This window comes from Paraburkholderia sp. SARCC-3016, from assembly GCF_031119615.1.
Taxonomy (GTDB): Bacteria; Pseudomonadota; Gammaproteobacteria; order Burkholderiales; family Burkholderiaceae; genus Paraburkholderia.
Genome location: NZ_JAVHZD010000027.1, coordinates 1 through 57,671, shown reverse-complemented (window position 1 = coordinate 57,671; position 57,671 = coordinate 1). Strand labels below are relative to the sequence as shown.

Genomic DNA, 57,671 nt, shown 5'->3' with positions numbered 1-57,671 from the left:
CCGCGCTGCTGTTCGACGATATTCCCGGCTATCCGCAAGGGCATCGCGTGCTGACGTGCAGCACCGCCAGCCCTGCGCGTCTGTCGTCGATTCTGCGCGTCGGCCGCGAAGACACGCATCGCGGACTCGTGGAAACACTGCGCGGCAAGCCTAAGCAATGGCAGGCGCACGCGCCCGAATACGAGCCCGTGACGGTAAGCAACGGTCCCGTGTTCGAACACATTCAGGCGGGTGACGACGTCGATCTGTTTTCGTTTCCCGCGCCGCTATGGCATGAGAAAGACGGCGGCCGCTACATTGGCACCGGCTGCATGGTCGTGACGAAAGACCTCGACTCGGAGTGGATCAACGTCGGCACGTACCGCGTGATGATTCACGACCGCAATCACGTCGGCCTCGACATGATTCCGGGCAAGCACGGCGCGATTCAGTACGACAAGCATATGCAGGCCGGCAAGCCGTTTCCGGTGGCGATCGTGATCGGATGCGATCCGCTCGGCTATCTGATTTCAGGCATCGAAGTGCCGTTCGGCATGTGCGAGTACAACTATATCGGCGCGATTCTGAAGAAGCCGGTAGCGGTGGTCGAAGGTCGACTGACCGGGCTGCCGTTTCCGGCCGCCTCGGAGATCGTGATCGAAGGCTATGCGCATCCGGGCGACGTGAAAATCGAAGGACCGTTCGGCGAGTTTCACGGCTATTACCCGGGCAAGGCCGAAACGGCGCCGGTCGTGACGATCGAGCGCATCTACCATCGCAGCAACCCGATCATCATGGGCAGCCCGCCTGCGAAGCCGCCCAACGATTATTCGTATTCGAAAGCGGTGATGCGCTCGGCGCTGCTCGTCGATGCGCTGCAGGCCGCGGGCGTGCCCGATGTGGCCGGCGTGTGGGCGCACGAAATCGGCGGTGCGCGCATGTTCAACGTCGTGTCGATCCGCCAGCGCTACGCGGGTCATGCGCGTCAGGCCGCGCACATACTGAGCCAGTGCGGCGTCGGCGCATACATGTCGCGCTATTCGATCGTCGTCGATGACGATATCGACCCGGCGAACCTGCAGGAAGTGATGTGGGCGGTCGCGACGCGCACCGATCCCGACATCGATATCGACATCGTCAAACGCGGCATGGGTTCGAAAAACGATCCGATGTCGATCGCGAATCCGTACAAGGCGCCGTTCAACTCGAAGGCGATTATCGACGCATGCCGTCCTTTCGACTTCCTCAAGGAATTTCCGGAAGTCGCAGAAGCGAGCAAGGAATTGCAGCAAAAGACGCGTGCGAAGTGGCAACACATACTCGGCTGACGAGCAGATCGGCTAAGGAGAAATACACATGGAACTGACGGGCGAACAGATTTTGCCGCTGCCTCGCGAACGCGTATGGGCCGCATTGAACGACCCTGAGATCCTGAAGGCGGCGGTGCCCGGATGCGAGTCGTTCGAACGCGTCGAAGATAACCAGTTTCAGATGGTGATGGCCGCGACGGTCGGGCCGATCAAGGCGCGCTTCAAGGGCAGGATGGTGTTGACCGATTTGCAGCCGCCGAACTCGTACTCGCTGACCTTCGAAGGCTCGGGTGGCGCGGCGGGCTTCGGCAAAGGCGGCGCGCATGTCGACCTTGTGTCGGAAAGCAGCGGCGCGACGCGCCTCGTGTACCGGTCGCATGCGCAGGTCGGCGGGCGGCTCGCGCAGGTTGGCGGCCGTCTGATCGACGGCGTGGCGCGCAAGATGGCCGAGGAGTTTTTCGGGCGCTTCACGGCGGCGCTGATCGGGTCGGCAGAGCAGGGTGCGGTCGGTTCGGTTTCGGGTTCGTCCGCGGCATCGGGTTCGAGTGGCGCGGCGTCGGAGCGAAGCATGCCGCGAGGCGGTGCCGGAGCCGGCGCTGCCGCTGTCGCGATCGGTCATCCGCAGACCGGTTCCGGATCGGGCGGCAAGGCATGGGCCTGGGCATTGGGCGCGGCCGTCGTCGTCGCATTGATCGCGGTGTACGCGATGCATCGATAACAACAAGGGCGCACGCGGGTGCCCGGCAAAACCATGGAGACAAAAAATGCAGGAGGGCAACACGCTGCACCGCGCCGTGAGGTCGGTCGACACCGGCGCACACGTCGCGCAGACGGCGATGGATGCCGCGAGCGCGGCGCTCGTGCGCAGAGTCGAAAGCGTGCCGTTCTCGCGATGGCACCGGCGCGCACGCATCATCGTCGGCAGCGCGACATTCTTCGACGCCTTCGACGCGCTGTCGATTGCATTCGTGCTTCCCGTGCTGATCGGCTTGTGGCATATCGAGCCGCTGCAGATCGGCATTCTGATCGGCGCAAGTTATGTCGGGCAGTTTATCGGCGCGCTGATATTCGGCTGGTTTGCCGAGCGCCGCGGGCGCATTCGCAGCGCGACGATCTCGATCGCGATCATGTCGGTGATGAGCCTCGGCTGCGCGTTGAGCGGCAGCTTTCCGATGCTGCTCGCGTGCCGGTTCATTCAGGGCATCGGCGTCGGCGGGGAAATGCCGGTCGCGGCGACTTATATCAGCGAGCTGTCCAATGCGCACGGCCGCGGCAAGTATTTTCTGCTTTACGAACTGATCTTTCCGCTCGGACTGATGGGCGCGGGACAGATCGGCGCGTGGCTCGTGCCGCTGGTCGGCTGGAAAATCATGTTCTGGATCGGCGCCGTGCCGGGACTGCTGATCGCAGTGCTCGTGTCGCGCTTGCCCGAATCGCCGCGCTGGCTCATTGCGAAAGGCCGGCTCGCTGAAGCAGAAGCGATCGTCAAGGAAATGGAAGCGAGCACCGACAGGCGCATTGCGCCGACGGCGGCGAAGCAGCCGGCGCATGCGGGCTCCGGTTCACGCGGCAGCGTATCGAAAAATGCGCGCGCCGGCTGGCGCGAACTGCTGTCGCCGTTTTATCGCAGCCGCACGTTGATCGTCTGGGTGCTGTGGGCCAGCGCGTTTTTCATTGCGAACAGCCTGAACAACTGGCTGCCCACGCTGTATCGCTCGGTCTATCACTTGCCGTTGCAAACGGCGTTGCGCGCGGCGTCGATGACGAATGTCGCGCAGGTCGCGTTGCTGCTGGTGTGCGCGTATGTGATCGATCGTGTGGGCCGCCGTAACTGGACCGTGTCCGCCTTCTGCGTCGCGGCCGTGCTGTTCGCATGCCTCAGGTTTTTCGGCGCGCACGACGTATGGAGCGTGATGGTGCTCGCCACCGTCAGTTACGGCATCGTCGGTTCGGTTGCGGCCGTGCTGTATCTGTACACTCCCGAGGTGTATCCGACGCGGATGCGTGCGACGAGTACGGGCCTTGCGACGTCATGGTTGCGGCTCGCGTCGGCGGTCGGTCCGTCGCTCGCGGGCTTGCTATTGCACAAGCACGGTATCGGGTCGGTCTTCTCGATGTTCGCGCTCGTCGCGGTGGTCGGCGCGATCTGCGCGCTCAAGATGACCGAGACGCGCGAGCGCAGCCTCGAAGAGATTGCGCCGTGAGATTCGATGGGTAGCCATCTTTCGTTCGACGAACCAGGATGCGTTGCAATGACGGCAAAGCTGAATCCGAAGCAACAGATCTCCGTGACGGGCACCGGATAGGGCGCAACCGGCGCGTCGTGTAACCGGCTGTCATCGAGCGCGCGTGTGGTTTCGACGCGCGCTGCAGCCGTTCGTCGCGCCCAGGCGGTAAAATCGGGGTTTACGCTACAACCCCCGACGGGAGACCGCCATGAAAGTAACGAAAGCTTCGGTGCTCTGCGCCATCTGTCTGCTGCCGCTCGGCGCTTATGCGCAGTCGAATGCGCCGTTGACGCGCGAGCAGGTACGGCAGGATGTGGTCGCCCTGCAAATCGCGGGCTACAACCCGTCGACGTCGGATTCGACCGCGTACCCGGAAAACGTTCAGGCGGCGCAGCGCCGCCTCGACACGATGAGATCCGACGGCGCGTACAACAGCATCGCGTCCGCGGCGAAAATCACCGGGTCCGGACGGACGTTCTATCAGGGCGACGATACGCAGTAAGAGCGCCGTAAGAGCGCGGTAAAGATCAGCGGCCGCGGGAAGCGGCTGTCAGCCGGCGATTGAAGCGGCGCACATGCCGGCGAGCGCGCTGTGAGGCTCGAGCGCGAGCCTCACGATTTCGCGTGTCGGCACGCTGGTCGGCAGGGTGACGAGGTCTGCGTGCGCGAACCATCCGCAACGCGTGATTTCCTCGCCGGGCCGAGGCGCCGCGCCTTCAGGCAGCGAGGCCCAGAACACGTGATGCACCGTGCTGAGCCCGCGGAACTGGAAGAGATACACCATCCTGTCGACTATTACGCCGGTCTCTTCCGCAACCTCGCGGCGCGCCGCATCGGCAGGTAGCTCGTTCGTTCTGATCCTGCCGCCCGGCAGTGCCCATCGCGACTGCGGTTTCGACACGAGCAGAATCGCGGAGTCTCTGACGCAAACGACAGTTGCCCGGCTTTTCATGACCGGAGTCTCCTTTTCGGCGACGCGCCCGTGCGCTTTCCGACCTGCGCGAGCAGCGCCGCGAAGGCGATTTCGTCGACCCTCAAATGGCGCCTCGCTGTCTGCGGCGGCAAGTCAGTCAGCTTTCCCGCGTCGAAAGCGGCGAATACTTCGGGATGAATATAGCAGCGTCTGCAGACGGCGGGCGTATTGCGCAACAGCGTCGAGACTTCCTTTACCGTCGCCACGATATGGCGCTTCGCATCCGCGGCGTCTTCGCAGACCAGTTGGCGCAACGTAGCCATCGCGAACACGCTGCCTGCCCACGTGCGATAGTCCTTCGCCGTAAAGTCGGCGCCGCTCACGCTGCGCAGATAGTCGTTGATGTCGGCCGAACCAACCGTGCGGCGTGTGCCGTCCTCGTCGATATATTGAAACAGATCGTGGCCCGGCAACTCCGCGCATTTGCGCACGATGCGTTTGACGCGCGGATTGCCGATCGGCACGTCGTGCTCGATACCGCCTTTGCCCACGAAACGGAAGCGCACTTCGCCTGACTGCATTTTCAGATGTTTCTTGCGTAGCGTCGTCAGTCCGTATGACTGATTTTCGCGTGCGTATTCGGCGTTGCCGATGCGAACCAGCGTGTGGTCGAGCAGATGCACGACGGCGGCGATGACCTTCTCGCGCGGAATGCCGTTGCGCGCGAGATCGCGCTGCACGCGCGCGCGTATTTTCGGCAAGGCGCGGCCGAACGCGGCCATGCGGCTGAACTTGTCGGCGTCGCGGGTTTCGCGCCATTGCGGATGATAGCGGTACTGCTTGCGCCCGCGCGCATCGCGCCCCGTCGCCTGGATATGTCCGCGCGAGTCGGGGCAAATCCACACATTCGTGTACGCGGGCGGAATCACGAGCGCATTGATCCGCGCGATCACCGTTTCGTCTTCGATACGCTTGCCACGCGTGTCGAAGTAGGCAAAGCCGTGCGCGATCTTCTTGCGCGTATAGCCTGGCCGCGTGTCGTCCACGTATCGCAAACCTGCAGGCAAGTCAGGCGGCATGGCCGCGGCGATGGCCTGCGCCGTGTCGCGCGTCATGGTTTTCACTGGCGTTCTTCCCGTCTGGTTGGTCACTGCCACGAAGGGCGCAAGTCGTCGTGCAATCGGCGTGCCCGAGTCAGAGAAAGTCACGTGGAAGCAGGCACCGCACGGGCTAGCGCAGCATGTCCCAGTTCGCGTAGAACACGCGACGCGCAAACAGAATGCCGCCCCCGATGCCTTTGACGAGCATGCGCAGCACCGGCGTCAAAGGGCTCGGCCGCAGCACGTCGAGAAACACGCAATAGCGTAAGCGGTCCGAATCGTTGACGGACTGGTGCACGAGCGTGTCGTCGAAGATAAACAGCGGGTTGTGCCGCCAGTAATGCCGTTTGCCCGCGACATCGATAAATGCTTCGCCGTGCTGGTCCGGGTCGAGATTGTAGAGACAGCGCAGCGTCAGACGCAACGGTCCGTAGTGCACCGAAGTGCGCTGGCGCTGGTTGAACACCGAGCAGCCGATGGTCTGCACGTAATCGAAGTCGCGATCGAGGCCCGGTATGCGCAGCGACCCGGGCAGGCGCCGCCCGTACCAGCGCAAAAAGCACATGCCGCGTTTCTTGCCCGGCATCTGGCACGCAAGCGATTGAACGAGTACGAAGTTCTCGCGAAACGCGGCAATGATCGCGCTGATTTCTTCGCGGTGCGCAGCGGGCAGATCGGCCAGCTCGTAGACGCGCAGATTGCGCCGGCACAACATATCGATCAGGAGGTTGAAGGGCGAGAGTACCCAGGTTAGCGTGCCGTTGCCGAGGAAGTAGCGCCGCCAGCTGACCGCGTCGAATTGCCGGCTGCGCTGGAAGTCGCACACCCCTGCCGCGATGATGCCCGCGATAACCGGAAACGCTGCCGGCCGTGCGTACACTAGCGCGGACAACGCGGCGAAGCACATCAGGTCTTTGCTCTTCATCGCAACCTCGCGTGAAATCGAAGCGGCGATGCCTATCGTGGGCTTGATGACAGTTTAAATGAGGGTTGGCGTCAGGAAGTGTATCGGTCGCGCGACAACCGTAGGGTTCCGAACGGTTGGTCATGCAAAGACGCGCTGGATTCTCGGTAATCCTTTCAGGTGCGAAGGTAAAAAGTACTTCGCGAGGCAAGGAATAGCGGTCGCGGTGGAGACCGCTCCATTCGATGGGCCGCGGCCGATGTACGGCGGCGGATGGAGTTCGGCTTGCTGTCGGCGTCGGCGCGCGGCGTGGTTGCGATACGGACGAACCTCGATTGCCACGACAGGCGGGCGAGCATCACGCTCCCGGTCTTCTGTGAATTACGCGAAGACCGGCATTTCGATCGTCTGTTTGCCTACCGTCAACGTGTATCTGCAGTCACGGTACGGTCGGACTGAGGGCTGGAATGCAAATCCGAGTAGGAAAGCCGATCGGTACGACGTTACCCGATTATCGGTTTGCTCGATGATCTGATGCGGCCGTTGTCGCGCAATGAGATCTGACGACGCGTGACATTGCCGCGGCAACGTATGGCGCGGCAGGCCGCCTTCCGGTTCTACGGGATCGACGCATTCCATTCCCGAAATACTTGTTTGGATTCCTGCCGGATAGCGACTAGATTCAATGAAACGATGCCGGCGATGGAGCGCGCGATGCCACATTCGATGAAGAAGAGATGGTCCGGCTTGCTCAAGCCGATCGGATTCGCGCACCGCGACGAAGACGGCGGCAAGTCACGCGACGCTGCGGCACCGCATTCATCGCAAGCGCATGAGGCGGGCGAGCGCCTCGAGCGCATCGCCATGTATGCGCGCGCCGGCTATTTCAACATGGGCTATACGCTCGACATGATGCAGGCGCCGGGAGAGATCCTGCCCGATTGAAGACGCCGGCCGGTGCCGGCGTTACCTTAACGGAACGCCGGCAAAGTGGCCTGCGCCCACGCGGCGTATTGCAACAGGCTCAGGTCCGCATCGCGCTCGCCGATCAGCTGGAAACCGAGCGGCAAGCCATTCGCGGCGCGTCCCGAAGGAATCGTCACTGCCGGCATGCCGAGAAAACTCCAGGCCGCGCAGAACGTCGCATCGCCCGTGTCGTCGAGACCGCGCGGCGCGCCGCCGGTCGCCGGCACCGACACGGCCAGATCGCAGCCGCCGAGAAACGCCGCGGACTGTGCGGACAGCTCCTTTTGCAGCGCGCACGCGTCGAGGTATTTCGCCGCGGGCACAGCAGCGCCGTCTGCGAGCAGCGCTTTCATCTTCTCGCTGACCTTGTCCGGATGTTCCGCCGCGACCGGCCCAATGTTGCGGTATGCCTCGACCTGCACGATCGTATGCAAGGCATCGATGATGACGGGCAGGTCCACGTGCAGATCGAGGTCGAGCGTTTTGACGCCGGCCGCGTGCAGTATCGCGAGAGACGCTTCGAAATTCGCCTGCTGTTCGCTGTCGGCGCGCGACCAGATCGACGTGCGGATCACGCCGATCGATTGCGGCCGGCGCGCTGCGAAATAGGTTTGCCACGCATCGAGCGACTGGACGGCGTCGGGTTTCTCGTCGACGAGAACAGCATGCGCGAACGCCACATCATCGACATGGTTGGCAAAGAAGCCGATATGGTCGAGCGATTGCGACAGCGGATGCGCGCCCTCCGTCGGTATGCGGCCGTGCGTCGGCTTGTAGCCGACTACGCCGCAGTACGCGGCGGGGCGGATCACCGAGCCGAGCGTCTGCGTGCCGACCGCGAGCGGCACGATACCCGCGCCGACGGCGGCGGCCGAGCCGCTCGACGAGCCGCCTGGCGTATGCAGTGCGTTCCATGGGTTGACGGTCGGGCCCGGATGGCGCCATGCGAATTCGGTCGTCACGGTCTTGCCGAGCACGATGCCGCCCTGCGCGCGAATTCGTGCGACGATCGCCGCATCTTCGGTCGGCCGATGATCGGCGTAAGCCGGCGAACCGTATCGCGTCGGCATGTCGGCGGTCGCGATCAGGTCTTTCACCGCGATCGGCATGCCGGCGAGCGGCCCGCCCGCGGCGGCCCCGACGCCGTCGTAACGCTCGGGGCGGTAGGTGAAGGCTTTCAGTTGCGCGTCGCGCTCGTCGGCACGCGCCCGCGCGCGATCGAGCCGCGACGCGCATGCCTGCGCATCGCCGCGGCTTTCGATGAGCATGGCGGCCCAAGGCTGCTGGGATTCGAAGTTCATAACGGTGGTGGTTGTTCCAGAATCTGCTTGCGCGTCTACTTTCCGGCCGCTGCCTTGGCGAACGAATTGTCGACTGCGTTCGCGTACGTCACCGAGCCCGGCTTGATGTTGCCGATATATTCCTGCAAGTCGAGCGCATTACGGAACGCCTGCTCTGAAATCTCGGGCGTTGGCGCGTAGATTTTCTGGGCGATCAGGCGCCCCACCGCATTATCGACCACTGTCTGCGAAAGCGTCGGGAACTCGGCGCGCGCCACTTCCTTCGCGGTGTCGGGCGAAGACTGGATCAGCGCTTCGGCGTCTCCAATCGCTTTCACGAAGGCCGCGACCATTTTCGGCTTGTCCTTGATCGTCGACGCGAGCGTGTCGAGTGTCGAAAAGGCATAGCCGCCCGGATACGCCTTCGGGAACGCATAAACGATCTTGTAGCCCGAGGCGAGCCCTTCGTCGACTTGCGGTTCGTACAATGCAGCGGCGTCCGAGCGGCCTGCGCTGACCGGCGACAGTTCCGTGCCGATCTGCACTGTATTGAGCTTCACGTCGGCGATGTTTTCCTGTTTGATCAGGCGCTGCAGCAGATAGGTGCTGGTGGTCGGCGGCAGCGCGGTCGACACATTCTTGCCGGCGAGATCGGTCTGCGTTTTGAGCGGCGAATTGCCCGGCGCGATGACCCACACCGGCACGCCCGCGACGACATTCGCGACATTCACGAGCGAGGCGCCCTTGAGATTCGCGAGCATCGCCGTCATCGGGTCCTGCAATGAAAAGTCCGCGTGACCGCCGATCACGGCGGCGACGCCGGCCGCGCCGCTGCCGGCCGTGACCTTCTGCACATCGAGTCCATGCCTGGTGAACAGGCCCTTGTCGATGGCGACATAGAGCGGCAGATATTGAATCGACTGGAACGCCTGATAGACGACAACTTTTTCGGGCGGCGCGGCGTGCGCAGCCCCAAACGTCAACCCCGTAGCGAGCGAAAGTATGGTGAGGCGGATGAACCGCTTCATCGTTTTGTTTTCCATGCAACGATCCTTTTTTCAGCGTATTGGACGATCCAGGTGAGCAGTGTGGCCATCACGGTCAGCACGATAATGCCGAGCCAGACGGTATTGAGGTCGAACAGCGACCCGGCGACGAACACTTCGTGACCGAGTCCCGCCTGCGACGCAATGTATTCGCCGACCACCGCGCCGATCAGCGCGAAGCCGATATTCACGCGCAGCGTCGAGAAAATCCACGGCAGCGCGCCCGGCACGATCAGCTTGCGAAAGATCATCGACGGTTTTGCGTTAAACGAACGGAACAGGTTCAGCAGATCGCGGTCGACTTCGCGCGCGGCCGCACACGACGAAATCATCGCGACTGCGAAGGTCGAGATGCCGGCGAGCCATACCTTCGACGTCATGTCGGAACCGAACCAGATCACGATCAGCGGCCCGAGCGCGATCTTCGGAATACTGTTGAGCAGCACCGAGAAGCCTTCGGCCACGCCTGACACGCGCGGCACGAACCACAGCAGGAGGCCGAGAGCGATGCCGAGCCCGCTGCCCACGACGAGGCCGACCACCGTCTCGTACAACGTGACCAGCGTGTCGGAGATCAGCGTGCCTTGCGTCAGGCCGATTTGCGCGTTCTTGTAGATGCCGGCGGGCGAGCCGAACAGCTGGCCGTTGATCCAGCCGCGCGCGGCCGCGACCTGCCACAGCGCCACGAGCGCGATCATGATCGCGGTGACCGCCGTGGTGCTCGTGAGATTGCGCGGCTTGCGGCGCTTGGCGCGCGCCGCTACCGGCGCGCTTGTCAGGATCGCTTCGCTCATGCTGCTATTCCTTTGCGCTCGTCGCGCAGTTGAACCGCGTGTGCTGCCTGGCCGCGCAGCGCACCCCAGATGCGCGCATGCCACGTACGGAACTCGGGCGCCTCGCGCGCGGTGATCGCATTGCGCGCGCCCTCGACGGTCAGTTCGATATCGAGCGACTGTTCGATGCGCGCGGGCCGGCCGCCGAGAATGATCACGCGGTCGCTCATCGCGATCGCTTCCTCGATGTCGTGCGTGACGAGCACGACGCTCGTACCGTTCGTCTCGCGCAGCGCCATCACGTCGTCTTCGAGTGCGAGGCGGGTTTCGTAGTCGAGTGCGGAGAACGGTTCGTCGAGCAGTACGAGTGTCGGCTCCACGAGCAGCGTGCGCGTCAGCGCGACGCGCTGGCGCATGCCGCCCGACAGCGAGTGCGGATAGGCATCGGCGACGGCGCCAAGGCCATAGCGCGCGAGCATGTGCCGCGCGCGTTCGAAATCGTGCGGCGTGACCTTGCGAAACAGTTCGATGCCGAGCACCGCGTTCTCGAGCACCGAGCGCCACGGCAGCAGCAGGTCTTTCTGCAGCATGTAAGCGATGCGTCCCGGCGATCCGTCGGCGCGCGGGCCGATCGCAATGCGGCCCGATTGCGGTGGCAGGAGCCCCGAGATCAGATTGAACAGCGTGCTCTTGCCGGCGCCGCTGCGGCCGACGATCGAGACGATTTCCCCGCTGCCGACCGAGAAGTCGAGTCCGGAGAAGATTGGTACGGCTGCGCCGTCTTCGGCTTCGAATGTATGAGTGAGTTCGGCTACATGCAGCCGTGCGGGAAGCGTGTTCGCACCGCGCGCGGCGGGCTCGGGTAAAACAGAAGCATTGGTCAGCATCGGAATTCGGGCATCGAAAATGTTCTTCGATTCCGCGAGCGCACATGCGCAGGCGGCCGCAGCGACGAGTATCCGCTGTCTGGGATATCGCGATGCACAATAGACAATGCACGGCTCAAAATAAGCGGGCAAGCCGATCAAAAAAAGAATCGGGTCCGATTGTGCGTGTTTAGTGGAATACCGAAAGGTGCTGTGGAAGGCTCGTGACGTGCGCCTTGGAAGTGCGGGCTTCGCGTAGAGCCGCAGATGATGGTGCAAGAGTGCGTAGCCGAAAGTGTGCGCGACGCACGCTTATAAAGCGCGGCGCTTGTTGCACCGCGCATGTTGCATTGAACGCGAAGCGCGCAAGCGGCGTTGCCTGTCGCCGCGCCTGACTCACCTATGCAACCGCGCGCACTTCAGTAGTGCGCGTGCTGATGCACCTCATTGGTTACTGCCCGCACCGGTTCCGTAAAGTCCGTTATCGAAACCTCCCGCGCCCGCCGGTTTTCCTTTCGACCCTGCCGTCGGACCTTTCTTCGCGCCCTTCGCATCTTTCGCCTGCGGCGCCTGCGACTCGTGCACGGCGGAGCCCGACGGGGCCGGCGCGGGGGCCGAGGCCGCCGCGCCGTTTTCCGGCGAGTGCGGCACGCTCGGCATTGGTTGCTGCGCGTGCGCAGCAGTCGACGCGATCTGCAGGGCGCCGCATGCAGCGGCCACGCACATAGCCGCGGCGACGTGCCCGCGCCCGGCGCGAACGCGAGCCGCTACCGCTGCGTCTGCGTTCCTCAACGGATGAAGAATGGTCATCACGTTCCCCTGGTTCGATTGACCTCGTCGAATCAGCATCGCGCGTGCCCGTGCAGACGCCTGCGCGTGTGCGCTGCGGATTTCTGGCCGATCGCTGTCGCGCGTTTTGCTGCGGCGTTCCGCTAGCAGTAACGTTGCTCGAGCGAGCGGGCCTCGCGCAGGCCGACCGTATGGTTTTGCGAGAATCGATTGGCGACGAATGGTGTCGAGGCAGACGTCGGTGTGACCATGACTCGCTCGCGTGCGCGCCGATCGCATTGGCATAGTTCGGCAACGCCTTGCGCGGCGTTTTCGCCATGCGTTTCGACCGGGGGCGTGCGTACTCGCGCTGCTACACTTCGCGTGTTCAGCATGCCCGTCAGTCCGGCGTCTGCTGGTTCGATCTTTCCGTTTAGCCCATTTTCGTTTCCATGCCCGAACCGCAACATGAATAAACCTTCACTGCTGGTGCTGATCCCGCTTCATAACGACAGCTATGCGCAAGTCGCGGCGCACTTCGATATCGTTTATGCCGCAACGTCCGCTGAACGCAGCGTTGCGATAGGCACGCACGGCGCCGCGATTCGCGCCGTGCTGACGAACGGCACGACCGGCCTCACGGCGACGGAACTCGACCAGTTGCCGAAAGTGGAATTCGTCAGCGCGCTCGGGGCAGGCTACGAAAACATCGCGATCGACCATGCGCGTGCACGCGGCATCGTGCTATGCAATGGCGCAGGCACCAACGACGATTGCGTGGCCGATCATGCGTTTGCGCTGTTGCTCGCCGCCGTGCGCGATATCGCCTATCGCGACCGCGCGACACGCGAAGGCGTATGGCGCACACAGTTGCCGATGGCGCCGACCGTGTCGGGCAAACGCCTCGGCGTCGTCGGCCTCGGCAATATCGGCATGAAAGTCGCGCGCCGAGCGGCGGGCTTCGATATCGAAACCGGTTACCACAACCGGAAGCCGCGCGCCGATACCGCATTTCGCTATTTCGGCAATGTCGTCGAACTCGCACGATGGTGCGATTACCTCGTGATCGCAACGCCGGGCGGCGCCGCCACGCAGCATATGGTCGACCGCACGGTGCTCGAGGCGCTCGGGCCGCGCGGCTTTCTCGTCAATGTGTCGCGCGGCAGCGTGGTCGATACGGCGGCGCTAGCCGATGCGCTCGCGAGCGGAACGATCGCCGGCGCGGGCCTCGACGTGTACGAAGGCGAGCCTGAGCCGCCGCAAGCGCTGATCCGCTTGCGCAATGTCGTGCTGACGCCGCATGTGGCCGGCACGTCGCCCGAGGCCATTACCGCGTCAGTCCGCAACTTCATCGACAATGCGACGCGTCATTTCGCCGGCGAAGCGGTGTTGACGCCGATTTGACCGGCCGGAGCGCGCGGCGCAATGCGATTGCATCGGCCCAGAAAAGCACCGGAATAAACCGCCCAGCCGGGGTGTCTTTACCGGGTGTCTTTTTCGCGGAAGCTTCCATGAAACTGGCTGATCTCACCACCGCTGACTTCCTCGATCATCCCTACCCGTTCTACGCAGAACTGCGTGCCGAAGGACCGCTCGTTCGCATCGGTCCGAAGGCCGTCATTACAGGGCGCTACGACGTGATCGAAGCGATTCTGCACGACCGGCGCTTCGGCAAGAACTACCCCGAAAGCATCCGCATACGTTACGGCGACGACGCGATGCATCTGCGAATCTTTCAGGGCTTCAGCCGGATGTTTCTTGTGATGAATCCGCCATCGCATACGCGGCAGCGCGCACTGATCGTCAAGGCGTTCGATGCGCGGCAGGTCGAGGCGATGAAGGAAACGGCGCAGCAGGCAGCTCGTGAACTGATCGACGCATTCGAACGCGAAAAAACGGCGAATCTCGTGACGCAATTCGCATTTCCACTGCCGCTGCGCATGATCGGACAGATGCTCGACATTCCTGGCGAAGACGCAATGCAGCTGGGCGTGGCGGCGAGCGCCGTCGCGAAGGTGATCGACGTCGCGCCGATGAATGCCGATGACCTCGGGCGCGCGTGCGCGGGTTACGAAGATCTCGAGCACTATTTCCACTGCGTGGTCGAAGCGCGGCGCCGCCGCCCGGGCAGCGATCTGATTTCGATGATGCTGACGGTGGAAGAAGAGGGCGAGACGCTGTCGCAGGACGAAATCGTATCGAACACGATCCTGCTGTTTCTTGCCGGCCATGAAACGACGTCGAACATGATCGGCAACGCGCTGATTGCGCTGCATCGTCACCCGGACCAACTCGCGCTACTGAAAGAAAAACCGGCGCTTCTTCGCGGGGCAGTGCTCGAGTGCATGCGCTACGACAGCTCCGCGCAGACCACCATACGCTCGGCGCTCGAAGATGTCGAAATGGCGGGTGTCGAAGTGCCATGCGGAACATCGGTCCTCCTGATGTTCGGTTCGGCAAATCGCGATCCCTCGCGATACGCGAACCCGGAGCGCCTCGATATCGAGCGCGACGTAGGCGGCCTGCAGACCTTCGGCAGCGGCATTCATCACTGCCTTGGTCACCGGATGGCACTGGTTCTGCTCGAAAGCGCGCTGAGCGTGCTGCTCGAGCGCTTGCCGGGGCTCGAACTCACCGGGCTCGATAGTCTGAGCTGGAATCGGCGCGGCAATCTGCGTGGCGTGACGTCGCTCGATGCGCGATGGTAGATACGGCGATAGATCGGCGGTAGATCGGCGGTAGCGCAGCGCGCGGCGGTTTGTCATGCGCCTTTCACGCAAGTAGACTGAACTGAACGGATGACACGTGCGCGGCGCACTTGCGGCGCGGCCGCCGATGAAATGGCTCGTAGCTTATGGCTCATGCCTGGGGAGGCATCGTGACTGACTTTATCGCGCGCACCGTGAGGTGCGCAATCACGGCTTCATTCGTATGGTTTGCCGCATGCGGTTTCGTTTCAATCGGCGCGTCATTTCCGGCGTCGGCTGAGCCGGTCACGACAGGACCGCTTAACATTCTCGGTTCGGCGGTGGTGCGCGGACCCGTCATGGTGGAAGGGCCGCTTAAGGTCGGAGGAAATCTTGCGGTGCATGGTCCGCTCACGGCCGAACGCGTCGCGCAGTTGCAGCCGGACGAAGCGGAGCGCCGCGCCGGCGACAACAATTTCTACGGACCGCTGACGGTGAAGGGGCCGCTCGTCGTTCGGGGCGACCTCGAGGTGCGCGGGCCGCTGACTGTGAAAGGGCCGGCGGGCGCGGTCGGAAAAATCGATGTGGATGGGCCGCTTACCGAGCGGCCCTAAGCGACTGGCGGGCGCTGCAATTCTGCCGCGGCTCAGGCCGACGGCGCACGCCGCGCGAAAAAGAGCCCTGCGCCGAGCGCCATCAGAATTCCGCCGAACACCCGGTTTTGCGTACGGATCGCGCGTTCGCCGCGCAGTATGCGCCTGAATGCGCTCGCGCCATAGGCATAGGCATGCATGACGGTCGTGTCGACGATCATCATCGTGACGGTCATCGCCATCAGTTGCGGCACGAGTGGTTCATGCGCGACGATGAATTGCGGCAGCACCGCGACCATGATCACGATCGCCTTGGGATTCGTCGCGTTGGTCAGCACGCCCGTGGTAAAGCGCTTGCGCCACGAGGTGACGGGGGCCGCAGCCGAATCGGCTTCGGCAGGCGAGTGCTTCGAGCGCCATTGCATGATGCCCAGATAGATCAGATAGGCAGCGCCGCCGATCTTCACCGCGGAAAACGCCCAGAGCGAGGCAAGCAGCAGTGAACCCACACCGGCTCCGGCAACGAGCAGCACGAACGCAAGGCCGAGCTCCTGGCCGATGATCGTGGCGGTGGTTTTCCTGCCGCCGTACGACAGCCCGTGGCTCATCGAGAGCACGGCGCCGGGCCCCGGCGACAGCGCGATCGCGCAACAGGTGAGCGCGTAGGTAATCCAGATATGAAGTTGCAAGGTCGTTTTCCTGCGTTTGGGTTCGGCAAGGTAGATGCGTGCGTGCGTGCGGCCGGTAGAGCCGCGCTGGCGATGTCACAAGGCAAGTTTACCGCGAGGCGTGAATGTCGATGCGTGAAATGAAGCGCCGGCGGGGGCGCGCCTGCGCTTTCGCGCGATCGCTTCGCGTAGCTGACTATCTTTTCGCGCCGGCGGGCAGGAAACACGTCGGATCGCGGCCATTCATGCAAAACGGAATAGGTGCGTGATTCGCGTGTTTGCCTGGCAATCCGGCGCGCGATCTTTTGCCGGGTTATGAGCGGCGCAGCACTATGCATGCGCAAAAGATGTGATCAGACTATCGTGTTCACACCGCAGGGGCAGCAGGCGGCAAGCAGGCCGGTACACGATAGATCGGCACGCGTGGTGCCGGGAGACGCGCAATGACAGGCTTAGAACAACGGCGGCGCCTGCTTGGCACAGCGCTTTGCGCGCCCGTACTGACGTCGCTCGGTGCATCGCTTGCCGCACCGTTCTCGTCGAGCGCGCACGGCGCATCGAACGATAGCGCGCGGTGCGCGCCGCCGCGCAAACTGCCGCCGATTCCGCCCGCGCAAATCGATCGCGCGATCGCGCAGCTCGATGAACTCGCGACGGCGCAGATGACGCGCACGGGCGTTCCGGGGCTTGCGATCGCCGTGGTCCGCGGCACGCGGACCGTCTACGCAAAAGGATTCGGCACGCGCGAGGTCGGCAGCGGCCAGCCGGTCGATGCGGATACCGTGTTTCAGCTCGCATCGTTATCGAAGCCGGTCGGCGCGAGCGTGGTCGCGCGGCAAATCGGAGCGGGCGGTGTGAGCTGGGACACGACCGTGCGCACGCATCTGCCGTGGTTCACGCTATCCGATGCGCAAGCGAGCGAGGCCGTGACGATCGCGGACCTGTACGCGCACCGCTCGGGCTTGCCGGACCACGCGGGCGATCGGCTCGAAGACATGGGGTATGGTCAGACGGAGATCCTGCAACGGCTGCGCTATCTGCCGTTGCACGGCTTTCGCAATTCGTACGCGTACACGAATTTCGGACTGACGGCGGCGGCGATATCGGTTGCCGCGGCAGCCGACACCGACTGGGCCACGCTTTCGGAAGAGGCCATCTACAAGCCGCTCGGGATGACGAGCACGAGTTCGCGTCATGCGGATTTCGCTGCACGCGCGAATCGCGCGACCGGCCATGTGAAGCGCGGCGATCGATGGGTGGTCGGCCCGGGCAATATGCCGGACGCGCAGGCGCCGGCCGGTGGCGCGAGTTCGTCGGTCAACGATATGGCGAAGTGGCTCGCGATGATGCTCGGGCAGGGCATGTTCAACGGCAAGCGTATCGTCGATGCCGCCGCGCTGAAGGCCGCCGTGTCGCAGCAGGTGCAGTCGGCGCCGCCGGGCGCCGGCCATCCGGCCAGCTATTACGGCTTCGGCTTCAATGTCGGCATGACGGAGTCCGGGCGTCCGAGCTACAGCCATTCGGGCGCATTCGCGGTCGGCGCGGCGACGAACTTCGTCGTCGTGCCGTCGACCGGCGTGGCGATCGTCGCGCTGACCAACGGTTATCCGATCGGTGTGCCGGAAACGATCACGGCACAGTTCTTCGATCTCGTGCAGTTCGGTTCGATCAAACGCGACTGGGCAACGCTCTATGGAAACGCACTCGCGCCGATGATGAAGCCCGAGGGATCGCTGGTCGGCGCCGCGCGGCCCGCCTCGCCGCTGCCGCCGCGTACGCCGTCCATATACACGGGCACCTATCGCAACGACTATTTCGGGCCGTTGAAGGTCGGTGAACGCAACGGTGCGCTGACGCTCGCGATCGGGCCGGTGCCGATCGTGCTGCCGCTTGCGCATTGGGACGGCGATGTGTTCACGTTCACGTTGTACAACGAGAATGCGTCGCCCGGTACGATTTCCAAGGCGAGCTTTCTGAGCGATCGCGTCACGCTCGAGTATTACGACGAAAACGGCCTCGGCACTTTCGTCCGGTAGGCTTGCCTTATCATGGCGGGTAGCCGAAGACAAAGGGGCAAACCGACATGACCGGGCAAGACAATCCGCTGCTGCAGCCGTGGCAAACCCGTTACCAGCTACCGCCGTTCGGGCAGCTTCGCAGCGAACATTTCGCGCCGGCATTCGCCGTGCTGTTCGACGAACATCTGAATGAAATCGATGCGATCGCAACGAACGCCGATGCACCGGCTTTCGACAATACGGTCGCCGCCTTCGACGCCGCGGGGGCGAAGCTCGACCGCGTGCGGCTCGCGTTCGACAATCTGTGCGCGTCCGAATCGCCGCCGGAACTGCAGGCGGTGGAGCGCGAGATGGCTCCGCGTCTTGCCGCGCACGACAGCCGGGTGGCGATGCACGCCGGCTTTTTCGCGCGGCTCGATGCGGTGCACCGGCAGGCGCAGTCGTTGAACCTCGATGAAGAGCAGCAGCGGCTGCTGCAGCGCGTGCATACCGATTTCATCCGCACGGGCGCGGCGCTCGAAGGTCCGGCGCGCGAACGGTTTGCGGCAATCGCAGTGCAGCTTGCGGAACTGCAAACGCAGTTTTCGCAGAATGTGCTTGCCGACGAATCGTCGTATCAGTTGCAGCTCGCATCGGAAGCGGACCTCGCCGGGCTGCCCGGTTTCCTGCGCGCAGCCGCACGCGGTGCGGCGCGCGAGCGCGGCATGGACGGCCATGTGATTACGCTTGCGCGTTCGCTCGTGCAGCCTTTCCTGACGTTTTCGACGCGCCGCGATTTGCGCGAAACCGCATGGCGAGCATGGACGACGCGCGGCGAAACGGCGGGACGCGACAACCGGCCGTTGGCCCGGCAGATTCTCGCATTGCGCGCGGAGCAGGCGCGCCTGCTCGGTTACGAAAGCTTTGCCGACTACGCGCTGTCCGACCGCATGGCCAGCAACGCGCGTGCCGTCGATCGGCTGTTCAGCCAGGTGTGGGAGCCTGCAAAAGCGAGCGCCGCGCGCGAACGGGCCGCGCTCGTCGAAGAGGCCAGGGCACTCGGCGAGCCGACCGACATCGAGCCGTGGGACTGGTACTACCTGGCCGAAAAGGTACGCGCAGCCCGCTATGCACTCGACGACGCGCAAGTGAAGCCGTATTTCAGCCTCGATGCGATGCTCGATGCGATGTTCGATTGCGCGGGGCGTCTGTTCGGTGTGCAGTTTGTCGAGCAGAGCGGCGTGGAACTGTATCACCGGGACGTGCGCCTATGGGAAGTGCAGCGCGGCGGCGAGCGCGTGGGCGTGTTTCTTGGCGACAACTATGCGCGGCCGAACAAGCAGGGCGGCGCGTGGATGCATATCTATCGCCGGCAGATGCGCAACGGCCGTCATGGCGACGAGGTTCAGCCGATCGTCGTGAACAACAACAACTTCGCGCGCAACGGCGATGGCCCGACGCTGCTGAGCTTCGACGACGTGCGCACGCTGTTTCATGAATTCGGCCATGCGATGCACGGCTTGCTGTCCGATGTGACGTATGGGCGTTTGTCCGGCACAAGCGTGCCGCAGGACTATGTCGAGCTGCCGTCGCAACTGATGGAGAACTGGGCGACCGTACCGGAAGTGCTCGAGAAACATGCGCGCCATGTCGAAACGGGCGAGCCGATACCGGCCGCGCTGATCGAGCGCATTCGCGCGTCGCAGACTTTCAATCAGGGGTTCGAAACGGTGTCGTATGCGTCGTCGGCGTTGATCGATCTGGCGCTGCATCAGCAGAAAGATGCGGCGGATATCGATATCGCACGCTTCGAAGAAGAAGCGCGCGCGCGTCTCGGTGTGCCGCGCGAAGTCGGCATGCGGCACCGTTTGCCGCATTTTTCGCATATCTTCAGCGGGGCGCACTACGCGGCCGGCTACTACGTGTACATGTGGGCCGAGGTGCTCGAAGCGGAGGCGTTCGACGCATTCGAGGAAGCGGGCAATGCGTTCGATCCGCTGCTCGCGGACAAGCTCGCACGCTACGTGTACAGCGCGGGCGATAGCCGCGACGAGCGCGCTGCGTTCCGCGCGTTTCGCGGGCATGATCCGCAAGCGGAGCCGATGTTGCGCAAGCGCGGGTTGCTGGCTGCCTGACGAGGTGCGGCGCCGTCAATCGGCCGGCGCCGCGGGCGTTTCAATCGGAATCACGCGCCGCGATGCCTGCGCGCCACAGCGTCGCAGCAGCTCGCGCAGTTCGTTGATCACGGGAAATACCTCGTGATTCCAGTCGGCGCCCTGTTCGTCGTGCGCCAGTTGCTCGCGTTCGACGGCCCAGCGATCTTCCTTGAAGATGCGCTCGGTGAACCAGATCAGAACCGGCCACGCGACATCGAGCAGCACGCGCATGCGCGGCCGTTTGATCGACACGAGGCCGAACGCGCGTGTCGTGCGCTGTTCGCGGTCGAGCGGCACGTACACGGCCCACAAGTCGAGCATCAACGTCGATCTCGCGTTGCGGATCTGCAGCGTTTGATAAGGGTAGTCGGTGCGCACCGTCATCACGTCGTGGCCGGTCGGGCTGTTTTGCGCGCCCTGTCCAAGCACGACGGCTTCGCCGAGCGGCCGGCTGCCGCCTTCGCGCTCGAGCGTGTAGTCCACTTCGACCCAGTTCTCGCCATGGCGGCGTCCGAGCGAACGCGCGCTCATTTGTCCCATCACGCGGCGGTGCAGAAACTGATGGTTCATATCCATCAGGTTTTCGTGCATGAACGAGTAATGGCACGCGACGTCGCGCGCATAGCGGCGCGTCTTGTACGCGTGATTCGCGATCGAGCCAAGCGCGGGCAGCGGTGTCGATTCGGCCCGTGCCGGGTTGCCCGGAAACACGAACACGAGGCCTTCGAATTCGCGGCACGGATACGCGCGTACGCCGTTCGGCAAGCGCTCGCGGCCCAGGTACGGTATGTTGACGCAGCGGCCCGTGCCGTCGTAGGTCCAGCCGTGATAACAGCAGCGGATCGCTTCGCCGTCGACGACGCCGTCGCGCAGCGGAATCTGCCGGTGCGCGCAGCGGTCTTCGAGCGCGAATACCGTGCCCGATGCGGTGCGCACGAGCACGATCGGCTCACCCGCAAAGCGCACGCCGTGCGTGTGGCCGCGTTTCACTTCGCTCGACCACGCGAGCGGATACCAATGATCGGGATGGATCGGCACGCGCCGGAGATCGCGTGCGGCGACCTCGTTCGCGGGCCGGACGATGCTGCTGCATTCGGATGAACCGGACTCTTGCATGGCGCTCACCTCGACGTGCGACGTCAGCAAATTATGTCTACATGTCGGCACGTCGCGCAACGAAGGGCCTGCGCGCCAGAACTGGCGCGGTGTTGCGCGCTGCGCCGACTGCTCCGGTATGAAACCTGCGGAACGCGCCGCCTGCGAGGCGATCGTTGTGTTGCGTGCGATATCGACATCGTCGCATTCGTCGCATTCGTCGACTCGCGATTCCGCGAGCAGGAGATGCGGCATGTGGGGAACATTGTTTGCTGGCTTGCGTCTTTCGTCTGCAGGAATCAGCACCACCCGACCCCCAACCAACCCCGAGGATTTCGATCGATGCCGCAAGCCTTGTCTCGTCGCGCGCGCAGTGCCGCCGCCTGTTTGTGCTGTTCAGCGTGTTTGTTGACCGGCAGCACCGCGCGCGCGGCCACTGAAAGTGCGGCGCCCGCCGTCGAGGCATCGTCATCGCCTGCTGTGGCGACGCCGCCGGCAAACACCGGAGCAGCCAGTGCGTCCACTGCCGGCACAGCAGGCAAGACCGCGCCGTCGCCGGTCGTGCCCGTGCCGCCGTCCGAGCTCTATGGCGTGCTCTATCGCGATGTCGAACTCGCGCATCTGTTTCCCGACAGCAAGACTTTCGCGGACATGATCCCGAACGATACGCCGTCGCATATCGTGGCCGATTACACTCAACGGAAATCGCAGCGCGGCTTCGAACTGAAGCAGTTCGTCGACGCGCATTTCACGCTGCCGGCGCGCGAAACGAAGCGTTACGTGTCCGATCCGAATCAGAGCGTGACCGCGCATATCGATACGCTGTGGAATGTGCTGCGGCGCGATCCGGATAAAAGCGCGAGCCAATGGTCGTCGTTGTTGCCGCTGCCGTATCCGTATATCGTGCCCGGCGACCGCTTCGACGAGATCTACTACTGGGACTCGTTTTTCATCATGCTCGGGCTCGAAGCGAGCGGCCGCGCCGATCTGCTCGACGACGAGCTCAATAATTTCTCGACGCTTGTCGACCGTTACGGGCACATCCCGAACGGCAACCGTACGTATTATCTGAGCCGCTCGCAGCCGCCGTTCTTCGCGCAGATGGTGCGGCTCACGGCCGGGCGCGACGGCGACGCCGTGTATCTGCACTATCTGCCCGAACTGCTTGCCGAATACCGGTACTGGATGGACGGAGAAGCGCATGTCGCGCGCGGCGGCGCTTATCGCCATCTCGTGAAGCTGCAGGACGGCACGTTGCTGAACCGCTATTGGGACGCACGCGATACGCCGCGCGACGAGTCGTACCGCGAAGACGTCGTCACGGCCCGGCAAACGCCGCAGCGCGATGCGGCCGACCTGTGGCGCAATCTGCGCGCGGGCGGCGAAACCGGCTGGGATTTCAGTTCGCGCTGGTTCGCCGACGGCAAGACGCTCGGCACAGTCGAAGTGACGTCGCTCGTTCCCGTCGATCTGAATAGCCTGTTGACCGATCTCGAACGCACGATCGCACACGCTTATCGGCTAAAGGGAGATGCGGCGCAAGCGGAACGCTTCGAAAAACGGGCATCGGCGCGAGCGGCGGCGATTCGTCGCGTGTTGTGGGATCCGCAATTGCGTGCATTCGGCGATTACGACTTCGACGCGGGGCGGCTTACGCACCGGCTCAGTGCGGCGACCGTTTATCCGCTTTACTTCGGCATCGCCGACAAGGCACAGGCGGCCGCGGTCGCGTCGACGGTGCGTGCGCGGCTGCTGCGAGCCGGCGGCCTTGCTACGACCACGGTGCAATCGGGGCAACAATGGGATGAGCCGAACGGTTGGGCGCCGCTTCAGTATCTGGCGGTGGCCGGCTTGCGCCGTTATGGCCAGTCGGACCTCGCCAGTCAGATTGCGACGCGCTGGGTTCAGACCAACGTCGCCTACTATCAGCGCACCGGCAAGCTCGTCGAAAAATACGATGTCGACGCGAAGGCCGGTGCGACCGCGGCGGGAGGCGGCGAATATCCGCTGCAGGACGGCTTCGGCTGGACAAACGGCGTACTGCGCACGCTGATGGCGATGTATCCGGCTGCGGTGCGATCGACGCGGCCTGTCGATGTGCCGGAAGGGCCGCGCGGCGTGTCGGAAGCGGCGTCGTCGGCGGCGGCCGCGCCGCAGACGACGCATCGCTTGCAGGAAACGCCGGGGAAATAGCGCTCGCGGCAAGGGCGGCTTGCGTTGCACCTGGCCTGTCGGCGCCGCGTCGAAGCGTGATGGGCGCGAGTATCGGGGGGCGCCGCAGTTGCTTTACACGGCCAGCCACGCCGCGATAAAAAAGCCGACACCGATCAGCGCGATCGCGCCGGTCATCGTCTGCAGCCACTTCTTTTTCGTCAGTAGCGTGATCGCTGCGAGTGCGATCGAGATCTGGATCAGCGTCGTCGCTTGCGCCCAGCGATGATGCTGGTGCTGCAGCGACTCGCTGGTCTCATTGTCTTTCTTCGCTTCGTTTTCGAGCGATTCGGCCTTGGCGCGAATCGGTTCCTTGTCGGCGGCATAGCGTTGTTCGTCGACGACGAATTTCGCGTGCGCCGTGGACGAAGCATCGCTCAATGCGGCGCCGAGTTCGGCGAGGTTCTGCTTTTGGCCCTTGGCCTGGTAGTACGCCCACTGGTCCGACGCTTCGGTCTTGCGGATGGCAGCCTCGTTCTTGTAGAAGAGCGCGAGATTCTCGTTCGCGCCGCTCTGGTACGACGCGATCGCGCCGACGCTCGCGAGGATCGCCGTCATGACCGCGATGCGCGACGCGCTGGGACCGGCGGCATGGCCGCTCGCGTGCTCGACCGCATGGTCGTGCGGGCCGTGGACTTCGTATTCGTCGGACATCGCTCGGGTCTCGCGCAAAAAGGCGCCAGCATAACGCATGGACCTTGCGTCGACGTATTGCGAATGCCGTGATCGGGTGTCGGGCCGAATGCGCAAGTTCGTAATCTGCAGACGGTGACGCCGGTCGTAAACGTTCGGACCGTCGAAACAATTGCATTCGAAATACGCAAAGGTCCTTTCTCGTTATAAGGGTTTTCCCTAGGGATTCGCGTCGCTATAGTGGTACCCAACAGTCACAGACAAGTTCTGTCGTGGCTTCGTCAACGGCTTTGGGAGGTATTTCATGAAATCGTTTATCAGCGCAATCGCGGTCGCTGCGGTGCTTGCCACCCCCGTGGTGTCGTTCGCTCAGTCGAACGGGCCGGTCACGCGTGCCCAGGTGCGTGCGGAACTCGCGCAGGTGCAGAAGGCGGAAAGAGGCGCGACCTTGTGGAATACGGGCGACGCACACTATCCGGACGGACTCGCGGCTGCCGAATCGCAAGTGATCGCGCAAAACGGCGCGTCGCAAACGAGCGGTTATGGCCCTGCAACGAATGGCACGTCGCAGTCGGGTCGTGCTCAGGTTCCGCAAGCGGCGGGACGCGGCAACGACTGGTTGAAGGCTTCGGGTTCCTACGACCATCCCTAAGCTTCGCGAAGCTTGTTTCGAATGCGGTTGCAGGTCGCAGTCGCAGGTTGAACTTGAAGCGGAAGACCGCGTCGGCAGCTTGCCTGCGGTCTTTTCGCATCAGGACCTGGCCGTGGCCTTTTTCGCGGGAGTTTTCTTCGCAGCAATCTTTTTTGCGGCAGTCTGTTTTGTCGCAGCCTTTTTGGCGGCACTCCGCGCGACGCTCCTGACTGCATGGTCGTCTGCCTTGCGCGTGTCGAGTTTCAGTTCGACCCATGCCGGTGCATGGTCGCTCGCATGCGCTTCGCCTCGCACCCATTTGTCGACGCCCGCATTGCGCAGCGCCGGCGCCACCGGCGCGCTCAGCAGCAGATGATCGATGCGCAGGCCCGAATTCGTTTCCCAATGCCGCCTGAAGTAATCCCAGAACGTGAATATCTTCTCGTCGGGATAGCGCTTGCGCAGTGCATCGGTCCAACCCTGTTCGAGCAGGCGCGCATAGCATTCGCGGCTTTCGGGCTGCAACAGCGCGTCCTTCAACCAGGAGCGCGGATTGTAGATATCGAAGTCGGTCGGCACGACGTTATAGTCGCCGGCCAGTACGACTGGATGGCCGCTGTCGAAAAGCGTCTGCGCGTAAGCGATCAGGCGTTCGAACCATTCGAGCTTGTAGTCGAATTTTGGACCAGGCTGCGGGTTGCCGTTCGGCAGATACAGGCAGCCGACCAGCAAACCGTTGACGGCCGCTTCGATATAACGGCTATGCGTATCGGCGTCGCCGCCGGGCAGTCCGCGCCGCGTCTCGGTGGGCTTCACGCCTTTGGCCAGTATCGCGACGCCGTTCCACGCCGTCTGCCCATGCCAGATCGCGCCATAACCGGCATCGCGCAGTTCGGCTTCCGGAAACGCGCTATCGGGCGCCTTCAGTTCCTGCAGGCACGCAATATCGGGCTGCTCTTTCTCGAGCCATGTGATGAGCGAGGGCAAACGCGAGCGAATGCCGTTGATATTGAAAGTGGCGAGCTTCATGAGAGCGCACCGCCGCAAGTGCCATGCCTGTACGATGCGCTCGATGGGCCTGCATCGTCAATCGCGATGCAGGCCCGTGCCAGGCCTGTGCGGGCCATGCAGGCCCATAGCAGGCCCATGCAGAGCCATGCAGAGCGATAGGCGCCGCTAGCGAAGCTAAGCCTTCCGCAGATGCGGGCCGATCAGCGACAGATCGGCCGGACCGAGCCGTTCGCTCGCTGTCCACGTCTGATGCCAGTACGGATAGATGAGCGGCGGCAGGCTTACCTCGTCGAGACGCGCGCGCTGTTCGGCGGTGAGCTTCAGATTCGCCGCGGCGAGGTTGTCGCGCAGCTGATCGTGGTTGCGCCCGCCGATGACCACCGACGAAACCGCCGGGCGGCCGAACAGCCACGCGAGCGCGACCTGCGCGCCCGACACGTCGTGCTCGGCCGCGACGTCGACGAGCACGTCGACGATATTCCACAGCCGTTCCGCGTCGCGGATCGGCGGTTCGGTCCAGCCCGCGAGCTGGCGCGTGCCCTCCGGCGTCGTATCGCGGCGATGCTTGCCCGACAGCAAGCCGCCCGCAAGCGGACTCCAGACCAGAATCCCGAGCCCCTGATCCTGCGCGATCGGCGCGAGTTCATATTCGGCTTCGCGCGCTTCGAGCGTGTAATGGATCTGTTGGCTGATGAAGCGCGGCAAGCGGTCGCGCTCGCTGATATGCAGCGCCTTCATCAGATGCCAGCCCGAATAGTTCGAGCATCCCACATAGCGGATCTTGCCTTGCCGCACGAGCAGGTCCAGCGCTTCGAGCGTTTCTTCGAGCGGCGTGATGCCGTCCCACTCGTGCACCTGGTAAAGGTCGATGACGTCGGTGTTGAGGCGCTTCAGGCTCGCCTCGCATGCGCGCACGAGGTGATAGCGCGACAGTCCGCGATCGTTCGGGCCGTCGCCCATCGCAAAGCGCGCCTTGGACGCGATCAGCACGCCGTTCTTGCGCTTGCCGCCAAGCGCGGCGCCGACGATCTCCTCGGACGCGCCATCGGAATAGACATCGGCGGTATCGATCAGATTGACCCCGGCATCGAGGCACAGATCGATTTGCCGGCGCGCTTCGTCGAGGCCGACGTCGCCGACGCTCGCGAATTTGCCCTTGCCGCCCATTGTCATCGTGCCGAGCGTGATGGTCGACACCATGAGGCCCGAGCGGCCAAGCTGACGGTATTCCATGATCTGACAGTCTCCGTGTTCAGAGGATTGATGTGACAGTTGTGTGATGCTTGCTGTATCGCCTTCGATATCGAAGCATCGTGTAAGGCGTCGTTGCGGCGCTTGCGGTGATCGCGGCCTTCGAGCCCGCTGTCACTATAGGCGAAATGGCTCTGATTTTTTTCCATAAGGAAAATTGGCCGCGAGTACGGGACGTCAGTTCCCGTCGTCGATGCGCTTTGGCGTGGGTCGAGCAAACGCCCGGTCAATGACCGGTGGCGGCCAGCACCGGTTCCTTTTCGACGGAAAGCTCGCTCGCGTCGACCGGGCGTTGATAGAGAAAGCCTTGGCCGAACGGCACGCCGAGCTCGCGCAGCGCCGCATGCTGTGCTTCGGTTTCGACGCCTTCGGCGATCACTTCCATGCCGAAGTGTCTGGAGACGGCGGCAATGGCCTTGATCAGCGCGGTGCCGCCTTTGTCGATCTGCCGTACGAACTGGCCGTCGATCTTCACGTAATCGAAAGGAAAGCGGCCGAGCAGATCGAGATTGCTGTGCTGCGTGCCGAAGTCGTCGATCGCGAACCGCACGCCGCGCGCTTTCAATACATCGAAAATGGCTTGCGTGCGCGGCTGCCTTGCAAGCAGAAAGCGTTCGGTCAATTCGAGAATTAGCGTGACGCCTGGCGGAAGCGCATCGTTTACCGCCAGAACATCGGCCACGAAGTCTTTGCGCTGCAGATCCATCGGCGCGACGTTGACCGCGACGCGCAGCGGCCGGATCGCCGTTTTCTGCGCGATATCGGCAGCGGCGGTGCGCAGCGCGAATCGCGTGATCTGGGCGAGCAGCGGGCTGCGTTCGACCTGCGTCATGAACACCGACGGGCTGACCGAGCCCCAGCGCGGATGCGTCCAGCGAATCAGCGCTTCGACGCCGACGATGCGCCGCGTCTCGATCTCGACCACGGGCTGATACACGACATGCAGTTGTCCGAGCCGCAAGCCGCGCCGTACCGCGGCGAGCAACTGGCGCTGCGGCGCCAGCGCGAGCAGGGCAATCGCCGCGATCAGCAGGTCGAACAGAATCGCGAGCGCGCCGAACAGCAGCCCGTAGCGCCAGTGCATCTGCGTTGCGAGCGCGGCCGATGCGAGCACCGCGATCGAGAACGGCCATTGCGTCGAATAGACGCGCGTGCCGATCCTGCCTGGCGTTTTGATCGCCGGGATGAATTCGCCTTTGTCGTTGAGCACGCCCGAGCCCGGCATTGACAGAAAGACCTGTTGCGCGCCGTAGCGTATGCCGTGTGAAAGCGCATCGGCCACATAGGCGCCTTCGAGCGTGTATTGCACGCCTGCGCCGTCGCCTGTGGGTTCGTACATCGAAATAACTGGCGTGCCGGGCTGAAAGGGCGTGCCCGCAAGCAGATTGACGATCACGCCGTGCGAGTCGGGCGTGCCGCGCGGCACATACGACGAGAGCGGCACGCTCAACGGACCCATCGACGACGAGCAATAGAGCGTGTCGTTATCGACGAGGTTGATCGAACGCACATACTGGACGTAGGTTTCGAGCTCGGAGAGTTGCAGCGAGATTTTCGCGCAGCGTTCGCCGACCAGTTCGCGTAACGCGTCGCGGCGTCCGGTCCGCACGCTAGTTAACATTCGGTCGAGCGACTCGACCATGTCATGGCCGATCAGGCTTTCGCGCTCCGCGACTTCGTGGTCCGCGTAGTGTTCGCCCCAAAGCACGGCACCTGCCGTGACGCCAAGACAACACAGCGCGGCAATGGCGAGCGCGAGGCGCGGCGCGACGTTGCGCTTCACGCTCGCTTCTTCTTGCGGCTCGGAGAATTTCCCCTCAGCGGAGTTCGACGGATCGTACATGGTCGCGTGACGACTAGGCTTGGCCCGCACCGGTCGCGGCGGGATGCTGTCCGTTGAGTGGAGACGACGCGGTATTGTACCCGCGCAAGCTGACGGCAACGCCGCGATGTGCACGTTCGGCGATAGCGGGCGTTGCGTTTGAGGGACGGCCCGGTTAGTGGGCCGGTTAACCGGTCGGCTAACGGGCCGGTTAGCGGCCCGGCCGGGCGCCGCGTTGAGTCGGCATTACCCGCATGCACCAATTTCGCCGCACGCGGTGCAAAAGTCGCAGCCGTCCTTGCGAATCACCGCGTTAGCGCCGCAAATGCCGCATTTGCGGCCGTGCATCGAACGCAAGCCGTGCAGCGCGGGCTCGTCTTGCGGTTGTAGCGCTTCGTCCGCCGCGGCCGCTTGATGTTGCTGTTGTTGCGCGTTCAGATTCGCCGAGATCGGTAAAGGCAATCCGTGCGTATGCGGCAGACGCGCGAGCAGCCGCGACGGCACCTGATTGCCTTCGGCATCGAGAAAGCCTCGCCGGTGCAGAATCTGCTGCAACGCATAGGCGAGCGCCGCGACTTCCGAATCGTGCCAGCGCGGCGAGCGCGTGCCGTCGAGACGTTGCACGTCGCCAAGGCGCACCTGGCCTCGGTCCCAGGAAACCTTACGCAAATCCTGCAGATTGCGTGCGACGAAGCCGCCGCGCGCGGCCAGCGACAGCGAGCGCATGGTCGCGGTGATCCATTGCTGCGATTCGTCGCGCTGGCCGGCCGGGATAAAGAATTCGATCGGCCGCTCGATCGTCACGTCGGCGCCGCCGATGCGTCCCGTCACTTCCATGAACGACACCGCGAGGTATAGCGACTTCTTGCCCGCCTGCGTCAGGTATTCGACCTTCTCGATGATCGCGGGCATTTCGCCCTTGGGCCGATGATCGATTGCGATTCGCAGCGGGTCGAGGCCAGTCTCGGCGATCGCATCGGCCGGTTGCGGCGTGTCGACCGACAGCACCGCGCCGAGCGTTTCGTTCGGCCGATAGGTCGCGAGACCCTTGAGGCCGCCTTTCCATGCGTCGAAATAAAGGCTTTCGAATGCTTCGAACGGGTAATCGGCAGGCACGTTGACGGTTTTGGAAATCGACGTGTCGATATAGGGCTGCACTGCGGCCATCATGTCGAGGTGATCGCGCGCGGACATTTCGAGGGCGCTCACGAAGTAGCCGGGCAAGCGCTCGACGTCGCCGCCGAGTTCGCGATAAAGCCGGTACGCGTGGTCCTCCACCGCGAACGACGCGCGGCTGCCGTCGGGCATCACTTTCATTCGCGTATACGTCCACGAAAACGCCGGTTCGATACCGTTCGACGCGTTGTCGGCGAACGCAAGGCTGACCGTGCCGGTCGGGGCGATCGACAGCAGGTGGCTGTTGCGAATGCCGTGCTTGCGGATCGCATCTTTCACATCGTCGGGCAGACGCGATGCGAACGTGCCTTCGTCGAGATACTGCGCGGCATCGAAGCGCGGAAACGCACCGCGTTCGCGCGCGAGTTCGACCGATGCCCGATACGCTTCGTCGCGCATCAGGCGCGCGACTTTCGCCGCGAATTCTCGGCCTTCGGCCGAGTCGTAACGCAGGCCGAGCATCACGAGCGTATCGCCGAGGCCCGTGAAGCCGACGCCGATGCGGCGCTTTGCGCGCGACTCGGCGTATTGCTCCTCGAGCGGCCACAGCGTGACGTCGAGCACGTCGTCGAGAAAGCGCACCTGCGTGCGCGTGCGCGCGGCGAGCGCGTCCCAGTCGAAGGACGGCATGCGGCCTTGCATCTGCGCGAACGGATCGGCGACGAAGCGCGTGAGATTGAGCGGTCCGAGGTTGCAGCAGCCGTACGACGGCAGCGGCTGTTCGCCGCACGGATTCGTCGCGCGGATCGATTCGATCGCGCGCAGATTGTTGTCGTCGTTCATGCGCGACATGAATACGATGCCGGGCTCGGCGACATCGTAGGTCGAGCGCATGATCCTGTTCCAGATGTCGCGCGCGCGATGCTCGCCATATACCCACAGGCCGTCGGCGCGCTGGCGCATGTCGCCCGATGCGCGCATCGACGGCGACGGTTCCGCGCGATGCACGAGCTGCCACGGCAGGTCGTTTTCGACGGCTTGCATGAATGCGTCTGTGACGGCCACGGATACGTTGAAGTTGTTCCAGCGTCCCTTCGAATGCTTCGCTTCGATAAAATCGAGCAGATCCGGGTGCGAGCAATCGAGCACGGCCATTTGCGCGCCGCGCCGCGAGCCGGCGCTTTCGACCGTGCGGCACGAGGCGTCGAACACATCGATATAGCTGCACGGGCCGGAGGCCGATGAGCTCGTTGTATGCACGCGCGCGCCGCGCGGGCGGATCGCCGAAAAGTTGTAGCCGACGCCGCCGCCGCGCCGCATCGTTTCGGCCGCCTGCAGCAGCGCAACATAAATGCCGGGCAGGCCTTCTTCGTCGACGCCCTGAATGCTGTCGCCGACCGGCTGCACGAAACAGTTGATCAGCGTCGCCGCGATGCCGGTGCCGGCCGCGCTCATGATGCGGCCCGCGCCCAGCGCGCCGTGCCGCAGGTTGTCGGCGAAACGCTCTTCGATCTGCGCGCGCAATGCTTCGGGTTCGGCCGTCGCCACGCCGCGCGCAACGCGGCGGTAAACATCGTCCGCATTGCGCTCGTCGCCTTTCGCGTACTTTTCGAGCAGCACGTCGAGCGAAAACTGTTGGGGCGCGATGGCGTGGTCGAGCGGGCGGATTTCGTTGTCGGTGTCGGCCATGGGCAGTCTCCAGGCGCCATTGCGCACGGTGCGCAACGGCGCGATCAGAGCCACCTTAACGCAGACAGCGGGGCACTGCAATGCAGAGCCCTGCTGTTGCGCATGCTTTTGCCGCATCCTCGATCACTGCCGCCACCTGCCGCAGCCGCACTCAACTGCCGAAATAGATGTTGCAGAAGCTGACGGGGCCGACACAGTTCGAATGCATCGCCGCGTGCCGGTGCATTCTGGAACCCGTTGCCGACGTGCCTTGCGCAACGCCGCCGTACGAGGAGTCCTGCTGGGCCGCGATCTTTGCATCGGCAGCCTGAATGTCGGCCGGATAGTGCACGTCTTCGCCGGTCGACGGGTTGTATCCCGCCTGTTCGACGCGAACCAGGTCGGCTCGTACTTCGGCGCGCGTGACCGGATCGTTCGTTTGCGCGTGAGCCGCGATCGGACCGGCGAGCAGGGTAGCGGCGAGCATGGCGGCAACAGTGAGCTTGTTCATTAGTTGGACTCCTTAACGAGTGAGTTGAAGGTTGGAAGCCGGTCGTGAAGTGGGCTTCCAGCACGTAACTTGATTCGATCCAGCATCGGAAATGCGTTTCGGCTCTACTCAACCGCGCTTGCGCACTTGCGATGGGTGAAATTTAGTTTTGGAGCGGGGAGGCGTAAAGGGATACGATGGTCGCCGCTGATGCGACTAGCGGCAGGCTTGCCGATACCTTGGATCAAGCGAAGCAGCGCGGGCGTTGCGGCGCGGTAAACGGACTATACGTTCGGATAATGGGCATGGCGCGCGAACTATCCGTTCGCACAAGCCGATTGCACCACGCGATACGCGAAACGCGATCGCGGCCGCCGGGCGTGGATGCCGCGGCAGCGAGGAACAGCATGGGCGGCAGTCCGCATGCGGCAGCTCACTGAACGGCCACTTCCTCGGCGACGTCGAAGTGCGCCATATAGTCGCGATAGCGTTCGCGTTCTTCCTCGGCTCGCAGACCGAAGTCGTCGAAGCGGTAGACGTTCTTGCCGTAGCCGCCGGTCGGCTTGCGCGCGATCTGCTCCTCCAGCCGATCGCGATATGCCGCCGTGAGCTCGAGCTCGAAGTGATCGTAAATCTGCCGTATCGTGTCGAGCGGCGCGGCCGTGAGCGCCCTGTAGTGCACGTGAAACACATGCTTGTCCGGCCATAGGCCGCGCGCGTCGGCTGCGATAATGTGTTGTGCGCCGTTTGCCCAGTCGGAGCTGATCTGCTGGCCGATGGCATGCCTGTCGATGTGCCGCGCAAACGGCTTGCGCAGCACTTCCGTTAGCCGCGCGACCGACGGCAGCACTTTCAGCGGATCGCGATGCGTGAAGATCACGCGCGCGTCGGGGTAGACCTCGCGCAGCGCTTCCATCGCGAACACGTGGTCGGGGCACTTCAGCACGCAGCGCGTCGCGCGCGGCCCCTGCAGATGCTGCAGGAAGCGCCGGTGCGTGCGATACCCCTGTACGTGGCCGGCCTGTTGCACCCAACGTTTGTACGACGGCACGTGGTAAATCGTCTCGAAGCGCAGACTGCGAAAACTGTGCGCGGTGAACTCCGTGCATTCCTGCGGCGTCAGTGCAGTGAACGGGTGGACGTTATGCAGATCGGGCGCAAGCCGATGGAAGAAATCGAACTGGCGCTGCACCTTGCGCGGGCCTGCGCGGCGCCCGGCGGCAGGATGGTCCGGATAGGGGTAGATGGCCTGCCAGCAGCGCGGCGCAAAGCTGGCGTCGTCTTCGGCGAGCAGCGAGTGGAGAAACGACGAACCGCTGCGCGGCATGCCGAGCACGAACACCGGTTGCGCGATCGGCCGCTCGAGAATGCCGGGATCGGCAAGTTCCCTGTCGCGCAGAATGAGCAGATTCGTGAGTAGGCGCAGGTTGTCCCAGTGTGTCGAAACGCGACCGAACAGGCTCAGGTCCGCTTCCTCATAGACTGCCGTCTGCAACTGTTCCAGCGCGTCCTCGATCGGCTCGGCGCCGAAATCGTGCAGCCCCGTTTTTGCGCATGCGCTCGACAGCAATTCGGCTGCGGAAAGCCGGGAATTCGTTAGCGCGAGCCGCGAGATGCTATGCGTGCTGTGTATCCATTGTTTTAACAAGGTACTCTCCCGCATCCTGCCGGTTTGTGTAGCGTGAACTGCTCAGGGCTTGTCTTCACTACGTACGCGCAGCCGCCGTGCGGACCGGATCGACTCGTTCTGCGATCCTGTCGAATTGCGGAAAGAGGCCACGCAATCCATTTGATGCCGGTGTACTGGAATCATTCTAGTTCATCGGGTCGAATCAATTCAGTGCGGGACGAGATTCGCTTGCCTGGCGCGGGCGGCCGGGAAACGATGCGGTCTGCGACGGAGGTCGATCGTCGCTGCAACGACGGCTACGCGAAAGGGCGCTGAAGTCGCGCCGAGGCGCTGTCGAATGGATACCGTAGCGGATACCGAAGCGATGCGGACAGTGGACGAAGCGAACGAAATGGCACAAATCGCGCGATCGACCGCATTCGCGACTCGTTACTGTGGTAGCGCGCATCGCACCGGCACGAGGCAAGCAAATGATTGCGATAGTCAAGCGCGCGGCCCCGTTCGGGATAACGAGCTACGGCCGGGCGAAAGCGCTCGGGTGCCGGCCCTTCGCGTAAAGCATGAAAGCGTTCCCGAAAAGCGGCGCCCGCGCTGCGCGTCTTCGCACGCGGTGACGATGCCGTCCTGGCGGTAAAGATTCGTGTGGAGCGTGCTACATGCTTGAGGTCTAGATGCCGTTGATCAGGTTGGCGAGGATATCCGCAGCGATCATGGCGGCCGCGTTGAGCGGTGCGGGCCTCTCGGCCGGCTTGAACACCGCGTCGCCGCGCCGGATCTTGCGGCGCGATACCGCGCAAGTGCCTGAAGTGTGTGCCGAGCGGCGGCGCCAACGCTGTTCCCCATAGTGGCATTTGCCGGGTTCGACCCAGCGGATTACCAGCGTGTTTTCGGAGCGCTCGAGAATCTCGATGCGCAAGCCGTTGGCACCGAGCAGTGGTACGCACTCTAACGTCGTCATGGTCGGCTCCGTAAATTCGGGTGTGCCCGAATGTAGTCCCGTCGGCGCGGCAGCGCCATTGTGCGGGCGTTGAAATACTGTTGCCTGATCCGAAATAATTGGGATGAAAGCTTTTGAAGTACGGCGAGATCGGCGTTTCCGACGTGTGGCGCCCGACCGAACGCATTCCCGCAACAAGCTTTTGTACCCCGTGCACAGCCTGCACAGGCCGATCGGCCGGGGATGTCCCCGTCCTTTAAGATGTGCAGACCGGAGGTCTGTGCGACACGCGCCGCGCTTCCCGCGCGCATGGCGAACAATCCTCGCCCCCCAATAACACATGAAGAGGCCATATGATTCCACGCCCACCCGCTGTTCCTCCGGGCCCCCCGCCGCGCGTATCGGCCGGCGCCGATATGGATAGCCGCCGCCGGATGCAGCGGGTCGCTTCGGCGGCGCTCTATACCGCGCTCGTGTTACTGGCGTTATGGGTGGTGCGCGATTTCATCCCGGCCGTCGCCTGGGCCTGCGTGATCGCGACCTCACTGTGGCCGCTGTTTCGCCGGATCGAGCGGCAGGCCGCGTTCAATGGCCGCACGACGGTCATCGCGACACTGCTGACGGTCCTCGTCGCGCTGCTTTTCGTGCTGCCGGCCGCCATCGGCATCGCGCAGGCCGCCGCGGAGGCGCATGACGTGACCGTCTGGCTGCACAACGTCGAGCAGAACGGTATCCCGATGCCGGACTTCGTGTCCCATCTGCCGTTCGGCTCCGAGCAGGTCATGAACTGGTGGACCGCGAATTTAGGACAGCCGTTGAAAGCCTCGCCGGCGATGAAAGGGCTGCACGGCAACGCAGTCGTCACGTTCGGCCGCCATTTTGGTGCACGGGCCGCGCACGCGCTCATGGTGTTCGGCTTCACGCTCGTTACGCTGTTCGTCATTTTCCAGGCAGGCCCGAGCCTTTCGGGTGCCGTGCTGAAAGGCATGCGCCGCGCGTTCGGCAACGAAAGCGCGCAGCTTGCCGAGCGGATGGCGAACGCCGTGCGCGGCACGGTGTCGGGGCTGGTCGTGGTCGGCATCGGAGAAGGCGTGCTGCTCGGCATCGCCTATGCGGTCACGGGCGTCGCACACGCGACGCTGCTCGGCGTCGTCACCGCGATCGCCGCGATGCTGCCGTTTTGCGCGCCGATCGTATTTTGTTGCGCGGGCTTGTGGCTTTTCCTGCAAGGCGGAACGGCCGGCGCGATCGGCGTCGTCGTGTTCGGCTTCGTGGTCGTGTTTATCGCCGAGCACTTCGTGCGGCCGGTGCTGATCGGCAGCTCGACGCGGCTGCCGTTTCTGCTCGTGCTGTTCGGGATACTGGGCGGCGCGGAAACGTTCGGGCTGCTCGGCGTTTTTATCGGGCCCGCCCTGATGACGGTGTTGATGGTGCTGTGGACGGATTTTGTCCGATAAGCTCCGATAAGGCGTTTCGTGCCGCCTACGCCTGCACGAGCGGTATCGGCGTGGTGCGGCGGCGCGCGTCATGCATCACGACGACTTGATGCATGACAGACCATATTTGAGCGCGGCGGGCAGCAGGGCGGACCACGTGTCCCAGTTGTGTCCGCCGCCAACGATCCGCAAGGCGGCCGGATTGCCCGCTTCGCGCAGATGCGTGTACAGCAGCGACGCTTCGGCCTGGATCACGACATCGTTGTCGCCGGCGGCGACAAACATCGGCAGCCGGTACGGCTGGCTCATGTAACGCGGCCACAGCGCCGGGTAGTTCAGCGCATGCCAGACATCGGCATCGAAGCGCTGCTCGCCGAACACCTGGACGCGGCGCGCGGCCGATTGCGGCGGCGGCTCGCCCGAATAAATGGCAGGGCTTAGCAGCAGCACGCCGCAAAAGCGATCGGGCTCGAGCATCGCGTAGCGCAACGCACCGAAGCCGCCCATCGATACGCCGCCGATCGCGCGCCCTTTGCGATCGTTCACGACCGCGTAGTGCGATTCGATGTGCGGCAGCAGTTCACCGAAGAACGCGGTTTCGATCTTCTCCTTGCGATCGACGTACCAGTCGGTACCGCCTTGCGGCATCACGATCACGACCGGCGGGATCTCCCTGCGCGCGACCAGCGCGTCGGCGGCTGTTTGCAGATGGCCTTCGGTAATCCAGCGATGTGCGTCGTCGCCGTTGCCGTGCAGCAGATAGAGCGCCGGGTAGCGCGGACCGTCGGCGCGATACCCGGGCGGCAGGTACACCACGTATGACCAGTCGCGCTGCAGCGCATTCGAACGGAACGAGTGGCTTTGTACCGTGCTCGCACCTGCGGCTCGCATGCCCGTGGCGACCGGCGCCGATGTTCCGGTCGGAGTAGCCGCTGCGTTGACGCGAGTGTCGACCGCGGCAGCGGCGTTCGCCGTCAGGGCGAGCGTGACGAAACTGCACAGGAATCCGATGGACGGTCGAAGGGGACGTCGAAACGTTCTGCGCATGAGCGATAAAGGCGGTGCGAGCGAAAGCAAAGGGGTTCGCGCTAGCTCGACGACGGGTTGCCGAGCTTCGGTGCGAAGACCCGCGAAATGGGCGCCGACGCTTTCGCCACCGCGATCAGCGCACCGATTGCGACTACGTCTGCCACGAGGCCGAGCGGCACGTTCAGATAACCCTCGGTTGCCTTGTACAACAGCGAATCGACGATGAGGGAGATCACAGTGCCCGCGACGAAGCATAGCAGCCCTTTGCGTCCGACCTGGCCGATCCACGGCAGCCGCTCTGCGAGCTGTTTCGTCCAGCCTGCGCGACCCATATGCGCGGCGAGCCAAGCGATCGCGAGAAAGTTCGATACGCGCAACCACGACAGATTCTGTTTGAGGCTGCCGTCCATCGGTGCGGTCTCGATGAACAGCTTGTAATACGCGCCTACCACGACGATTGTGATGGCGAGCGCGGTGACGAGCCAGCCGTCGCGATGCGAGCTCACACGTTCGTAGACGGGCTGGCAACGCACCAGCACGCCGAGCACGAACATCAACTGCCATGCGAACGGGTTGAAGTCCCATTGCGCGCCGTCGGCGATCGGCAGCATGCCGGCGACGGTTGGCGCGATCGCCCACAGCGCGATGCTGCCCGCGAGCAGCAGCCACGGCTTGCTGCGCGCGAGCGGCAGCACAGCCGGCACGGACAGCGCAAAGAACGCATACATCGGTAGCACCGACGCAAGATACGGCTGGCGCCGGAACAGCAGAAGATCGCCGAGCACGGGGGCCGGCGTGTCGAGCAGGTCGTCGAGATCGGTCATCGCGAGATTGGGCGCATCGATGCGCAGCGCGCTGAGCACGGCCGTGACGACGAGCATCAGCACCGCGGTGATCAGAAACGCGCGATACAACTCGAGCGCGCGCCGCAGGAAGCGTTGCCGCGCGACCGCTTCGGTGTGCCGCTCGGCAAGCGAGCGATACGCGGTTGCCGTTGCGAAGCCGCCGAGGAAGACGAACACCTCGGCGGCGTCGCATAACGCATACGCATGCAGCGTGAAGCGCGACACGATGCTGCCGCCGATGTGATCGACGACGATGACAAGCAGAACGAGTCCGCGGAAGAAGTCGAGTTCGATAAGGCGAGGGGTGGGTTTTGACATGGTGTACGGTCGATCGGCGGCCCCCAGAGAGACTGCAGGCCGATATCGCTGGTTCCTGTTTCGTGCGCTTTCGATTGTTCGAAAGTGTTTCGGCGCGTTACATGGCGTGCACCGCGATCGTGCGTCGATGCATTGCGTGACGATCGACATCGCTGACAAAAAAGAGATGAGCGTCTGGCGAAAACGGTTTGGAGTTTGGCCGAACTCGTACGCCGAGCGCTTCTACGATGGGCGGCTCTTCAAAGTCGAGGTTTTCAGTTTTTCCGCTAGTGTTAGCCGGTGCCGATGCACCGGTATGCGTCGATGCGACGGACACGCAAGCCGCGAAAAGCCGCTGAATATATTTTCATGTTGTGCAGGATATCGAAACGTGCGCGCGCAACGGCCCCGGGCCGCCGCGCAACGACGGCAGTGACGCTGGCAGCCGCCGCGCTCGTGCTGTGCGCGTGCACCGTCGCACCAGGCATGCGCATGGCGCGCGATGCCTCCACTTCATCGAACGGCGCTGTGCCGAACGGATCGACCGCCGCGGCGACGCGCGCCGATGCCGGCAGTGCGAGCGGCGTGCCGATTCGCGAAATCGATGCCGCGCTGCTCGCGCAGATGCGAGACGGCGCCGCGGGCGAGAGCGCGCCCGATCTGTTTTCTGCCGGCCGTCCGTACACGCTCGGCGTGGGCGATGTGCTGCAAATCACGGTATGGGACCACCCCGAACTGGCGGCCGCGCAGGGCTCGCAGACCCAGACACAGGTGCGTCCGGCCGATGCGCCCGCGGGTTTCGTCGTCGACGACTCCGGCTGCATCCAGTTTCCATACGCGGGCAGCGTGCGGGTCGCCGGATTGAAGGCCGACGAAGCGCGCGACCTGCTCGCGCGGCGGCTTGCCGACGTATTCCGCAATCCGCAGGTGACGGTGCGCGTTGCATCGTTTCGCTCGGCGCAGATCTATATCGACGGCGAAGTGCATGCGCCGGGCGTGCAGCCGATCAACGACATTCCGATGACGCTTTATGAAGCGGTCAGCCGCGCAGGCGGCTTCACGGCCAATGCGGATCAGAGCCGCATGGTGCTCGTGCGCGACGGCCGCTCGTACGCGGTGAATCTGTCGCAGCTTTTCGAGCAGCAGAAGAATCCGGCGAAGATCGTGCTGAAGGCGGGCGATATGCTGCGCGTCGTCTCTCGCGACGAAAACGGCGTCTACGTGATGGGTGAAATCAACCATCCGGCGACGGCAGTGCCGATGCGAAACGGCCGGCTCACGTTGAGCGACGCGGTCTCGCAGGCTGGTAGCCTGAACCAGACGAGCGCCGACGCGGCACAAATGTATGTGATCCGCGGTGCGCTGTCGGGCACCCCGAGCGTCTATCACCTCGACGCGCGTTCGCCGGTCGCGATGCTGCTTGCCAACCAGTTCGAACTGCAGCCGAAGGACGTCGTCTATGTCGACGCGACGGGTCTTGCGCGCTTTAGCCGTGTGCTGAACCAGTTGCTGCCGATGATCAACACAGGCCTCACGGCTGCGGTGGTGGGCAAATGAGCGGCGTTCTGATGGTGTGCACCGCGAACGTGTGCCGTAGCCCGGTCGCGCAGGTGCTGCTCGCGAGCCGCATGCCCGGCGTTGCGGTTGCATCGGCTGGTTTGTATGCATCCGATGGCCGCGGCGCCGACGCGCTCGCCGTGCAGCTGATGGGCAAGCGCGGCCTCGATCTTTCGGCGCATGCGGCTACGCTGCTCGCCGAACCGCATGTGCGCGATGCGCAACTGATCCTGACCATGACGCGCGAGCAGCGCGACGCGCTGATCGAAGCGTGGCCGCGCGCGCAAGGCAAGGTCTATCGCCTCGGCGACGCAGGCGGCTTCGATGTCGTCGACCCGTACCGGCGCGATCCATTCATCTTCGAGCTGGCGATCGCACAGATCGAGCAAGGGCTCACCGACTGGCAACCCGCCATCGGCCAACTGTGCCGCTGATTCAATGCCTACGCAAACCCATTACGTTTCGGACGCGCACAGCGCGCCCGATGAAGTCGATCTGTCGATGGTCGCGGCGGTCGTTCGCGAGAACGCCGTGCTGATTGCGCTGATCACGGCGCTGACGCTGCTGCTCGGCGTCGCCTACGCGTTGATCGCGACACCGAAGTATCGCGCCGACGCGATCGTGCAGGTCGACGACAGCACGAGCCTCGTCAACGACAAGCTTGGCGATCTCGCCGCGCTGTTCGACGGCAAGGCGACGACCGAAGCCGAGATCGAGCTGATCCGCTCGCGGCAGGTGGTCGACTACGCGGTGCGCATGCTGCATCTGGATATCGATGTGCAGCCGCGCTATTTCCCGATCGTCGGCGAGTGGCTTGCGCGCCGTGCGACGCCCGGTCAGCCCGGCACGCCCGTGTTCGGTCTCGCGCGTTTCGCGTGGGGCGGCGAAGTGCTGAACGTCACGCAGTTCGACGTGCCGCCGCGCCTGTATGACCAGCGCTTCACGCTGCGCGTGGGTGCCGGCCGCACGTTCTCGCTGATCGACCCGGATGGTCTAGTCGTGGCGAAGGGCGAGACCGGGATCGGCGTCGATGGACAGACGAAGGACGGGCCGCTGCGCCTCTACGTCGACAGCTTCGTCGCGCGCGAAGGTACCGAGTTCACGCTCGCGCGTGCCTCGCGGCAACTGACTACCGAAGCGCTGCAAGCCGCGCTCGACGTCAAGGAGAAAGCGCGGCAGTCCGGCGTGATCTCGATCGTGCTCGAAGGCAAAAACAGCGAGCGTACCGCGCAGACCGTCAACACGATCGCGCAGCGTTACGTGCAGCGCAACGTCGATCTGAAGTCGGGCCAGGCGCAACAGATGCTCGATTTCCTCGATCTTCAGTTGCCGCGCCTGCGCGCGGATCTCGACCGCGCGGAGCAGCGTTACAACGCATTCCGCAATCAGCATGGCACCGTCGATCTTGCCGAGGAGACGCGACTGTTGCTGCGCGCGATTGTCGATGGCAAGGAAAAGATGCTTGCGCTCCAGCAGCAGCGCGACGAACTGGCGCCGCGCTTCGCGCCCGGCCATCCGTCGCTCGCCGCGATCGACGCGCAGCTCGCGGGCTTGCGCCGCGAGCAGGACAGGCTCGAGCAGCAGGTGAAGAAGCTGCCCGACACGCAGCAGGTTGCGCTCGGCCTGCAGCGCGATGTCGAAGTGAACACGCAGCTCTACACGAAGCTGATGGACAGCGCGCAGCAACTGCGTGTGCTGCGTGCGGGGCAACAGGGCAACGCACGCATCGTCGACTATGCCGTGACCGCCGAAAAGCCGGTCAAGCCGCGCAAGGCGCTCGTGATCGGCGCGGCGGCGCTCATCGGTCTCGTGCTCGGCGTGAGCGCGGCGTTCGTGCGGCGTTCGCTGACGCGGGGGCTCGAGCATACGTTCGATATCGAGCAGGTGTCGGGCGTACCGGTCTATGCATCGATTTCGCACAGTGCGCGCCAGGCCAAATTGCAGCGCATGCGGCGCGGCACGCGCGGCGCGTCGGCGGTGCTTGCGGTCAGTGCGCCGCAAGACGTCGCGGTCGAAGGCGTGCGCAGCCTGCGCACCGCGCTGCAGTTCCGCATGGGCGCCGGTGCGATCAACAACGTCGTGATGGTCACCGGCCCGCGGCCCGGCGTGGGCAAATCGTTCCTGTCGGTGAATCTGGCCGCGGTGCTCGCCGCGGCGGGCAAGCACGTTCTGCTCATCGATGCGGATCTGCGGCGCGGCAGTATCGAATCGTATGTCGATGTCGCGCGCGTGCCGGGTCTCGCCGATCTTCTCGGCGGCGCTGCGCCCGGCAGCGTGGTTCAGCGCGGCGTGCTGCCCGGGCTCGACGTGCTGTCGCGCGGCACGAGCACGGCGACGCCGGCCGAGCTTCTGATGGGCGAGCGCTTTGCCGAGGCGATCGGACAGTTTTCTCGCGCGTACGACGTCGTGATCGTCGATACGCCGCCCGTGCTCGCCGTGACCGATTCGATGCTGATCGGCAAGCACGCGGGCACCACGTTGCTTGCGATGCGGCACGGCCGTCATTCGGGCGCGGAGTTGCGTCACACGATGCGTCTGCTGGGCAGCGCGGGCGTCGCGGTCAGCGGCATCGTGCTCTGCGATGTGCCGCAACGCGCGAGCACCTATGGCGGCTTTTCGCCGTACGAGAGCGTGACGCAATGAACGGATTGTCGATGCAGATGAACGGCGCAGTGGAATGCGCGTTGAATTGCGCGGTGGAGCGGATATGAACAAGAGAGTGTTGCTGGCCTTCGGCACGCGGCCCGAAGCGATCAAGATGGCGCCGCTCGTCAGGCGGCTTGCGGGAACGGACGGTGTCGACTGCTTCGTTTGCGTGACTGGACAGCATCGCGAGATGCTCGACCAGGCGCTCGAACTATTCCGCATTCGCACGCACTTCGACCTCAATGTGATGAAACGCGGCCAGGATCTGTACGACGTCACCGCGTCGATCATGCATGGCATGCGCGACGTGATTCGCGACTGCCGTCCGGACCTCGTACTCGTGCACGGCGATACGACGACGACGCTCGCGTCCTCGCTGGCGTCGTTCTATCAGCGCGTGCCGGTCGGGCACGTCGAAGCGGGGCTGCGTACCGGAGACCTGCTGTCGCCATGGCCCGAGGAAGCGAACCGCAAGCTGACCGGCGCGCTCGCGGCGCTGCATTTCGCGCCGACCGAACGGGCGCGGCAAAACCTGCTCGCGGAGGGCATAGACGATGCGCGCATCGTCGTGACCGGCAATACCGTGATCGATGCGCTGCTCGAGGTGCGCGCGCTGCTTGCGCGCGAGCCCGCGATCGCCGCTGCCGCCGACGCTCATCTGCCGTGCCTCGCGCCTGGCCGGCGCACGCTCGTCGTCACGGGACACCGGCGCGAGAGCTTCGGCGCGGGCTTCGAGCGGATCTGCGCGGCGCTCGCGCGCATCGCGCGTGCGCGGCCCGACGTCGACATCGTTTACCCGGTTCATCTGAACCCCGCCGTTCGCGAACCGGTGAACCGCCTGCTCGGCGGAATGGCGAACGTGCATTTGATCGAGCCGCTGCAGTACCTGCCGTTCGTACGGCTGATGGATCGCGCGGAGCTGATCCTGACCGATTCGGGTGGCGTGCAGGAAGAAGCGCCGTCGCTCGGCAAACCGGTGCTCGTGATGCGCGATACGACGGAGCGCCAGGAAGCGGTCGACGCCGGCGTCGTCAGGCTCGTCGGTACCGACGAAGCGGCGATCGTCGCGGGCACGCTTGCGCTGCTCGACGATCCGCGCGCGTGTGCGGCGATGGCGCGTATCGCGAACCCGTATGGCGACGGGCACGCCGCGGCTCGCATCGTCGATGCGCTGCAGGCCGTCTGGCGAAGGGACGCCAGCCTTTGCACGGTGTAACCGCTCACCGCTCGCACACGTTCAACGCTTACGCCGGCCGTCATGGCCAATCACGAAGGTCAAACACGAAAGGTATCGTATGGAATTCGAAACAATTTCCGTAGTCGGACTCGGCTACATTGGTCTGCCCACGGCCGCCGCATTTGCGGCGAGACGCAAACGCGTGATCGGCGTCGATGTGAGCCAGCACGCGGTCGATACGATCAACCGCGGCGCGATTCATATCGTCGAGCCCGAACTCGACATGCTCGTGCATGCCGTTGTGTCGCAGGGATTCCTGCGTGCGACGATCGCACCGGAGCCGGCCGACGCGTTTCTGATCGCGGTGCCGACGCCGTTCGCGGAAGGGCATAAGCCCGATCTCGCGTATATCGAGGCGGCGACCCGTGCGATCGCGCCGGTCCTGAAGAAGGGCGATCTCGTCGTGCTCGAATCGACGTCGCCGGTCGGCGCAACGGAGCTCGTCGCACGCTGGATGGCAGAGATGCGGCCGGACCTCAGTTTTCCGCAGCAAGCCGGCGAAGCGTCCGACATTCGCGTCGCGCATTGTCCGGAGCGTGTGCTGCCGGGACATGTGATTCGCGAGCTCGTCGAAAACGATCGCGTGATCGGCGGGATGACGCGGCGTTGCGGCGAAGCGGCGCGTGCTCTGTACCAGATCTTCGTGACCGGCAACTGTATCCTGACCGATGCGCGTACGGCCGAGATGTGCAAACTGACCGAGAACGCGTTCCGCGACGTGAACATTGCATTCGCCAATGAGCTCTCGCTGATTTGCGAACAGCTCGATATCAACGTGTGGGAGCTGATTCGCCTCGCGAACCGGCATCCGCGCGTGAATATCCTGCAGCCGGGGCCCGGCGTCGGCGGGCACTGCATTGCTGTCGATCCGTGGTTCATCGTCGATTCGGCGCCGGATACGGCGCGCCTGATCCGCACGGCGCGAATCGTGAACGACGACAAGCCGCACCATGTGCTCGACCGCATCGAGCGCGCGACCGCGCGCTTCAAGGAACCCGTCATTGCGTGCCTCGGGCTCGCCTTCAAGGCCGATATCGACGATCTGCGCGAAAGCCCCGCGCTCGGTATCGTGCGCGCACTTTCGGAACGCGGCATCGGGCGCGTGCTGGCTGTCGAGCCCAACGTCGCGGTGCTGCCGCCGTCGCTCGTCGGCAAGGCCGAACTGTGGGCGCTGCACGATGCGATCGCGGTGGCCGACGTGATCGTGATTCTCGTCGATCACACGCCGTTCAAGCGGATCGATCCGGTCCGCCTGCAGGCGAAAGTCGTCATCGATACGCGCGGGTTGCTGTCGCATGAGTGACGCAACGCGCAGCGCAGGGCGCGCCGGGAATGCCGCAGCGCATTCCGGCGCGCGTGTGAGCCGCAACGTCGCGATCATGATCGTGTCGTTCGCGGTGAACTACCTCGCGTCGTTCGCGACATTTCCGTATTTGACGCGCATGCTCGGTCCCGAGAAGTTCGGCGTACTGGCGTACGGCATGGCGCTCGCGGCGTACGGCACGTTGCTGACGGAATGGGGCTTCGGGCTGACCGGCCCGAAAGCGGTCGTCGAACGGGTCGGGCGCACGGCCGCCCTCAATGAACTGATCTGGTCCGTGACGACGGCAAAGGCGTGCTTATGCCTCGTGTCGTTCGCGGCGCTGGCTCTGCTGTTCGCGTTTACGCCGCACGATCCGACGTCTCGTGACGTGATTCTGCTGTCGTGGCTCGGCGTCTTCGGCAATGTATTCACGCTCTACTGGTTTTTCCAGGGAACCGAGCGCTTCGGTCTGATCGCGGCGATGGTGGCGATCAATCGCGGCGTCACGCTGCCGCTGACTTTCTGGCTCGTCCATGGGCCGCAGGACGTGGCGCTTGCCGCGGCGATCCAGGCAGCCGGGCCCGTAGTGGCCGCACTGCTGTCGGTCGTGATCGCATGGCGCTTCGGTGTGCTGCGCGCGCCGCAGTCGTCGTGGGGCGCGGTCCGCCGGCAAATTGCCGAAGCGGCCGACGCGTTCGTTGCGAACGCGTCGGTAAGCCTGTTCGGCGCGGCCAACACGATTCTGCTGAAGTCTTCGGCCGGGGTGTATCAGGCTGGCCTCTACGCGGCGGCAGACAAATTGCGCACGGTCGGCAATCTCGTTCCCGCGCAGCTATGCGCCGTGCTCTATCCACGCATCGCCGCATTGTTCGCGCGCGATCGCGCATCGGCCGCCCGGCTGACCGTGCTCGGTGCGGTCATAACGCTGGCCATCTCGGCTCTGTGCGCGGCATTGTTTATCGGCTGGGCCGAACCGCTCGCGCATTTCGTGCTTGGCGGCGAATTCAGCGGTGCGGCTCCGGTTCTCGCCTTGTTGTGCGGGTCGATGGTGTTCGGCAATCTCGCCTATTTCCTGGGGCTTCAGGTGCTGTTGCCGTTCGGGGCGGGCCGTAGCCGGTCGCGCCTGATTCTCGCCACGGGCCTGCTCAATGTGGCGGTCGCCTTTGCACTCGTGCCGCGTCACGGCGCGCAAGGCGCGGCCGCTGCGTTTCTGCTCGCGCAAGCCGTGCTGCTTGCGCTTTATCTATGGTCGATTTTCGCCGACAGCCAGCGTCGCGTGTATCTGACCGGCTGGTGGAGACATCGATGAATGCACCGATGCACGTCGCGCCCGTGACAAACCCGCGGCGCTCGATACGTGTGCTGCACGTCGGTCCCGGCCGGGGGCAGCGCGGCGGCATCGCGTCCGCGCTTACCGAACTCGGTTCGCAGCGTGCGCGTTTTGCGAATGCGGCGGTGGAGCTGTCGTTCTTCGAAACGCGCGGCTTCAAGAGTTTCGCAGCGCTTGCCGCGTTTGTATTCGTCGATTTGCCGCGCTTTACGTTCGGTGCGCTGCGGCATGCCGACATCGTGCATTTTCATGTGTCCGTACACGGATCGTTCTATCGCAAGCTGATGCTGTGGACGCTTGCGAAGCTGCGCGCCAAGAAGACGATTTTCCATTTGCATGCGGGCAACTTTCTGCCGTTTGCGACGCAATCCGGCCCGATCACGCGTAAGGCCATCGGGTGGTTTCTGCGCAATGCCAACGCGTCCGTGGCGGTGTCCAGTCCGATTGCCGACGAAATGCGGCGGCTCGGTGCGGTGCGTCGCACGCTGCGCGTGATCGGCAATTCCGCGCACGACGCGGAGACGGCGGGCCGCGAGCATATGGCCTGCCGCGAGACGCAGGACGCCGCGCTGTCGCAGCCCTATATCGCCTTTGCCGGCCGGCTGACCGAACAGAAGGGCATCGACGACCTGCTGACCGCGATCGCGCTGCTTGCGGGCGACGGCTACTACGTGCCCGCGTGCTTCGCCGGCGGCGGCGACATCGCGCGCTGGGAACGGCTCGCACGCGACTATCGCATCGACGACCGGGTGCGGTTCGTCGGCTGGCTCGAAGGCGATGAGAAGCTCGCGTTCTATCGTGGCGCACGCGCGTTCTGCATGCCGAGCCACTACGAAGCGTTCGGCATTGCGACGCTCGAGGCGATGTTTTCGTCTGTGCCGGTTATCGGTACGCGCGTCGGCGGCTTTCTCGATCTGATCGAAGACGGTGTGTCCGGCTTTCTTGTCGAGCCGTCCGATCCGCACGCGCTCGCGTTGCGCCTGAGACTGCTGATGGGCGATGCCGACAGAGCCATATCGATGGGGCGCGCGGCGTTCTTACGCGCGCAACAGCACTATTCTTGCGCAGCCGTTGTCGAGCGCTACATCGATTGCTATCGAACGGTAAGCGCAACCGCGCGCACCGAGCGAGGTAGATCGTGACGAAGAGCCGCTGGTGCCTGCGTGTTGCATGTGTAGTGTGCATGGCCGCCGCGTTCGCGGCGTCGGCGCCTGCTCGCACAGCGGAGGTCGATGTGCCCGCCCGCATGAACTCGACCATATACACGACGCTGTATGAAATCGACTGGCAGCGCGGTCTCGACCCGCGAGCCGGTGTCCAGGCGAACCCGGGCGGCATCGAGCTCGTTAGCGATCCTGCCGATGCGGCCCGTTCTGCGAATGCCGCACGCAAGGTGCTGCGCGCGCATATCGATCGCGGCGAGCGCTATGCAGGCATCGCGAACGGCGTGCCGCGCGCGGAACTGCTGTTTCCGGCGCCCGTGCGCTTTCAGCAGAACCGCGACTATCTGATTCGCTGGAGCACATGGCTGCCGGCGGACTTTGCCTTCGATTCGCGTCAGCTGATGATCATCGCGCAGGTCAACCAGGGCAAATGGACCGGCGCACCGACGCTTGCCCTCGCGCTGCTCGGGGAGCGCTACGCACTGTCGGTGCATGGCGGCGCGAAGCACGACACGGTCTCCGCGGGTAAATGGCTGTGTTGCGCAAACGCCGACCGCGGGCGCTGGGTGCATTGGGCCATCCATTACGTGCCGGACGAAACGGGACAGCATGCGCTCACCGAACTCTATAAGGACGGCGTGCAGGTGTTTGCCGCGCACGGCGCGCCGAATGCGTATCCGGGCGTCAACGATGCCTATCTGAAACTCGGGCTCTATAAACGGAAGTGGGACATGGCGCCCTCCGACGTCGACACGAGCACTGTCTTATACGGCCCGCTATCCGTCTCTATCGCCGTCTCCGTCGCGCGGCGCTGATTGCTCCGCATCTCATTGCTCTGTGACGAGTCGCTCGAACTGTTCGAGCGGCATTGTCGATCTTGCCGTCATTGTTTATGAAACGTATCGAACTCTTCGGTTGCCGGATGGACGCCGCGACAATGGACGAAACCGTCGAATGGATCGGGCAGCGGATTGCCGCGAGGCAGTTTACGCAGCATGTCGTCGTCAACGTCGCAAAGCTTGTCCATATGCAAAACGATGCACGGCTCGCGGAGTCGGTGCGTGCATGCGATATCGTCAATATCGACGGAATGGGCGTCGTATGGGGCGCGCGGCTGCTTGGACAGGACGTGCCCGAACGCGTTGCAGGCGTCGATCTGTTCGACCGGCTACTCGCGCATGCGGCAATGCGCGGTTATCCGGTGTTTCTGCTCGGCGGCACCCGGAGCGTCGTCGAGCGCGCGGCGCAGGCTTGCATCGGGCGTCACGCGGGACTCGATATCGCCGGTCATCACCACGGCTACTTCTGGGACGATGAAGAAGCCGTGGTGAGAGCGATCCGAGCATCGCGCGCACGCCTTCTATTCGTGGCGATCACCTCGCCGAAGAAGGAAAACTTTATCAACCGCTGGAAGAACGAACTGGGCGTCGATTTCGTGATGGGTGTCGGCGGCACGTTCGATGTGATCGCGGGAAAAGTGAAGCGCGCGCCGCGCTGGATGCAGCGTTGCGGCCTCGAGTGGCTATTTCGTGTCGTGCAGGAGCCACGTCGGATGTGGCGTCGCTATCTCGGCACGAATAGCCGGTTCGCGCTGATGCTCGGCAGGGCGTGGCTCGCTACGCGGCGCGGATAAGCGGAGCAGGGTAGATGGAACGTTGGCTGAATGCGTCCGCGAACCCGGCGCGCCGCCTCGCGTTGCGACATATGAACCCGTGGACACTCGTGCTGTGCGTCTATATTGCGTACAACCTGCCGGGGCTGATCGACATGCCGTGGTCGATCAGGAACGCATACGACAAGAGCCTGTGCTGGGATCTGTTCGGCATCGGATTGCTCGGGCTCGTGCTCGGATATGCGGTGTCGGGCATCGCTTCGTCGGGCCGCGCGGTCTTGCGCGCGAGACCGTTGCAGCCTCGCACGTCGAAGCAGCTGACCTGCGTATTCTTCGCGCTGTTTGCGGGCTGCGTGGTGTTCGAAATTCTCGCGAATCGCGGTATTCCTCTGCTCATGGGCGAATCGCGGTTCGGCAATTCCGCGCTCGTCTCGAACCTTGCGCCGTTGTACGGTTTCTGGCTCATGATTCGCACGATCTCGGACATCGAAAGCGCACGCAAGGTCGATCTCGTGCAGCCTGTCGTCTACATCGCGGGCATTCTTCTGCTCGGTTACCGCTCGCCTGTGCTCGCGTTCGTCACGGTCTGCTACGTTTATTACGCGATTTTCAGGGTGTCGGGGCGCAAGGCCGCGATACTGAGCCTGATCGCCGCATGCGCGTTGCTCGGCTTTGCCGCGACGCTAGCCTTTTTTCGCGTGGCGCAAAGCTACGATGTCGAACGCTTTTTCACCAATATCGATTTCCGCTTTATCGGCGAGCACCGCTATCTGTTGCCGTTCGTGCCTGCGCTGTCGATGTTCGATGCGAGTCAGAACACGATTGCCACGCTGGGCAGTTCGATGCACGACCATCTGTATGGCGGCCTGCTGCTCAGTAACTTCGAAACGTTTTTGCCCGGCAAGCATTGGGGCGCACGCAATATCGTCGGCGATCTGGTCGGCGCGCGGTGGATTGCCGGGCGTCCGATGAGCATCACGCCGACGCTGCAAGGCGCGCTCTTCGTCGACTTCGGATATGTCGGCGTGTTCGCCGGTTTCTTCGGTATGGCATTCGGCGTCGCGCGGCTTCATGCGTATGCGTTGCGATGCGGGGTGCTGGCGCGTTTCGGCTTCTGCTATCTGCTGACGCTCGTGCTGATGTCGATTCACTCGGGCTACTGGGACGTCAACTTCGTATTCTTTTTGCTGTTCCTTATCGCGATCAGGATCTTCGATCATCTGAAATCGCTGTCCTGCCGTTCGTCGTGAATTCGTTCGTGAGTGACCTATGATCTACGTCTTTCGCTTGTCCCGTTTGTTGTACCGGCTGCGTGTGCCTTGCTTGCCGTGGCTGCTCAAGGTGCTCAACCGGATGCTCTTTTCCGTTACGCTGCCGCCGTCGGTCGAGGTCGGGCGCAACGTGACGTTTGGTTATCAGGGCCTCGGGATTGTCGTGCATCGGCACGCCGCGATCGGCAGCAATGTGATCGTCGCGCCGAATGTCGTGATTGGCGGACGCGGCGGGCGGCCCGGCGCGCCCGTTATCGAGGATGACGTGCTGATCGGCGCTGGCGCCTGCGTACTCGGACCGGTAACGATTGGCCGCGGCGCGCGCATCGGCGCGAATGCGGTGGTGATGGTAGACGTGCCGGCCGGTGCGACTGCGGTGGGTGTGCCGGCGCGCATCGTGCGCGAATAACGGCGCCGGGGCACGCGGGCGGCATGGCATCAATACGCGTTGCTGCCCACAAATCCCTTCAGGACCGTCAGCCAGACGATCTTCAGATCCAGCCCCATCGTCCAGTGCTGGATATAGTGAATATCGAACATCACGCGCGCCGCCATCTTCTCCACGCGTTCCGTCTCCCCCCGATACCCGTTGACCTGCGCCCATCCGGTAATGCCCGGCTTGATCCGATACCGGTACATATAGTCCTGCACGAGATTCTTGTAATACTCGTCGTGCTCGACCGCATGCGGCCGCGGTCCCACCACCGACATCTCGCCCTTCAGCACGTTGATGAACTGCGGCAACTCATCGAGGCTCGTGCTGCGCAGAAAGCGGCCGACGCGCGTGATGCGCGCGTCGTTGCGGCTCGCCTGTTTCACCGTGCCGGGCCGGTCGGCGTCCTGATACATCGTGCGGAACTTGTAGATCGAAAATACCTCGCCGTTCATGCCCTTGCGGCTTTGCCGGAAGAACACCGGCCCCGGCGACGAGCATTTCACGGCCAGCGCGATCAGCGCCAGCACCGGCGCGAGCCCCAGCAGCGCGCATAGCGCGAAGAGCCGGTCGAAGATCGCCTTGGGCAGCACGCGCAGGCCGCGTTCCGGCGACGCAATCACGTTGAGCACGGGCACGCCGAGGCAATCGACGATGGCCGGTTCGGGCAGCAGGCGCCCCTCGAGTGCGGGCACGATGCGGATATTGACGAAGTCGTCGCGAAACGCGTCGACGATCTGTTCGACGCACGCCGGTTCGTCTCGCGCATCGACAATCCACAGTTCGCCGATGCGATGCGCACGCACCAGTTGCGCAAACGATTCGAGCTGGCACACGGTCGGAATGTCCGCCACGAGCGTGTCGCGTTCCAGCGCCGTATCGAAGATCAGTTCCGGCGTGTACGCGGTGTCCTGATTGGTTGCGAGCCGTGTAGCAATCGCGCGGCCATGTTCGGCCCGAGCGACGATCGCGACCGGCGTTCGTCCGTAGCCGCGGCTGCGCAGCGCGCGAAGCAGGGTGTACAGCGTATAGCGATGGAGCAGCATCAGTGCGGCACTGAAGGCCGTCCAGCCGAGAATCCAGTCCATACGTTGCGCCGCGCCCGGGTAAGCGCTTGAAATCAGCGCGATCGCAAGTTGCGCGGCGAGCCAGCCGCACATTGCGCGCGCGGTGGACCGTGCCGCCGCGCCGTTGCTGTCGGACGACCGGTAGACGCCGATCAGATGGAACGCGAGCAGCGCCAGCAGGACGCCAAGCAAGCCGAACAGATCGTCGAGATGCGAAGTGGTCGCATCGCTGTAAGTGCACGAAGGCGCGAACAGCGCGCCGGCGACGATCATCAACAGATCGCCGACTTGTAAAGCGAGTGAAAACATGGGACGCGAAGCCAAAAGCGTTCAGAAGCGAAGAAGGGGGCGATGTGACCGGATCGTAGCGAGATGCCGCGACAGCAGGTCATGAGTGTCCACAGGCAGTCGTCGCAGGCGCTGGACGTACGAGGTCAGGCTGCAAGCCGCGCGGCGTCCGCGCTCAAGACGGATCGTGACGTGCGCGGCTGCGGTATTCGGTCGGCGACAGCTGGACGACTTGCCGGAACAGCCGCGCGAGGCATTCGCCGCTTGTCAGGCCGCAGCGGCGTGCAATCTTGTCGACGGGCAGATCGCTCTGCGCGAGCAGGCTCGACGCGAGTTCGACGCGTGTGCGGCGCAGATGCTCGGAGGGCTTGATGCCCATCTCCGCGCGAAAATGCCGCAGATACGAGCGCTCGCTCATGCCGGCGTGCTGCGCGGCCGTCGTGATCGAAATACGCTTGTCGCAGTTGCGCGCGATCCACTGCGCGCTGTCGCGGATTTTCTGCCTGATCGGTTCATGGCTATCCAGCGCGATGGAGACGGGCTTCGGCAGGCTTGTCCACGACAACTGCGCGGCCACGACGCGCGCGGCGTCGGCGCCGAGATCGCGCCGCACGGTGTCGAGCGCCACCTCGATGGCCGGCACGATCGACGCGTCGCGAACGGCGTCGGCATGTTGCGCGCGGGCGGCGCGCAGGATCGCGTTGCCTTCGCCGATCGCGCCGACCGTTCCGGCGGCTGCGCTGGCCTCGCGCAGCCATGCGAGCAGCCGCGAGTCGCCGGCAGCCTGGCTCGCGCCGTCGCCGCCGGCCACGAACAACGCGCGAAAGCCGCGGTGCCGCGCCGCATGTTCAGGAAGCTTCTGCGTGAGAACGGCGATGCGCAGCGAGCAGGTCACATGTTCGCCGCTTGCCGAAAGGTAGGTGGTTTTGTAGCGTGGCGCCGATGCGCCGGCGTCGAGCCGGTTGGCCTTTTCGAAGACATCGGCGACTTCCGCCGCCTGCAACAACGAGAATTGATCGAACAGCACAATGCCGATCGTATACGGCGCGGTGCCTGGAGGCCGTCGGGACGGCGTAAAAGCATAGTCGATCGAACTCATCTTCGGTGCATCTCCACGTGACAACGGATCCGCTGGTCAAGCCGCACGCATTTTCATGTGGCTTGTCGGCGGGCGGCCCGCGGGTCTTGCTGCGCGCAACTCGTTCCCCAGCGTCGAGGGGGGAAGCATAGAGAGCATGACGCGGAGGGAATATAGGACCACTCCGATTTGGTGCTGAGAAAAGTCCGGGCCTTGCGATAACTTGACGGGAGTCAATGTTCGAGGCGCTTTTCGCGGCGGCAAACGCAGGCCTCCGACGTCGCGATTCTTTCGAAACATGAACGAACTTGCGGTAGTTGCGGCACTTTCCACGCTCGCTGCGGATTGCGCGGATGCGCAGCGCCGGTGCTCGCTACCGGGTGCGCCAGGTGTGCCTGCATCAGTTGCCTTTTCATGTGCGTCGATTATTCGCGCCGACCTTTTGCGGATATGCGGCACCGAGCAATTCAGCCATCCAGTCGATAACGATGCGCACGCGCGGCGCGAGGTGACGTTGCTGCGGAAACACGATCGACGCAGGCAACGGCGGCGCCTTCCAGTCCTGCAGCACCTCGATCAGCTGACCGGACGCAACGAGCGGTTCGATGCTCGCACGCGGCGCCTGGATGAGGCCGAGTCCGGCAAGGCAGCAGCCCAGATACGCGTGTGCGCTGTTGACCGACACCGAACTGCGCATCGTGATCGTGCGCAGCTCGCCGTCTTCTTCGAACTCCCAATCGAGGTCGCGGCCCGTGCGATTCGAAAAGAAACCGACGGCGACGTGGTCCGCGAGATCGTCGGGTGAACGCGGCACGCTGTGTTTCTCGAGGTAGGCGGGGGACGCGCAATGAAACTGCTGGAATTCGCCGACGCGCCGCGCGACGAGCGACTGATCGCGCAACGTGCCGACGCGCAGTGCGCAATCGATGCCGTCGTCGATCAGATCGACCATGCGATCGGTTGCGGACAGCACGATGCGGATATCGGGGTAGCGCGCAAAGAAATCGGGCAGCGCCGGAATAACCGTATGCAGCGCAAGCCGTTCGGGCATGTCCACGCGTACTGCGCCACGCGGGCCCGCGGACGCGTCGGCGAAGAGCGACTCGGCATCGTCGATATCGGCGAGTGCCTGCGTGCAGCGCGCGTGGTAAAGCGCGCCTTCGGCCGTCAGCGCGACCCGGCGCGTCGTGCGCTGCAGCAGACGTACGCGCAGATGCGCTTCCAGATATTGAATCGCATTGCTGACGGTTGGGCGCGGCAATTGCAGCTGTTCAGCCGCCTTCGTGAAGCTGCCAAGTTGCGCAACGCGCACGAACACTCTCATTGCCTGCAAGTGATCCATTCGGGCCTCCTGATCTGCGGTGATTTACCGCGTGCGTGGCTTCGTCGACCGGCTAAGGGCTGCGGCCGCGCGCGCGACATTCGATTGTTAGCGCATTTCGACCAGTCTGGTCGAAGTCGGCGCGTTTATCGCCGACCGTACGGAATGCAGAATTTGCGTGATCGACACGTCCCGCCATTTTTCGGAGCACCTGATGAACAACCGTCGCCTGGGCCGGCAAGGCCCGCAAGTATCCGCTATCGGCCTTGGCTGCATGGGCATGTCCGATTTGTACGGCCCCGCCGATCGCGCCGAAAGCATCGCAACGCTGCACGCTGCGCTCGATTCCGGCATCGCGCTGCTCGACACCGGCGACTTCTACGGCATGGGCGACAACGAGATGCTGATTCGCGATGCGCTGCGCGGACGCCAGCGTGAAAACGTCGTGATCAGCGTGAAGTTCGGCGCGCTGCGCGATCCGGCCGGCAACTGGCTCGGCAACGACGCACGGCCCGCGTCGGTACGCAATTTCCTCAGCTATTCGCTAAGGCGCCTCGGCACGGACTATATCGACATTTACCGTCCGGCGCGACTCGATCCGTCCGTACCCGTCGAGGATACCGTCGGCGCGATCGCGGATCTGATCAAACAGGGGTATGTGCGGCACGTCGGTCTGTCCGAAGTCGGCGACGAGAAGCTGCGCCGTGCGCACAAGGTCGCGCCGGTCAGCGATCTGCAGATCGAATACTCGCTGATGTCGCGCGGCATCGAGCGCGGCATCCTGCAGACTTGCCGCGAACTCGGCATCGGCGTGACGGCGTACGGCGTGCTGTCGCGCGGGCTGTTGAGCGGCAGCTGGTCGAAAGAACGCAAGCTCGAGCGCGATTTTCGCGGCATCAGCCCGCGCTTCCAGGGTGAGAATCTCGAACGCAATCTGAAGCTCGTCGACAAGCTGCGTGAAGTCGCCGCGGCCCACGGCCGCAACCCGGCACAACTGGCGCTCGCCTGGGTGCTCACGCGCGGCGACGACATCGTGCCGCTCATCGGCGCGCGCCGCCGTCCGCAACTGCACGATGCACTCGCCGCGCTCGAGGTGCGGCTCAGTGCGGACGAACTCGCGCAGATCGAAGCGGCGGTGCCGGCCGAAGCCGTCGCGGGCGCGCGTTACAACGAGATCGGCATGAAGCATCTCGACAGCGAACAGCATCATGCCGACCATTGAATGACGTGCCGCGCGATGAGCGCGTCAACGTCGATGCGAGCCAAACGTCACGCCGGAAAACGGGCATCAACGCCGGCGGGCATGCGTGCATGCCGGCCGCCTGCTTTTTAGGCAAATTCTTCCGCTTTAACGGTTACAGGCGCAGCGTGAAGCGGCTTCGTCCTCCCTCCGTTCATCTTCGACAGCGCTGGTTCTCCCCGCGCTCGACGATGACGATAGCGTCGTCCCGCTAACCCCTATTTCGCGCGCCAACCCGCTTGCCGCTTAAGTTTCGCGGCGATCTGCCGATACAAAAAACAAGGCCGCGGTGCACTCGTGCCGAAGCATGCGATCGCATATTCGCGTGCGCGGCATGCCGCGCGCTCGAATACAGCTGTTAAACAGTTGTATCGAAGTGTTGGGGAGCACCTGTTTGTTAGTGTGCTGCCTTTACAATTCTGCTTGAATTTTAATCGCCTATCTGGCCCTATTGACGAAGGATCGCTGCACTTGAGCCGCGGCTTCGTCAAATACGGCTGAACGTCGATGGTCACGCTGGCAACGCCGCGGACGTCGCGTCAGCCGACGAACATGGAGCAAAAGATGTCGAATCGTTGTTTCGACAGGAGTAGTGGCAGGCGTGCCGGCCACCGTGGCTTGAGCGGCGTTGGGGGCATTTGTGGCCTGGCCGGGCTGGCGTTTGCCGTCGCGCTCTCCGGTTGTGTGAATGTTCAGCAGCAGGGCGCCGGCGCGGATGTCGCGGCATCAGGCGCACCGGTCGCGTCCGCACCGGTCGCCGCGGCGCCGGCCGCCGCGGCATCCGGCGTTGCAGTCGTTGCGCAGAATGCTGCGGCGCACGCAACGGAATCGAAGGCGACGCCGCCGCCCGCCGTCGTCAAGCCCGCAACATATAGGGTGCGGCGCGGCGATACGCTCAAACGGATTGCGCAGAAGCACAACGTCACCGTTAAACAGTTGGCCGCGTGGAATCGCATCAAGGTGTCGGCGCGCGTGAAACCGGGGCAGACGCTCGTTGTTTCGTCGCCTGAAGCGGCGCGCAACGCTACCGCGGCTGCCGCTTCCGCTCCAGCCTCGAGTTCTTCAGCGTCGATTGCAAGCAGCACGCCGCCGGCCGCCGATGCGGCTTCCGCGGGCGCGCCGCAGCAGTCGCAGCAGTCGTCCGCCGCGAGCGCCGAGCCGCCGACGCCCGAGGAAGTGCACCAGGTCACTGCGGCACTCGCGCGTCATGCGAATGGCGTCGCGCTTGCATGGCCTGCGCAAGGTAACGTCGTCGAGCAGTTCCAGCCTGGGGAAACGCGCGGTATCGAAATCGGCGGCAAGCCCGGCGACCCGGTACGCGCAGCCGCCGACGGCAAGGTGATGTACGCAGGCACGGGTCTGAACGAATACGGCAGCCTGATTATCGTCCAGCACAACAAGGACTTTCTGACGGCCTACTCGCATAATCGCAAGCTGCTTGTGAAGACCGGCGACGTCGTGCGCCAGGGGCAGCAGATTGCGGAGATGGGCAGCGAAAACAACTCGCGCGTGTCGGTCGGATTCGAACTGCGGCGCGACGGCAAGCCGATCGATCCGATGCCTTATCTGCCGCATAACCGCGGTTGACGGCCGGCATCGAATGCCGACCGCCGTAACGCCGCTGCGTGCAAACGCAGCGGCTCCGCTTGATGACCGCTTGACGACCGCTTGATGACGGCTTCATGCCCGCTTCACGGGCGCTTCCCGATCGGCACGAACTTCAAATTCTCAGGCCCCGTGTAATTCGCGCTCGGCCGGATGATCTTGTTGTCGATGCGCTGCTCGATGA

General features: G+C 64.0%; 48 protein-coding genes (1 of these 48 running past the window's edge). 26 read left to right on the top strand and 22 right to left on the bottom strand.

What is annotated here, in order from left to right; translation table 11 throughout:
* From QYH69_RS25165 to QYH69_RS25150, 4 genes are all read left to right on the top strand, one after another.
* A protein-coding gene (locus QYH69_RS25165) for a UbiD family decarboxylase (RefSeq protein ID WP_308834445.1) crosses the window boundary here: on the top strand, positions 1–1,307 show its 3' portion. The gene continues 187 nt to the left of window position 1, outside the view; the window shows 1,307 of its 1,494 coding nt (coding positions 188–1,494); its start codon lies beyond the left edge, outside the window; it ends in the stop codon at positions 1,305–1,307.
* 28 nt (positions 1,308–1,335) lie between these two features.
* Complete coding sequence (locus QYH69_RS25160) at positions 1,336–2,007, top strand: carbon monoxide dehydrogenase subunit G (protein WP_308834444.1); 672 nt, start codon at positions 1,336–1,338, stop codon at positions 2,005–2,007.
* A gap of 46 nt (positions 2,008–2,053) precedes the next feature.
* Positions 2,054–3,493, top strand: coding sequence for an MFS transporter (locus QYH69_RS25155; RefSeq protein ID WP_308834443.1), 1,440 nt, complete (start codon positions 2,054–2,056; stop codon positions 3,491–3,493).
* 232 nt (positions 3,494–3,725) lie between these two features.
* The gene (locus QYH69_RS25150; RefSeq protein WP_308834442.1) at positions 3,726–4,019 is read left to right on the top strand and encodes a DUF4148 domain-containing protein; all 294 of its coding nucleotides are present in this window, start codon (positions 3,726–3,728) and stop codon (positions 4,017–4,019) included.
* A 48-nt stretch (positions 4,020–4,067) separates the two neighbouring features.
* Here the strand turns inward: QYH69_RS25150 and QYH69_RS25145 are convergent, their stop codons facing one another.
* The 3 genes from QYH69_RS25145 to QYH69_RS25135 all read right to left on the bottom strand — a co-directional run bounded on the left by QYH69_RS25145 (position 4,068) and on the right by QYH69_RS25135 (position 6,455).
* A complete protein-coding gene (locus QYH69_RS25145) occupies positions 4,068–4,469 on the bottom strand; it encodes an NUDIX domain-containing protein (RefSeq protein ID WP_308834441.1) in 402 nt (133 codons plus the stop codon).
* On the bottom strand, positions 4,466–5,545 hold the full coding sequence (locus QYH69_RS25140; RefSeq protein WP_308834500.1) for a DNA topoisomerase IB: 1,080 nt from the start codon (positions 5,543–5,545) through the stop codon (positions 4,466–4,468). Before QYH69_RS25140 ends, QYH69_RS25145 begins: the two co-directional genes overlap by 4 nt.
* A 115-nt stretch (positions 5,546–5,660) precedes the next feature.
* A complete protein-coding gene (locus tag QYH69_RS25135) occupies positions 5,661–6,455 on the bottom strand; it encodes an aspartyl/asparaginyl beta-hydroxylase domain-containing protein (RefSeq protein WP_308834440.1) in 795 nt (264 codons plus the stop codon).
* 693 nt (positions 6,456–7,148) lie between these two features.
* Here QYH69_RS25135 and QYH69_RS25130 point away from each other — a divergent pair.
* Positions 7,149–7,379: a hypothetical protein gene (locus QYH69_RS25130; protein WP_308834439.1), complete on the top strand. Its 231-nt coding sequence runs from the start codon at positions 7,149–7,151 to the stop codon at positions 7,377–7,379.
* 26 nt (positions 7,380–7,405) lie between these two features.
* Here the strand turns inward: QYH69_RS25130 and QYH69_RS25125 are convergent, their stop codons facing one another.
* From QYH69_RS25125 to QYH69_RS25110, 4 genes are read right to left on the bottom strand one after another with little or no spacing between them, the layout of a single operon-like run.
* The gene (locus QYH69_RS25125) at positions 7,406–8,701 is read right to left on the bottom strand and encodes an amidase (RefSeq protein WP_308834438.1); all 1,296 of its coding nucleotides are present in this window, start codon (positions 8,699–8,701) and stop codon (positions 7,406–7,408) included.
* A gap of 35 nt (positions 8,702–8,736) precedes the next feature.
* Entirely contained in the window at positions 8,737–9,723 is a 987-nt protein-coding gene (locus QYH69_RS25120) for an ABC transporter substrate-binding protein (protein ID WP_308834437.1), read from the bottom strand.
* On the bottom strand, positions 9,705–10,520 hold the full coding sequence (locus QYH69_RS25115; protein ID WP_308834436.1) for an ABC transporter permease: 816 nt from the start codon (positions 10,518–10,520) through the stop codon (positions 9,705–9,707). Before QYH69_RS25115 ends, QYH69_RS25120 begins: the two co-directional genes overlap by 19 nt.
* Positions 10,517–11,386, bottom strand: a complete 870-nt coding sequence (locus QYH69_RS25110) for an ABC transporter ATP-binding protein (RefSeq protein WP_308834435.1) — start codon at positions 11,384–11,386, stop codon at positions 10,517–10,519. Before QYH69_RS25110 ends, QYH69_RS25115 begins: the two co-directional genes overlap by 4 nt.
* A gap of 1,215 nt (positions 11,387–12,601) precedes the next feature.
* Here QYH69_RS25110 and QYH69_RS25105 point away from each other — a divergent pair.
* The 3 genes from QYH69_RS25105 to QYH69_RS25095 all read left to right on the top strand — a co-directional run bounded on the left by QYH69_RS25105 (position 12,602) and on the right by QYH69_RS25095 (position 15,434).
* Positions 12,602–13,537, top strand: a complete 936-nt coding sequence (locus tag QYH69_RS25105) for a 2-hydroxyacid dehydrogenase (protein ID WP_308834434.1) — start codon at positions 12,602–12,604, stop codon at positions 13,535–13,537.
* A 107-nt stretch (positions 13,538–13,644) separates the two neighbouring features.
* A complete protein-coding gene (locus QYH69_RS25100) occupies positions 13,645–14,841 on the top strand; it encodes a cytochrome P450 (protein ID WP_308834433.1) in 1,197 nt (398 codons plus the stop codon).
* A 170-nt stretch (positions 14,842–15,011) separates the two neighbouring features.
* Positions 15,012–15,434, top strand: a complete 423-nt coding sequence (locus tag QYH69_RS25095; protein WP_308834432.1) for a hypothetical protein — start codon at positions 15,012–15,014, stop codon at positions 15,432–15,434.
* Between the two features lie 32 nt (positions 15,435–15,466).
* Here the strand turns inward: QYH69_RS25095 and QYH69_RS25090 are convergent, their stop codons facing one another.
* Positions 15,467–16,102, bottom strand: coding sequence for a LysE family transporter (locus tag QYH69_RS25090; RefSeq protein WP_308834431.1), 636 nt, complete (start codon positions 16,100–16,102; stop codon positions 15,467–15,469).
* A 422-nt stretch (positions 16,103–16,524) separates the two neighbouring features.
* Here QYH69_RS25090 and QYH69_RS25085 point away from each other — a divergent pair, with 422 nt between their 5' ends.
* Both QYH69_RS25085 and QYH69_RS25080 read left to right on the top strand, forming a co-directional pair.
* Positions 16,525–18,117 carry a serine hydrolase gene (locus QYH69_RS25085; protein WP_308834430.1) on the top strand — a complete coding sequence of 531 codons (1,593 nt, stop codon included), beginning with the start codon at positions 16,525–16,527 and terminating at the stop codon, positions 18,115–18,117.
* Between the two features lie 47 nt (positions 18,118–18,164).
* Positions 18,165–20,213: a M3 family metallopeptidase gene (locus QYH69_RS25080; protein WP_308834429.1), complete on the top strand. Its 2,049-nt coding sequence runs from the start codon at positions 18,165–18,167 to the stop codon at positions 20,211–20,213.
* A gap of 15 nt (positions 20,214–20,228) precedes the next feature.
* On the opposite strand, the gene QYH69_RS25075 is transcribed toward QYH69_RS25080, so the two are convergent.
* Positions 20,229–21,350: an aromatic ring-hydroxylating dioxygenase subunit alpha gene (locus QYH69_RS25075; RefSeq protein ID WP_308834499.1), complete on the bottom strand. Its 1,122-nt coding sequence runs from the start codon at positions 21,348–21,350 to the stop codon at positions 20,229–20,231.
* 321 nt (positions 21,351–21,671) lie between these two features.
* Here QYH69_RS25075 and treF point away from each other — a divergent pair, with 321 nt between their 5' ends.
* Entirely contained in the window at positions 21,672–23,522 is a 1,851-nt protein-coding gene (gene treF / locus QYH69_RS25070) for an alpha,alpha-trehalase TreF (protein ID WP_308834428.1), read from the top strand.
* 93 nt (positions 23,523–23,615) lie between these two features.
* On the opposite strand, the gene QYH69_RS25065 is transcribed toward treF, so the two are convergent.
* Positions 23,616–24,194, bottom strand: coding sequence for a DUF4337 domain-containing protein (locus QYH69_RS25065; protein WP_308834427.1), 579 nt, complete (start codon positions 24,192–24,194; stop codon positions 23,616–23,618).
* A 283-nt stretch (positions 24,195–24,477) separates the two neighbouring features.
* On the opposite strand from QYH69_RS25065, the gene QYH69_RS25060 reads away from it, so the two are divergent.
* Positions 24,478–24,825, top strand: a complete 348-nt coding sequence (locus QYH69_RS25060) for a DUF4148 domain-containing protein (RefSeq protein ID WP_308834426.1) — start codon at positions 24,478–24,480, stop codon at positions 24,823–24,825.
* A 99-nt stretch (positions 24,826–24,924) separates the two neighbouring features.
* Here the strand turns inward: QYH69_RS25060 and xth are convergent, their stop codons facing one another.
* From xth to QYH69_RS25025, 7 genes are all read right to left on the bottom strand, one after another.
* Positions 24,925–25,833, bottom strand: coding sequence for an exodeoxyribonuclease III (gene xth / locus QYH69_RS25055; RefSeq protein WP_308834425.1), 909 nt, complete (start codon positions 25,831–25,833; stop codon positions 24,925–24,927).
* Positions 25,834–25,989: 156 nt separating this feature from the next.
* Positions 25,990–27,048, bottom strand: a complete 1,059-nt coding sequence (locus QYH69_RS25050; RefSeq protein ID WP_308834424.1) for an aldo/keto reductase — start codon at positions 27,046–27,048, stop codon at positions 25,990–25,992.
* Positions 27,049–27,292: 244 nt separating this feature from the next.
* The gene (locus QYH69_RS25045; RefSeq protein ID WP_308834423.1) at positions 27,293–28,849 is read right to left on the bottom strand and encodes an EAL domain-containing protein; all 1,557 of its coding nucleotides are present in this window, start codon (positions 28,847–28,849) and stop codon (positions 27,293–27,295) included.
* 285 nt (positions 28,850–29,134) lie between these two features.
* The gene (locus QYH69_RS25040) at positions 29,135–31,693 is read right to left on the bottom strand and encodes an adenosylcobalamin-dependent ribonucleoside-diphosphate reductase (RefSeq protein ID WP_308834422.1); all 2,559 of its coding nucleotides are present in this window, start codon (positions 31,691–31,693) and stop codon (positions 29,135–29,137) included.
* Between the two features lie 151 nt (positions 31,694–31,844).
* Positions 31,845–32,183, bottom strand: a complete 339-nt coding sequence (locus QYH69_RS25035) for a DUF4148 domain-containing protein (protein WP_308834421.1) — start codon at positions 32,181–32,183, stop codon at positions 31,845–31,847.
* A gap of 412 nt (positions 32,184–32,595) precedes the next feature.
* Entirely contained in the window at positions 32,596–33,810 is a 1,215-nt protein-coding gene (locus tag QYH69_RS25030) for a sulfotransferase (RefSeq protein WP_308834420.1), read from the bottom strand.
* A gap of 649 nt (positions 33,811–34,459) precedes the next feature.
* Positions 34,460–34,750, bottom strand: coding sequence for a DUF3331 domain-containing protein (locus QYH69_RS25025; protein WP_075160686.1), 291 nt, complete (start codon positions 34,748–34,750; stop codon positions 34,460–34,462).
* A 332-nt stretch (positions 34,751–35,082) separates the two neighbouring features.
* Between QYH69_RS25025 and QYH69_RS25020 the strand changes: the two genes are divergently transcribed.
* On the top strand, positions 35,083–36,186 hold the full coding sequence (locus tag QYH69_RS25020; RefSeq protein ID WP_308834419.1) for an AI-2E family transporter: 1,104 nt from the start codon (positions 35,083–35,085) through the stop codon (positions 36,184–36,186).
* Positions 36,187–36,261: 75 nt separating this feature from the next.
* Here QYH69_RS25020 and QYH69_RS25015 read toward each other — a convergent pair whose 3' ends face one another.
* Together QYH69_RS25015 and QYH69_RS25010 are read right to left on the bottom strand one after the other, a co-directional pair.
* On the bottom strand, positions 36,262–37,056 hold the full coding sequence (locus tag QYH69_RS25015) for an alpha/beta hydrolase-fold protein (protein WP_308834418.1): 795 nt from the start codon (positions 37,054–37,056) through the stop codon (positions 36,262–36,264).
* A gap of 197 nt (positions 37,057–37,253) precedes the next feature.
* Positions 37,254–38,357, bottom strand: coding sequence for an OpgC domain-containing protein (locus tag QYH69_RS25010; RefSeq protein WP_308834417.1), 1,104 nt, complete (start codon positions 38,355–38,357; stop codon positions 37,254–37,256).
* A gap of 348 nt (positions 38,358–38,705) precedes the next feature.
* On the opposite strand from QYH69_RS25010, the gene QYH69_RS25005 reads away from it, so the two are divergent.
* The 11 genes from QYH69_RS25005 (at position 38,706) to QYH69_RS24955 (ending at position 50,864) form a co-directional block, all read left to right on the top strand.
* Positions 38,706–39,893 carry a polysaccharide biosynthesis/export family protein gene (locus QYH69_RS25005; protein ID WP_374992496.1) on the top strand — a complete coding sequence of 396 codons (1,188 nt, stop codon included), beginning with the start codon at positions 38,706–38,708 and terminating at the stop codon, positions 39,891–39,893.
* Positions 39,890–40,327, top strand: a complete 438-nt coding sequence (locus QYH69_RS25000; protein ID WP_308834416.1) for a low molecular weight phosphotyrosine protein phosphatase — start codon at positions 39,890–39,892, stop codon at positions 40,325–40,327. The genes QYH69_RS25005 and QYH69_RS25000 overlap by 4 nt, the downstream gene beginning before the upstream one ends.
* Positions 40,328–40,331: 4 nt before the next feature.
* Positions 40,332–42,536 carry a polysaccharide biosynthesis tyrosine autokinase gene (locus tag QYH69_RS24995; protein WP_308834415.1) on the top strand — a complete coding sequence of 735 codons (2,205 nt, stop codon included), beginning with the start codon at positions 40,332–40,334 and terminating at the stop codon, positions 42,534–42,536.
* 64 nt (positions 42,537–42,600) lie between these two features.
* Entirely contained in the window at positions 42,601–43,755 is a 1,155-nt protein-coding gene (wecB, locus tag QYH69_RS24990; RefSeq protein ID WP_308834414.1) for a non-hydrolyzing UDP-N-acetylglucosamine 2-epimerase, read from the top strand.
* Between the two features lie 79 nt (positions 43,756–43,834).
* Complete coding sequence (wecC, locus tag QYH69_RS24985) at positions 43,835–45,079, top strand: UDP-N-acetyl-D-mannosamine dehydrogenase (RefSeq protein WP_308834413.1); 1,245 nt, start codon at positions 43,835–43,837, stop codon at positions 45,077–45,079.
* A complete protein-coding gene (locus tag QYH69_RS24980) occupies positions 45,072–46,388 on the top strand; it encodes a flippase (protein ID WP_308834412.1) in 1,317 nt (438 codons plus the stop codon). The genes wecC and QYH69_RS24980 overlap by 8 nt, the downstream gene beginning before the upstream one ends.
* Positions 46,385–47,551: a glycosyltransferase family 4 protein gene (locus QYH69_RS24975; RefSeq protein ID WP_308834411.1), complete on the top strand. Its 1,167-nt coding sequence runs from the start codon at positions 46,385–46,387 to the stop codon at positions 47,549–47,551. Before QYH69_RS24980 ends, QYH69_RS24975 begins: the two co-directional genes overlap by 4 nt.
* Before the next feature lie 104 nt (positions 47,552–47,655).
* A complete protein-coding gene (locus QYH69_RS24970) occupies positions 47,656–48,387 on the top strand; it encodes a heparin lyase I family protein (RefSeq protein ID WP_308834410.1) in 732 nt (243 codons plus the stop codon).
* A 77-nt stretch (positions 48,388–48,464) separates the two neighbouring features.
* Positions 48,465–49,205: a WecB/TagA/CpsF family glycosyltransferase gene (locus QYH69_RS24965; RefSeq protein ID WP_374992495.1), complete on the top strand. Its 741-nt coding sequence runs from the start codon at positions 48,465–48,467 to the stop codon at positions 49,203–49,205.
* 14 nt (positions 49,206–49,219) lie between these two features.
* Positions 49,220–50,434, top strand: coding sequence for a hypothetical protein (locus QYH69_RS24960; RefSeq protein ID WP_308834408.1), 1,215 nt, complete (start codon positions 49,220–49,222; stop codon positions 50,432–50,434).
* 19 nt (positions 50,435–50,453) lie between these two features.
* On the top strand, positions 50,454–50,864 hold the full coding sequence (locus tag QYH69_RS24955) for a DapH/DapD/GlmU-related protein (RefSeq protein WP_308834407.1): 411 nt from the start codon (positions 50,454–50,456) through the stop codon (positions 50,862–50,864).
* Between the two features lie 29 nt (positions 50,865–50,893).
* Here QYH69_RS24955 and QYH69_RS24950 read toward each other — a convergent pair whose 3' ends face one another.
* From QYH69_RS24950 to QYH69_RS24940, 3 genes are all read right to left on the bottom strand, one after another.
* The gene (locus QYH69_RS24950) at positions 50,894–52,264 is read right to left on the bottom strand and encodes an undecaprenyl-phosphate glucose phosphotransferase (protein WP_308834406.1); all 1,371 of its coding nucleotides are present in this window, start codon (positions 52,262–52,264) and stop codon (positions 50,894–50,896) included.
* A 154-nt stretch (positions 52,265–52,418) separates the two neighbouring features.
* Positions 52,419–53,342 (bottom strand): helix-turn-helix domain-containing protein, encoded by a 924-nt coding sequence (locus tag QYH69_RS24945; RefSeq protein ID WP_308834405.1) that lies wholly within the window; start codon positions 53,340–53,342, stop codon positions 52,419–52,421.
* A gap of 391 nt (positions 53,343–53,733) precedes the next feature.
* Positions 53,734–54,663, bottom strand: coding sequence for a LysR family transcriptional regulator (locus QYH69_RS24940; RefSeq protein WP_308834404.1), 930 nt, complete (start codon positions 54,661–54,663; stop codon positions 53,734–53,736).
* Between the two features lie 193 nt (positions 54,664–54,856).
* Here QYH69_RS24940 and QYH69_RS24935 point away from each other — a divergent pair, with 193 nt between their 5' ends.
* Both QYH69_RS24935 and QYH69_RS24930 read left to right on the top strand, forming a co-directional pair.
* Complete coding sequence (locus QYH69_RS24935; protein WP_308834403.1) at positions 54,857–55,864, top strand: aldo/keto reductase; 1,008 nt, start codon at positions 54,857–54,859, stop codon at positions 55,862–55,864.
* A gap of 582 nt (positions 55,865–56,446) precedes the next feature.
* A complete protein-coding gene (locus QYH69_RS24930) occupies positions 56,447–57,469 on the top strand; it encodes a peptidoglycan DD-metalloendopeptidase family protein (protein ID WP_308834402.1) in 1,023 nt (340 codons plus the stop codon).
* Positions 57,470–57,671 lie beyond the last annotated feature (202 nt).

What these genes read in the sequence shown, in the direction of transcription:
- QYH69_RS25115 (WP_308834436.1), bottom strand. Translation starts at nt 10,520, where the DNA reads ATGAGCGAAGCGATCCTGACAAGCGCGCCGGTAGCGGCGCGCGCCAAG.
- QYH69_RS24945 (WP_308834405.1), bottom strand. Translation starts at nt 53,342, where the DNA reads ATGAGTTCGATCGACTATGCTTTTACGCCGTCCCGACGGCCTCCAGGC.
- QYH69_RS25155 (WP_308834443.1), top strand. Translation starts at nt 2,054, where the DNA reads ATGCAGGAGGGCAACACGCTGCACCGCGCCGTGAGGTCGGTCGACACC.
- QYH69_RS25110 (WP_308834435.1), bottom strand. Translation starts at nt 11,386, where the DNA reads ATGCTGACCAATGCTTCTGTTTTACCCGAGCCCGCCGCGCGCGGTGCG.
- QYH69_RS25025 (WP_075160686.1), bottom strand. Translation starts at nt 34,750, where the DNA reads ATGACGACGTTAGAGTGCGTACCACTGCTCGGTGCCAACGGCTTGCGC.
- wecB (WP_308834414.1), top strand. Translation starts at nt 42,601, where the DNA reads ATGAACAAGAGAGTGTTGCTGGCCTTCGGCACGCGGCCCGAAGCGATC.
- QYH69_RS25150 (WP_308834442.1), top strand. Translation starts at nt 3,726, where the DNA reads ATGAAAGTAACGAAAGCTTCGGTGCTCTGCGCCATCTGTCTGCTGCCG.
- QYH69_RS24970 (WP_308834410.1), top strand. Translation starts at nt 47,656, where the DNA reads ATGAACTCGACCATATACACGACGCTGTATGAAATCGACTGGCAGCGC.
- QYH69_RS25065 (WP_308834427.1), bottom strand. Translation starts at nt 24,194, where the DNA reads ATGTCCGACGAATACGAAGTCCACGGCCCGCACGACCATGCGGTCGAG.
- QYH69_RS25035 (WP_308834421.1), bottom strand. Translation starts at nt 32,183, where the DNA reads ATGAACAAGCTCACTGTTGCCGCCATGCTCGCCGCTACCCTGCTCGCC.
- QYH69_RS24975 (WP_308834411.1), top strand. Translation starts at nt 46,385, where the DNA reads ATGAATGCACCGATGCACGTCGCGCCCGTGACAAACCCGCGGCGCTCG.
- QYH69_RS25075 (WP_308834499.1), bottom strand. Translation starts at nt 21,350, where the DNA reads ATGCAAGAGTCCGGTTCATCCGAATGCAGCAGCATCGTCCGGCCCGCG.
- QYH69_RS25120 (WP_308834437.1), bottom strand. Translation starts at nt 9,723, where the DNA reads ATGGAAAACAAAACGATGAAGCGGTTCATCCGCCTCACCATACTTTCG.
- QYH69_RS24960 (WP_308834408.1), top strand. Translation starts at nt 49,220, where the DNA reads ATGGAACGTTGGCTGAATGCGTCCGCGAACCCGGCGCGCCGCCTCGCG.
- QYH69_RS24935 (WP_308834403.1), top strand. Translation starts at nt 54,857, where the DNA reads ATGAACAACCGTCGCCTGGGCCGGCAAGGCCCGCAAGTATCCGCTATC.
- QYH69_RS25040 (WP_308834422.1), bottom strand. Translation starts at nt 31,693, where the DNA reads ATGGCCGACACCGACAACGAAATCCGCCCGCTCGACCACGCCATCGCG.
- QYH69_RS25135 (WP_308834440.1), bottom strand. Translation starts at nt 6,455, where the DNA reads ATGAAGAGCAAAGACCTGATGTGCTTCGCCGCGTTGTCCGCGCTAGTG.
- QYH69_RS24980 (WP_308834412.1), top strand. Translation starts at nt 45,072, where the DNA reads ATGAGTGACGCAACGCGCAGCGCAGGGCGCGCCGGGAATGCCGCAGCG.
- QYH69_RS25015 (WP_308834418.1), bottom strand. Translation starts at nt 37,056, where the DNA reads ATGCGAGCCGCAGGTGCGAGCACGGTACAAAGCCACTCGTTCCGTTCG.
- QYH69_RS25080 (WP_308834429.1), top strand. Translation starts at nt 18,165, where the DNA reads ATGACCGGGCAAGACAATCCGCTGCTGCAGCCGTGGCAAACCCGTTAC.
- QYH69_RS25050 (WP_308834424.1), bottom strand. Translation starts at nt 27,048, where the DNA reads ATGGAATACCGTCAGCTTGGCCGCTCGGGCCTCATGGTGTCGACCATC.
- QYH69_RS25105 (WP_308834434.1), top strand. Translation starts at nt 12,602, where the DNA reads ATGAATAAACCTTCACTGCTGGTGCTGATCCCGCTTCATAACGACAGC.
- QYH69_RS25125 (WP_308834438.1), bottom strand. Translation starts at nt 8,701, where the DNA reads ATGAACTTCGAATCCCAGCAGCCTTGGGCCGCCATGCTCATCGAAAGC.
- QYH69_RS24930 (WP_308834402.1), top strand. Translation starts at nt 56,447, where the DNA reads ATGTCGAATCGTTGTTTCGACAGGAGTAGTGGCAGGCGTGCCGGCCAC.
- QYH69_RS25130 (WP_308834439.1), top strand. Translation starts at nt 7,149, where the DNA reads ATGCCACATTCGATGAAGAAGAGATGGTCCGGCTTGCTCAAGCCGATC.
- wecC (WP_308834413.1), top strand. Translation starts at nt 43,835, where the DNA reads ATGGAATTCGAAACAATTTCCGTAGTCGGACTCGGCTACATTGGTCTG.
- QYH69_RS25060 (WP_308834426.1), top strand. Translation starts at nt 24,478, where the DNA reads ATGAAATCGTTTATCAGCGCAATCGCGGTCGCTGCGGTGCTTGCCACC.
- treF (WP_308834428.1), top strand. Translation starts at nt 21,672, where the DNA reads ATGCCGCAAGCCTTGTCTCGTCGCGCGCGCAGTGCCGCCGCCTGTTTG.
- QYH69_RS24955 (WP_308834407.1), top strand. Translation starts at nt 50,454, where the DNA reads ATGATCTACGTCTTTCGCTTGTCCCGTTTGTTGTACCGGCTGCGTGTG.
- QYH69_RS25160 (WP_308834444.1), top strand. Translation starts at nt 1,336, where the DNA reads ATGGAACTGACGGGCGAACAGATTTTGCCGCTGCCTCGCGAACGCGTA.
- QYH69_RS24940 (WP_308834404.1), bottom strand. Translation starts at nt 54,663, where the DNA reads ATGGATCACTTGCAGGCAATGAGAGTGTTCGTGCGCGTTGCGCAACTT.
- QYH69_RS24995 (WP_308834415.1), top strand. Translation starts at nt 40,332, where the DNA reads ATGCCTACGCAAACCCATTACGTTTCGGACGCGCACAGCGCGCCCGAT.
- QYH69_RS25005 (WP_374992496.1), top strand. Translation starts at nt 38,706, where the DNA reads ATGTTGTGCAGGATATCGAAACGTGCGCGCGCAACGGCCCCGGGCCGC.
- QYH69_RS25100 (WP_308834433.1), top strand. Translation starts at nt 13,645, where the DNA reads ATGAAACTGGCTGATCTCACCACCGCTGACTTCCTCGATCATCCCTAC.
- xth (WP_308834425.1), bottom strand. Translation starts at nt 25,833, where the DNA reads ATGAAGCTCGCCACTTTCAATATCAACGGCATTCGCTCGCGTTTGCCC.
- QYH69_RS25140 (WP_308834500.1), bottom strand. Translation starts at nt 5,545, where the DNA reads ATGACGCGCGACACGGCGCAGGCCATCGCCGCGGCCATGCCGCCTGAC.
- QYH69_RS25000 (WP_308834416.1), top strand. Translation starts at nt 39,890, where the DNA reads ATGAGCGGCGTTCTGATGGTGTGCACCGCGAACGTGTGCCGTAGCCCG.
- QYH69_RS24965 (WP_374992495.1), top strand. Translation starts at nt 48,465, where the DNA reads ATGAAACGTATCGAACTCTTCGGTTGCCGGATGGACGCCGCGACAATG.
- QYH69_RS25085 (WP_308834430.1), top strand. Translation starts at nt 16,525, where the DNA reads ATGACAGGCTTAGAACAACGGCGGCGCCTGCTTGGCACAGCGCTTTGC.
- QYH69_RS25010 (WP_308834417.1), bottom strand. Translation starts at nt 38,357, where the DNA reads ATGTCAAAACCCACCCCTCGCCTTATCGAACTCGACTTCTTCCGCGGA.
- QYH69_RS24950 (WP_308834406.1), bottom strand. Translation starts at nt 52,264, where the DNA reads ATGTTTTCACTCGCTTTACAAGTCGGCGATCTGTTGATGATCGTCGCC.
- QYH69_RS25020 (WP_308834419.1), top strand. Translation starts at nt 35,083, where the DNA reads ATGATTCCACGCCCACCCGCTGTTCCTCCGGGCCCCCCGCCGCGCGTA.
- QYH69_RS25145 (WP_308834441.1), bottom strand. Translation starts at nt 4,469, where the DNA reads ATGAAAAGCCGGGCAACTGTCGTTTGCGTCAGAGACTCCGCGATTCTG.